Below are 54141 nucleotides of genomic sequence, written 5' to 3'. Positions count from 1 at the left end.
CACGTCCTCGCCTGAGAGGACGTGCCGACTCGGCATTTCAGCGCAGCAGCTCACCGATGTGCTGGGTGGCGCCGTCGTTCCGGTTCACCGGCGTCATCCAGGAGAACCGGCTCGGCTCGCCGGCCGGGCCGGTCGTGCTCGCCCACGACGACGTCGTGTCGCTGATCCTCAGCAGCCGGTCGCCGGCGAGGTCGTAGACGTAGGTGCCGTCCTCGTCGCCGTACGCCGTCACCGTGACGACCTGGCTGCCCGGGACCAGACCGCCGTCGAGCCCGCTGCCCTGCAACGTCACCACCTGCCGGCCGTCGGTGCTGACGACCTGCACCCGGTCGTCGCGCACGCCGCCCTCGTAGGTGCCGCAGTACTGGCCCATCGCGATCCGGTCGCCGGCCGCGCCGAACGACAGCAGGTTGCACCGCTCGCCGCTGCGCGGGTCGAAGGAGTGCTCGGCACCGGTCGCCAGGTCGCGCACGTGGATCCTCCCGGCGTCGCCGTTGCGCGAGTCGGTCCAGACCATCGCGGATCCGGTGAACGCCACGTCGCCCACCTCCAGGCCCTCGTCCCGGACGTCGGCCGGGTCGGTCAGCGAGACCGACCAGAGGTGGTTCGTCTCGCCCTCGGCGTCGGCGTCCTCGGCCTCGCCGTCAGGACCCACCGGCCAGCCGCCGGGGGGTGGCCCGGGCCGCGTCGCCGGGGTGCGGACGTAGAGCCGGTCGTCGGGCCCGACCAGGACGCTGGGGCTCTCCACCGCGGGGAGCCCGGGCCACGACACGGTGCTCCACCGCCGGTCGTCACGGTCGAACACGAAGGCGACCAGGCGGACCAGGAAGCCGTCCGTGCTCGCCGTGGGGTCCTCCTCGTAGCCGAGGAGCACGAGGCGGTCCTCGCCGAGGGCGACGGGCGTCGTCTGGTTCTGGGTGACGTCAGGCAGCCGCGGCAGCCAGTCCTTGGTTCCCGTGGCCGGATCGAGGAGCGCGAACCGTGGGTAGCGCTGGTCGGCCCGCGGCCCGTCGCGGAACAGGACGAGGCCGTCGTCGGTCATGCCGTCGAGGTACTGGCCGTTGTCGCTGTCCAGGTCGTCGTTGGTGTACGACGCGAGCTCGCGGTAGTCGCGCCCGGCGACCGCCGTGGTGGCGTCGGCGAGCGTCAGCGTCGGGGCGTCCGGCGCGGGAGGCTCGCCGGCGATCTCGGTGCCCCCGCCGCCCCCCTGGAGCACCGCGCCGGCGGCGACGATCCCCGCGGTGGCGAACGCGGCCGCGCCGATCGCGACGTTGCGACGCCGCCGTACCCGTCGGCGCCCGCCACGCACCACCGCGCCGAGGTCGAGCCGGTCGTGCGGGGGATCGGCGACGTTCGCGCGCAGCAGCTCCTGAAGCTCGTTCACCATGGCTGGTTCTCCTCTCCGGCCGCGACGAGCTCGTCGCGGGAGGCCTCGGCGAACATCACCCGCAGCGAGGCGAGGGCACGCGAGGTCTGGCTCTTGACGGTGCCCTCGTGGCAGCCGAGGGTGGCGGCGGTCTCGCGGACGTCGAGGTCCTCGAAGTAGCGCAGCACCACGCAGGCCCGCTGCCGCTCGGGCAACCGGGCGAGGGCGGTCATGAGCGCGGCGCGGTCGGAGACGCCGCGGGCGACGTCCTCGGGCGAGGGCACCTCGGGGGTGACCGCGAACGGCTGCTCGCTGCTCGACCGCCGACGGCTCGCGTCCAGGAAGACGTTGACCACGGTCCTGCGGGCGTAGGCGAGCTCGCGCCCCTGTCGCTGCAGCCGCGGCCACGCCACGTAGACCCGGATCAGCGCCTCCTGCACGTGGTCGGAGGCCCGGTCCCAGTCACCGCAGAGCAGGTACGCCGTGTTGCGCAGGCGTGCCCGGCTCGCCGCGGCGAACTCGGTGAAGGCGGACTCGGCGTCCGCGTCGCGCTTCATGCCCTACCAACGTGGTCACTCGGGGATCGGTTGCCAGCAGACGCCGAGTTTCTCATCGCGGCCGCGGTTCGGGTCGCGGAACGCGGCCGGCGAGCCGTTGCCGGGCGTCGCATCCCAGCGGCGGCCGCCAGTTCGGTGCCGCCGGGACAGCGGCCGTAGAATTCCGTCATGGAGAGCATCCCCGAGAAGTTCGCGACGCTGGGCCTCACCTACGACGACGTGCTGCTGCTGCCGGGGTACTCAGATCTCGCTCCCGACGAGATCGACACCACCGCGCGGCTCACGCGCGAGATCTCGCTGAAGGTGCCGCTGGTCTCGGCCGCGATGGACACGGTGACGGAGTCCCGCATGGCGATCGCGATGGCGCGCCAGGGCGGACTGGGCGTCCTGCACCGCAACCTCTCGATCGAGGACCAGGCCTACCAGGTCGACCTGGTCAAGCGCACGCAGACCGGCATCATCTCCAACCCGGTCACGATCGGCCCGGACGCGACGCTGGAGCAGCTCGACCACCTCGCGGGGGAGTACCGCGTCTCCGGCTTCCCTGTCGTCGACGGCGAGTTCCGCCTCCTCGGCATGATCACCAACCGCGACCTGCGCTTCACCCCGGTCGCGGAGTGGGCGACGACCAAGGTCGACGAGGTCATGACGCCGATGCCGCTCATCACCGGACCCTCCGACATCTCCCGCGAGGACGCCACCGCCCTGCTGCGCAAGCACAAGCGCGAGCGGCTGCCGCTGATCGACTCCTCCGGCAAGCTGACCGGGCTGATCACCGTCAAGGACTTCGTCAAGGGCGAGCAGTTCCCCAACGCGTCGTACGACGCCCACGGCCGGCTGCTCGTCGGCGCGGCGATCGGCTACTTCGGCGACGCGTGGCAGCGCGCCACGACTCTGGTCGAGGCCGGTGTGGACGTGCTCGTCGCCGACACCGCGCACGGCAACGTGCGGCTGCTGCTCGACATGGTCAAGAAGCTCAAGAGCGACCCGGCCACCAAGCACGTCCAGGTCATCGGCGGGAACGTCGCCACCCGCGAGGGTGCCCAGTCGTTCGTGGACGCCGGCGCGGACGCGGTCAAGGTCGGCGTCGGCCCGGGCTCTATCTGCACCACCCGGATCGTCACCGGTGTCGGCGTCCCGCAGGTCACCGCCGTCTACGAGGCCTCGTTGGCGTGCAGGCCGGCGGGTGTCCCGGTCATCGCCGACGGCGGCATGAAGCACTCCGGCGAGATCGGCAAGGCCATCGTCGCCGGCGCCGACACCGTCATGCTCGGCTCGCTGCTCGCCGGCTGCGAGGAGTCGCCGGGCGAGCTGGTCTTCGTCAACGGCAAGCAGTTCAAGGCCTACCGCGGTATGGGCTCGCTCGGCGCGATGTCGAGCCGCGGCAAGAAGTCCTACTCCAAGGACCGCTACTTCCAGGCCGAGGTGACCAGCGACGACAAGATCGTGCCGGAGGGCATCGAGGGCCAGGTCGCCTACCGCGGCCCGCTCGCGGCGGTCGCCCACCAGCTCATCGGCGGGCTGCACCAGACGATGTTCTACACCGGCTCGCGCACGATCGCGGAGCTGCAGGAGGGCGGCCGGTTCGTCCGCATCACGAGCGCCTCGCTCAAGGAGAGCCACCCGCACGGCGTACAGATGACGGTCGAGGCGCCCAACTACAGCGGCTTCTGAGGCGTCGGCTGGCCGAGCCAGCGCGCACCCCAGGCGCTGAGCGCGGTGACCGCCTCCTGGAGCTCCCGGCCCGCCTCGGTCAGGTGGTACGACGTGCGGGTGGCCGCTGCCGTGACGGCGCACGATCCCGGCGCGCTCGAGGGTGCGCAGCCGCTTGGAGAGCAGCGCGGGCGACATCCGCGGCACGCCCCGGCGCAGCTCGTTGAAGTGGGTGCTGCCCAGCAGCAGCTCGCGCACCACGAGCAGCGTCCAGCGCTCGTCGAGCACCTCCATGGCGTTCGCCAGGGGACCGAGCTGCCCGTAGCCACCCATCGGCACCGCCTCTCCGCGCGCCCTCCATTGCACGCCCGCCCGGCCAGGCGGACAAGTACAGATCGGCAACTATCCCCAGCATCGGTGGGCGGCGCACGCTCGACTTCCCGAACCCGAGGAGGACGACGCCGATGACCACCCCACCTGACCTGAAGGCCCGCCACCGCGCCATGTGGGCGCTCGGCGACTACCGCCGCGTCGCCGACGAGCTGGTCCCCGACGTCGGCCGGGCCGTCGCCGACGCCTGCCGGATCCAACCCGGTGAGCGGGTCCTGGACGTCGCGGCCGGCACCGGCAATGCCGCGATCCCGGCGGCGCTCGCCGGCGGCGACGTCACGGCGAGCGACCTGACGCCCGAGTTGCTCGAGATCGGGGAGCGGCGTGCCGCCGAGGCCGGTGTGACGCTCACGTGGGAGACCGCGGACGCGGAGGCGCTGCCCTACGACGAGGCTTCGTTCGACGTCGTCATGTCCGCCATCGGCGTGATGTTCGCGCCGTTCCACCGGGCCGCCGCCGGCGAGCTGCTGCGGGTCACCCGGCCGGGCGGACGCATCGGCCTCGCCAGCTGGACGCCGGCCGGGTTCATCGGCCAGATGTTCGCGACGATGAAGCCGTTCGCCCCGCCGCCGCCCGAGGGTGCCCAGCCGCCGCCGCTGTGGGGCGAGGAGGCCCACGTCCGTGAGCTGTTGGGGGACCGGGTCGACGACCTGACCGCCGTGACGCGGGCGGTCGCCGTCGAGGCGTTCGGCACCGGGGCGCAGTTCCGCGACTACTTCAAGGCCCACTACGGACCGACGATCGTGGCCTACCGCGGGCTCGGCGACGACGCCGAGCGCGCGGCGGCGCTCGACGAGGCGCTGGCCGCCCTCGGCGACCGGTTCCTCGACGACGGCCGGATGGAGTGGGAGTACCTCCTGGTGACCGCGACCCGACACTGAGCGCCGACCGGCCGCGGCACAATCGGACCGGCACGGCATCCCCTAGGCTTGAGCGGTGACTGACATCGAGATCGGCCGCGCCAAGCGGGCGCGTCGCGCCTACTCCTTCGACGACGTGGCCATCGTCCCGAGCCGCCGCACGCGCGACCCCGAGGAGGTCAGCGTGCACTGGCAGATCGACGCCTACCGCTTCGAGCTGCCGATCCTCGCCGCGCCGATGGACTCGGTGATGTCGCCGGCCACGGCCGTCAAGCTCGGCCAGCTCGGCGGCCTCGGTGTGCTCAACCTCGAAGGCATCTGGACCCGGTACGCCGACCCGGAGCCGCTGCTCGAGGAGGTGGCCGCCCTGCGCGGCACCGAGGCGACGCGCCGGCTGCAGGAGATCTACACCGAGCCGGTGAAGGCCGAGCTGATCACCGAGCGGCTGCGCGAGATGCGCGAGGCCGGCGTCACCGTCGCCGGCAGCCTCAGCCCGCAGCGCACCAAGGAGTTCGCCAAGACGGTCGTCGACGCCGGCGTGGACATGTTCGTCATCCGCGGCACGACGGTCAGCGCCGAGCACGTGAGCAGCCAGGCCGAGCCGCTCAACCTCAAGGAGTTCATCTACGAGCTCGACGTCCCGGTCATCGTCGGTGGCTGCGCCACCCACCAGGCAGCGCTGCACCTGATGCGCACCGGCGCGGCCGGCGTACTCGTGGGCTTCGGCGGCGGCGCCGCGCACACCACGCGCACCGTCCTCGGCGTCGCCGTGCCGATGGCCAGCGCGGTCGCCGACGTCGCCGCCGCCCGCCGCGACTACCTCGACGAGTCCGGCGGCCGCTACGTCCACGTCATCGCCGACGGCTCGATCGGCACGTCCGGCGACCTGGCCAAGGCGATCGCCTGCGGCGCGGACGCCGTGATGGTGGGCAGCCCGTTCGCCCGCGCCTCCGACGCGCCGGGCCGCGGCTTCCACTGGGGCGCGGAGGCGCACCACGCCGCGCTGCCGCGGGGCCAGCGGGTGGAGTTCGAGCCGGTCGGCACCTTCGAGGAGATCCTGCTGGGTCCCAGCCACGTCGCCGACGGCACCATGAACCTCGTGGGCGCCCTCAAGCGCAGCATGGCGACGACCGGCTACACCGACGTCAAGGAGTTCCAGCGGGTCGAGGTGGTCCTGGCCTGATGGGCGAGGCGCTGGTCTCGGTCTGGCTGGCCGACCTGGACGGGTCGGTCCGGGAGGCTCGCAACGTCAACCAGCAGCACGCCGCCGGCACGCTCGGCGCCCTGGTCGCGCGGGTCGCCGAGGAGGCAGGTACGACGCCCGCGGCCGTGCTCGAGGCAGCCGGCTGCTCCCCGATGACCGAGCTGGTCGTCGCCGGCGGTGAGCGGGACCTGATCACCGCCCATGACGCCGCCCGGATCCTGGCCGGCATCGCCGAGCGCCGGCTGCTGTCGGCGTCCGCCGGCGACGCGCTGGAGCAGGAGCTGGTCGGCCATCCGGAGCGGGACGGGATCCCGCTGGGCCTGCCCGAGGACGTGCTCGTCGCGAACCACACCGGTCTGGGCGACGGGTTCCGCCACGAGGTGGCGCTGGTGCGTCCCACCGACCGGCCGCCGTTCGTGCTGGCCGTGCTGACCACCGGCCTGGACGAGGACGAGGCGGAGTGGCGCGTCAGCGAGCTGGCGCGGTTCCTGTGGGAGACGGCCTGGTAGCCAGCCTGGTAGCCGACACGGGTGGCGCCGGCGTCACTGCCGGGCGCCGACCACCCGCAGCGCCAGCGCGGCCATGTGCTCGCCGATGTCGGCCGGTGTCCACCGGCCGTCCTCGCGGTACCACCGGGCGATGTCGATGCCGAGCGAGAGCACGGCCGTGGTCGCGATCCCCACGTCGGGCACGTCGAACTCGCCGGTGAGCGCACCCGCCTCGACGACCCGGCGCACCTCGGTCTCGATGCCGATCCGCAGCTCCAGCACCTCCGCGAGGTGCCCGGGGGCGAGCGCGGCGAGCTCGTAGTTCACGATCCGCGCCCAGGTGTGGCCCTCGGCGTGGTGCGCGCCGAACCGGCGCGCGACCTCGGCCAGCTGCTCGGTCGGCGTCGTGCCGGCGGCCACCGCGGCGCGGACCAGGTCGAGCGTGCGCTGGTGGCCGTCGTGGGAGATGAGGTAGAGCAGTTCCTCCTTGGAGCGGTGGTGCACGTAGACCGCCGCCGGGCTCATCCCCGCGGCTGCGGCGATGTCACGCGTGGTGGTCCCGTGGAACCCCTTGGCGGCGAACGCCTGGACGGCCGCCTCCAGCAGCCGGGCGCGCGCGAGGTCGCCGCGCGAAGACTCGGGCGTTCCGCTCATCCGACGCTGCTCCTTCCTCCGCGCACTGCGCGCCCCAGTCTCCATCGGCGGTTGACCCCCCGGTCGTCGTACGGCAGTGTGTCACACGTCGTAAGCAAGCGCTTAGTCAAACGAGCGAGGAGTGGGCGTGGCCGGACGGTTCCAGGGCAAGACCGCGATCGTGACCGGGGCGAGCAGGGGCATCGGCCTCGCCATCGCGCAGCGTCTGGTCGACGACGGTGCCCGGGTGGTGATCACCGCCCGCAAGCCCGACGCCCTCGAGGAGGCCGTCCGCGAGCTCGGCGGGCCTGAGCACGCGACCTTCGTCGCGGGTCACGCCGACGACCCCGACCACCAGGCAGAGACGGTCGCCACGGCTATCGAGACGTTCGGGAGCCTCGACCTGCTGGTCAACAACACCGGCATCAATCCGTACTACGGGCCGCTGATGGACCTCGACGTCTCCGCCGCCCGCAAGATGGTCGACGTCAACTGCCTGGCGCCGATCGCCTGGATCCAGCAGGCGCAGCGCGCGTGGATGGGCGAGCACGGTGGCGCCGTCGTCAACGTCGCCTCGGTCGCCGGCGTGCGACCCGCCCCCGGGATCGCGCTGTACGGCGGCACCAAGGCGATGCTGATCCACCTGACCGAGGAGCTCGCCGTCGAGCTCGGGCCGACGATCCGGGTCAACGCCGTCGCCCCGGCCGTCGTGAAGACGAGGTTCGCCACCGCTCTCTACGAGGGCCGGGAGGAGGAGGTTGCGGCGGCCTACCCGCTCCGGCGGCTCGGCGTCCCCTCCGACATCGGCAGCGTCGTGGCGTTCCTGCTGTCCGAGGACGCGGCCTGGATCACCGGGCAGGCGCTGGTCGTGGACGGCGGCCTGCTGCTGCAGGGCGGCGTCTGAGGATGCCGGACCTGGCAGGCAGCGGCGTCGTCGTCACCGGCGCCGGCCACGGCATCGGCCGTGCGCTCGCCCGCCGGATGGCCGCGGGCGGCGCCCGGGTCGTCGTCAACGACCGCGACACCGCCGCGGCCGAGGCGGTCGCCGCCGAGATCGGTGGGTACGCCGCCGGCGGGGATGCGGCCTCGGAGGCCGGCGTCGCCGACCTGGTCGGGCGCGCCCGCGCGGCACTCGGCGCGATCGACGTCTGGTTCGCCAACGCCGGGGTCGACCGGGGGAAGGGGCTCGACGCCGCCGAGGAGGACTGGGCCGCCTCGCTGGAGGTCAACGTGATGGCCCACGTGCGGGCCTCCCGGCTGCTGGTCCCGGAGTGGCTCGAGCGCGGCGGCGGCCGGTTCGTCGTCACGGCGTCCGCGGCCGGCCTGCTGACGATGTTGGGCAGCCCGACGTACTCCGTCTCCAAGCACGGTGCCGTCGCCTACGCCGAGTGGCTCGCCGCGACCTACCGGCACCGTGGGGTCGTGGTGCAGGCCATCTGCCCGCAGGGCGTCGCCACCCGGATGCTCGAGGAGGCGGGGCCGCTGCAGGAGCTGCTGGGCCGGGACTCGGTGCTGACCCCCGAGCAGGTGGCCGACGCCGCCTGGGACGCCCTCGACGACGACCGCTTCCTGGTGCTGCCGCACCCGGAGGTCGGCGCCTACTACGCCGCGCGGGCTACCGACACCGACCGCTGGCTCGGCGGCATGAACCGGATCCAGCAGGGGCTCGACCAGCAACTCGACCTAGGAGGTCAGCGATGAAGGCATGGCGGGTGGCGGAGCTCGGTGAGCCCGCGGAGGCGATGCGGCTGGTGGAGGTGCCCGACCCCGAGCCGGGTCCGGGCCGGCTCGTCGTACGGGTGCTGGCGGCGCCGGCGAACTTCCCCGACGTGCTGCTGTGCCGCGGGGAGTACCAGCTCAAGCCCGAGCTGCCGTTCACGCCCGGCGTGGAGCTGTGCGGGGAGGTGGTCGCGGTCGGCGAGGGCGTGACCCGGTTCGCGGTCGGTGACCGCGTCATCGGCGCCGGCGTCTTCCCCTACGGCGGGTTCGCCGAGCAGGCGCTGATGGACCAGGCCACCACGTTCCCGGCGCCGGCTGCGCTCGACGACGCCGAGGCGGCCTCGCTCTACATCGGCTACCAGACCGGCTGGTTCGCGCTCCACCGTCGCGCTCGGCTGCAGGCCGGCGAGACGCTGCTGGTCCACGCCGCCGCGGGCGGCGTGGGCAGTGCGGCGGTCCAGCTCGGCAAGGCGGCCGGCGCCACCGTCATCGGTGTCGTCGGCGGCCCGGAGAAGGCCGAGGTCGCCCGTGCGCTCGGCGCGGACGTCGTCGTGGACCGGCATGCCGAGGGTCCGGCCGGCGACTGGGTCGCGGTCGTCAAGGAGCAGACCGGCGGCCGCGGTGCCGACGTGATCTACGACCCGGTCGGCGGCGACACCTACCAGCGGTCCACCAAGTGCGTGGCCTTCGAGGGGCGCATCCTCGTCATCGGGTTCGCCGGCGGTGAGATCCAGTCCGCGGCCCTCAACCACGCCCTCATCAAGAACTACTCGATCCTCGGGCTGCACTGGGGCCTGTACAACCTGGTCGACCCCGGTGCCGTGGCGGAGTGCCACGCCGCCCTGACCGACCTGGCCGACCGCGGCCTGGTCCGGCCACTGGTCAGCGAGCGCATCCCGCTCGCCCAGGCGGCCGCCGGCGTCCAGCGGCTCGGGGAGGGCACCACGGTAGGTCGCGTGGTGGTCGTCCCGTGAGCGAGGGAGTCGAGCGAGGAACGAGCGAGCAGTCCGCGGTCGAGGCGGTCGTCTTCGACTACGGCGGGGTGCTGACGACGCCGGTCCGCGACTCGATCGCGGCCTGGCTGGAGGCGGACGGCATCGACCCGCAGTCCTTCAGCCGGACCCTCAAGGCGTGGCTCTCCCGCGACGCCCCGGCCGGTACGCCGGTGCACCGGCTGGAGACCGGCGAGCTGAGCGCGGCGGAGTTCGGGTCGCTGCTGGCCGCCGAGCTGGTGCGCCACGACGGCGACCCGGTGGTCGCCGACGGCATCGTCGACCGGCTCTTCGCCGGCATGCGCGCGGAGCCGGTCATGTTCGACCTCGTGGCCGACCTGCGCGCGCTCGGCCTGCGCACCGGCCTGCTTTCCAACAGCTGGGGCAACACCTACGCCCGTGGCCGGATCGCCGCCGTCTTCGACGAGGTCGTGATCTCCGGTGAGGTCGGGCTGCGCAAGCCGCAGCCCGAGATCTACCGGCTGGTGCTCGACGCCCTGGGCGTCCGGCCCGAGCAGGCCGTCTTCGTCGACGACGCCGAGCCGAACCTCGTGGGTGCCCGGCAGATCGGGCTGCGAACGCTGCTGCACACCGATCCGGCGGCCACCCGCGCCCACCTCGCCGAGCTGGTGCCCGGCCTGGCCCCCACCACGGAGGGAGAGCGATGAGCGACGTCCCCGGCCTGGACCTGTCGAGGCTGAGCACCTGGTTCGCCGACCACGTGCCCGGGGCGTCCGGGACGCTGAGCGCGCGGCACATCGCCGGCGGCAAGTCGAACCTGACCTACGAGGTCAGCGACGGCGAGCGCTCCTGGATCGTACGGCGGCCGCCGCTCGGCCACGTCCTGGCGACCGCCCACGACATGGCCCGCGAGCATCGCGTGATGACCGCCTTGCGCGACACCGCCGTCCCGGTGCCGACCACCTACGCATTGTGCGAGGACCCCGACGTCGTCGGTGCCGTCTTCTACGTGATGGAGAAGGTCCCCGGCGTGCCGTACCGCAGCCGCGGCGAGCTGGAGGCACTGGGCGCCGACCGCACGCGGGCCGTCTGCGAGCGGCTCGTCGACACCCTCGCAACGCTGCACGAGGTCGACCCAGCCCAGGTCGGACTGGCCGACTTCGGCCGGCCCGACGGCTTCCTGGCCCGCCAGGTCGGGCGTTGGAAGAAGCAGATGGACGCCTCGCACAGCCGGGACCTGCCGGCCGCGGACCAGCTGCACGCCCGCCTCGCCGCCAGCGTCCCACCCCAGGGACCGCCCGGCATCGTCCACGGCGACTTCCGGCTCGACAACGTGCTGGTCGGCACCGGCACCGGCACCGGCGCCGACGGCCGCGACGACGTGGACCGGATCAACGCGGTCGTCGACTGGGAGATGGCCACCCTGGGCGACCCGCTGACCGATCTCGCGCTGATGCTGCTCTACCAGCGGATGACGGAGTTCGGCGGCGGCACCGTCAGCGACGTCAGCAAGGCGCCCGGCTGGCTCGACGAGTCCGAGATCCTGGCGCGCTACGACCGGGCGAGCCACCGCGACCTGAGCCGGTTCGGCTTCTACCTCGGGCTGGCGGCGTACAAGCTCGCCGCGATCCTCGAGGGCATCCACTACCGCCACCTCCACGGCCAGACGGTCGGGGAGGGGTTCGACGCCATCGGCGACGCGATCCATCCGCTGCTCGCAGCGGGCCTCGCGGCGCTGGACGACTGACCGACGTACCTGACACCGGCCTGACACCGACCTGACACCGAGGGACCCGACATGGACTTCGCCTTCGACGCCCGCACCGAGGAGCTCCGCGCCGAGCTCCTCGACTTCATGGACGCCCACGTCCACCCGGCCGAGGCCGTCTTCCACGAGCAGCTCGAGGCCTCCGCGGACCCGTGGGCGTGGGACGCCGTCCCCGTGCTCGCCGAGCTGCGGGCCGAGGCCCGCCGCCGCGGGCTGTGGAACCTGTTCGACCCCGGCGAGCACGGCGCCGGGCTGACCAACCTGCAGTACGCCCCGCTCGCCGAGATCACGGGCCGGGCGATCCAGCTCGCCCCGGCCGCGATCAACTGTGCCGCGCCCGACACCGGCAACATGGAGGTGCTCGCGCAGTTCGGCACCGAGGAGCAGCAGCAGCGGTGGCTCGCGCCACTGCTGGACGGCACGATCCGGTCGGCCTTCGCGATGACCGAGCCCGACGTGGCCTCCTCCGATGCCACCAACATCGAGCTCAGCATCGTGCGCGACGGCGACGAGTACGTCCTCAACGGGCGCAAGCACTGGATCACCGGCGCGATGAACCCCAACTGCCGGATCTTCGTCGTCATGGGCAAGACCGACCCCTCCGCCGAGCGGCACCGCCAGCAGTCGATGGTGCTCGTGCCCCGTGACACCCCCGGCCTGGAGGTCAAGCGCGGGATGCACGTCTTCGGCTACGACGACCGCGACCACGGCGGGCACGCGGAGCTGCGCTTCACCGACGTACGGGTGCCGGTCACGAACCTGATCGGGGAGGAGGGCGGCGGCTTCGGCATCGCCCAGGCCCGTCTCGGCCCCGGCAGGATCCACCACTGCATGCGCTCCATCGGGGTCGCCGAGCGCGCCATCGAGCTGATGTGCGAGCGCGCCGCCGGCCGGGTCGCGTTCGGCAGGCCGATCGCCGACCAGGGTGTCGTGCGCGACTGGATCGCCGAGTCCCGCGTGCGGGTGGAGCAGCTGCGGCTGCTGGTGCTCAAGACCGCCTGGCTGATGGACACCGTGGGCAACCGTGGCGCCCACACCGAGATCCAGGCGATCAAGATCGCCACGCCCACCACAGTCCAGTGGATCCTCGACAAGGCGATCCAGGTCCACGGCGCCAGCGGCCTGTCCCAGGACTTCCCACTCGCCGCGGCGTACGCCGGCATCCGCACGCTCCGCTTCGCCGACGGTCCCGACGAGGTCCACAAGAACGCCCTCGCCAAGGCCGAGCTGCGCCGGCAGGCGAACCGCGCCTGACGGATTCGCGCTCAGCGACGGCTGGGAACGAAGACCGGCATCTGGGGCAGCACGTCCGCGGCAGCGTCGACGATCTGCTGGGCGGCCGGCAGGTCCCTGCGAACGTCGTCAACCGAGAGTGCTCCCTCGGAGGCTTGGTAGTCCCCGGCGCCGCGAGTGCGCTTCAGGCGTCATAGGGACGCAGGATGGGGCCGGCCGGTGGGACCAGCTGCGCCTCCGCCGCCTGGATGACCGCCTCGTGTCCGCCCTTCTGGGTGGGCCGCAGCCCCTGCTGTCGTAGGAGAGCAGTGAGTGCCTTGCGAGCTGCGGCGTACAGCGCGTCGTAGGCGATCTCGGGATCGGCCTCCATGTTCCGCGCGGCGGTCTCCAGATGTGTGCGTGCGCGATCGACGAGGTAGGTGGCCTCGTCCGGGTTCGCCTCGACGCGCTCGAGGTGACCCTGGTCGAGCAGGTCCTCGATGGTGGCTGCGCCCTTGTGCCAGCTCACTGCGTTCTCCCGACTTCGTGGAGACGCGAGGCGTCGCTGGAGTGGACCTAGGAGCGCCGCACGTCGGTGTTCGTGTCACCCTCGGTGGAGGGAGCGGGCACCAGTTGTACCAGCGGCCGACGACGGAGCTGGTTCAGGAAGGGCTCCCCGGCCTCCAGCCAGCGCGCACGGCTGACCACGGTCGGGTTGACCGGGCGCTGTAGGCGCCTCTGGGCTCGGTCGGCGCAGTCGCACACGTCATCACGGTCGACCTCACCGACGACGAGCACGTCGATGTCGTTGGGCTGCGGACCGTCCTCACCGCGGTATCTGGCCGCCCACGAGCCGAAGATGTAGAGACCTTCGAGGCCGGCGAGCTCGCCGAACTCCTCATCGATAACCTGGCGCGGACCGAAGGTCAGCAGCACCAGGTCGCGCAGCGGCCGGTAGGCGAGGTTGTCGGCGTTGACGCGCAGGACGCGGGTGCGGCCGACCTGGGTGGCCTGTACCAGGTCGGCTCGGATGAGCCGCTCGACCTCGCGGTGCACCGTGGCGAATGGTGCGCCGAGGTCACGCGCGAGATCGGAGATGCTCGTCTGCTCGGGAGCCAGCAGCAGCCGTGCGAGCAACTCGCCCTGGAGTTGGCTCCGGAAGATCGCCATCAATGGGGGCGCGGCAGACTTACTCATCAAACTGATGATATTATCCGGTTAACGAATAGACAAGAGAGTCCCGGGGTCGGCCTCAAGAGTTCCCGGGACACGTGTCCCGCCAAAAAGTGACCAATGGGTAGCAACCGAGACCGCCGTCACATACCCTCGGTACATGAGCGCTTCGAACCCCGAGAACCGTCCGCTCGTCGAGGGTCCCCGTGACCCCGAGCACGACCCGGCGGCGTCGTACGCCCTGGAGCCGGAGTACGTCGCCTCGCTGACGAACCGGATCCTGGCGACGTCGGGGGAGACCAAGGAGGTCCTCTCGCCGCTCGACGGTGCTCCGCTGGCGCACATCCCGCAGTCCAGCGAGGCCGACATCGTCGAGGCGTTCGCGCGGGCACGCGTGGCGCAAGAGAAGTGGGCGCGCACCCCGATCGAGCGTCGCAACGCGCTGCTGCTGCGCCTCCACGACATGGTGCTCGACCGTCAGGCCGAGATCCTCGACCTGATCGTGCTGGAGTCCGGCAAGGCCCGCAAGCACGCCTTCGACGAGCCGCTCCACATCGCGCTCACGGCCCGCTACTACGCCCGCACCGCCGCCGAGCACCTCGGCACCGAGCGGAAGATCGGCGTCATCCCCGTCCTCACCCGGGTCGAGGTCAACCACGTGCCGAAGGGCGTCGTCGGCATCATCTCGCCGTGGAACTACCCCTTCACGATGGCGCTGTGCGACGGCCTGGCCGCCATCGCGGCCGGCAACGCGGTGGTCGCCAAGCCCGACGCCCAGACGATGCTGACCGCGCTCCTCGGCGCCGAGCTGCTCGAGCAGGCCGGCTTCCCGAAGGACCTGTGGCAGGTCGTCGCCGGTCCCGGCTCGCGGGTCGGCACCAGCATGATCCAGAAGGCCGACTACATCTGCTTCACCGGCTCGACCGCCACCGGCAAGCTGGTCGCTCAAGGCTGCGCCGAGCGGCTGATCGGCTGCTCGCTGGAGCTGGGCGGCAAGAACCCCATGATCGTCCTGGCCGACGCCGACATCGAGCGGGCCGCCGAGGGCGCCGTGCGCGCCGCCTTCTCCAACGGCGGACAGCTGTGCGTCTCGATCGAGCGAATGTACGTCGCCGACGCGATCTACGACCGGTTCGTGGAGCGCTTCGTCGCGCGCACCCAGGCGATGACGCTCGGCGCGACGCTGGACTGGGGCAACGACATGGGCCCGCTCATCAGCGAGGACCAGGTCACGACCGCCAAGGCCCACGTCGAGGACGCCGTCGCCAAGGGCGCCCGCGTGCTGGCCGGCGGCCGGGCCCGGCCCGACCTGGCGCCGCACTTCTTCGAGCCGACGATCCTCGAGGGCGTGACGCCGGACATGACGGTGTTCGCCAACGAGACCTTCGGCCCGGTCGTCTCGATCTACCGCTTCTCCGACGACGCCGACGCCGTGGCCCGTGCCAACCAGGGCGACTACGGCCTCAACGCCGCGATCTACAGCCGCGATGGCAACCGCGCCCGGGCCCTGGCCCGCCAGGTCAAGGCCGGCACCGTCAACATCAACGAGGCCTTCGGCGCGACCTTCGCCAGCATCGACGCCCCGATGGGCGGCATGCGCTCCTCCGGCATGGGCCGCCGCCAGGGTCGCGAGGGCATCCTGCGCTACACCGAGACCCAGTCCGTGGCCACCCAGCGGCTGATGCCGCTCGCGCCGGTCCTCGGCATGTCCGACCAGACGTACGCCAAGGTCATGACCCTGAGCCTGCGCGCGCTGAACAAGCTCGGCCGGGCATGAGCCAGCACTACGACGTCCTGGTCGTCGGGTCGGGCTTCGGCGGCTCCGTCAGCGCGCTGCGGCTGACCGAGAAGGGCTACCGGGTCGGTGTGCTCGAGGCGGGCGCGCGGCTCACCGACGAGGAGTTCGCGGCCACGTCGTTCGACCTGAAGAAGTTCCTCTTCAACCCGGCCCTGGGGTGCTACGGCATCCAGCGCATCGACATGATCAAGGACTGCCTCATCCTCGCCGGCGCCGGCGTGGGCGGCGGCTCCCTGGTCTACGCGAACACGCTCTACGAGCCGCTCGACCCGTTCTACCAGGACCCCTCGTGGGCCCACATCACCGACTGGAAGAGCGAGCTCGCGCCGTACTACGACCAGGCCAAGCGGATGCTCGGCGTGGTGACCTCGCCCTTCATGACCCCGTCGGACGACGTGATGAAGAAGGTGGCCGAGCAGATGGGGCGTGGCGACACCTACCACGCCGCGCCGGTGGGCGTCTTCTACGGGCAGCCCGGCCAGCCGGCCGGCACCGAGGTCCCCGACCCGTTCTTCGGCGGAGAGGGCCCGGCCCGCAACACCTGCACCAACTGCGGTGAGTGCATGACCGGGTGCCGCCACAACGCGAAGAACACCCTGGTCAAGAACTACCTCTACCTCGCCGAGAAGAACGGCGCCGAGGTCCACCCGCTCACCACGGTGACCCGGGTCGTCCCGCGCCCCGGCGGGGGCTACGAGGTCCACGCTCGCTGGACGAAGGCGAAGCTGTCCCGGTTCGGTCGTCGGCCGGCGACCAAGGTCTTCACCGCCGACCACGTCATCTTCTCCGCTGCCGCCCTCGGCACCCAGAAGCTGCTGCACCGGCTCAAGGCCACCGGCGACCTGCCGGCGATCTCCGACCGGCTCGGCGAGCTGACCCGGACCAACTCCGAGTCGATCCTCGGCGCGATCGCCCCGGACCGCACCGTCGACTACAGCCGCGGCGTGGCCATCACGTCGTCGTGGCACCCCGACGAGCACACCCACATCGAGCCGGTGCGCTATGGCCGGGGCAGCAACGCGATGTCGCTGCTGCAGACCGTGCTCACCGACGGCGACGCCGACGACAAGCGCTGGAAGACCTGGCTCAAGGAGCTGTGGCGCCAGAAGAGCAACATCCGCGACCTCTACGACCTCCGGCACTGGTCGGAGCGCACCGTCATCGCGCTGGTGATGCAGTCGCTGGACAACTCCATCACGGTGTTCCCCAAGCGGACGCCGTTCGGCTGGCGGCTCAGCTCCAAGCAGGGCCACGGCGAGCCCAACCCCACCTGGATCCCGGCGGCCAACGACGCCGTGCGCACGATGGCCGAGGTCATGGGCGGCGCGACCCCGGGCGGCACCATCGGGGAGCCGTTCAACCGGCCGCTGACCGCGCACTTCATCGGTGGCTGCACGATCGGCGACTCACCGCAGACCGGCGTGATCGACGCCTACCAGCGGCTCTACAACTACCCGGGCCTGCACGTCGTCGACGGCTCGGCGGTCTCGGCCAACCTGGGCGTCAACCCGTCGCTGACGATCACGGCGCAGGCCGAGCGCGCGATGGCGTTCTGGCCGAACAAGGGCGAGCCGGACCGGCGGCCCGAGCTGGGGTCGGCGTACGTCCGCCTGGAGCCGGTCCAGCCGGCTCGTCCGGCGGTGCCGCCGACCGCTCCGGCGGCGTTGCGGCTGCCCATCGTCGGCACCAGCTCATAGTTCTGGAAATAGTTCTGGAAATAGTTGTGGGTCCCGCGTAACCCGCCTCGGAGGGCCTCGTTGATCAGGGCGGACCCGGGACTTGCTCCCTCCCTTAGATTTCCGGGTCTTTGCCCTGCGCACGCGGCAGGACGATCAGGGCCCGGCCACCCTCCCTCCCCGGCCGGGCCCTGAGTCGTTCCTGGGTAGGATCCGCCTCATGACGCAGTCCGAGCACGACCTGGTCCTCGTCGTCGACTTCGGCGCCCAGTACGCCCAGCTCATCGCGCGGCGGGTGCGCGAGGCGCGGGTCTACTCCGAGATCGTCCCGCACTCGATGCCGGTCGCGGAGATGCTCGCCCGTCAGCCGAAGGCGATCATCCTGAGCGGTGGCCCCTCCAGCGTGTACGCCGAGGGCGCGCCCGGCATCGACGGCTCGCTGTTCACGGCGGGGACGCCGGTGTTCGGCATGTGCTACGGCTTCCAGCTGATGGCCGAGCGGCTCGGCGGCACGGTGTCGGCGACCGGTGCGCGGGAGTACGGCCGCACGCCCGTCTCCGTCGGCCACGCCGGGACCCTGCTCGGCGGCATCCCCAGCAGCCACAACGTCTGGATGTCCCACGGTGACTCCGTGACCGCGGCACCCGAGGGCTTCGAGGTGCTCGCCTCGACGGCGGTCACCCCGGTCGCCGCGTTCGAGAACGTCGACAAGGGCCTCGCCGGCGTGCAGTGGCACCCGGAGGTGCTCCACTCCGAGCACGGCCAGCGGGTCCTGGAGCACTTCCTCTGGGACATCGCCGGCTGCCGCCAGACCTGGACCATCGGCAACATCGCCGAGGAGCAGATCGAGCGGATCCGCGAGCAGATCGGCGAGACCGGCCGCGCGATCTGCGGCCTGTCCGGCGGTGTCGACTCGGCGGTGGCCGCCGCCATCGTGCAGAAGGCGATCGGCGACCGGCTCACCTGCGTGTACGTCGACCACGGGCTGATGCGCAAGGGCGAGACCGAGCAGATCGAGCGCGACTTCGTGGCCTCGACCGGCGCCAACCTCGTCGTCGTCGACGCCGAGAAGCAGTTCCTCGACGCGCTGGCCGGCGTCAGCGACCCCGAGACCAAGCGCAAGATCATCGGCCGGGAGTTCATCCGCACCTTCGAGGCCGCCGAGCTCGACATCGTCAAGGACGCCCCCGAGGGCACGTCCGTGGGCTTCCTGGTGCAGGGCACGCTCTACCCCGACGTCGTGGAGTCGGGCGGCGGCGCGGGCACCTCCAACATCAAGTCGCACCACAACGTCGGCGGTCTGCCCGAGGACCTCGAGTTCGAGCTCGTCGAGCCGCTGCGCACGCTGTTCAAGGACGAGGTGCGCCTGGTCGGCGAGCAGCTCGGCCTGCCGCCCGAGATCGTCTGGCGCCATCCGTTCCCTGGCCCCGGCCTCGGCATCCGCATCGTCGGCGAGGTGACCCGCGAGCGGCTCGACATCCTGCGCGAGGCCGACGCGATCGCCCGCGAAGAGCTCACCCGCGCCGGTCTGGATCGCGACATCTGGCAGTTCCCGGTCGTCCTGCTGGCCGACGTACGCTCCGTGGGCGTGCAGGGCGACGGCCGGACCTACGGCCACCCGATCGTGCTGCGGCCGGTGACCTCCGAGGACGCCATGACGGCGGACTGGGCGCGGCTTCCCTACGACGTGCTGGAGACGATCTCCACCCGCATCACCAACGAGGTCGCCGAGGTCAACCGGGTCACCGTCGACATCACCTCCAAGCCGCCGGGCACCATCGAGTGGGAGTGACTCCCGCCGGGCCGCCGGCCGGCACCTGACATCGTCAACGTCGCGGCAGCGTGTCGCGGTGAGTGGGGTCAGGTGCCCGGGGCGGAGGGGTCCGTGTGGTGGGCCAGCTGGTCGGCCATCTGGTCGGCCACCTGAGCGTCACGCGGCAGTCCGGTGGCGCGCAGTCCGGCGACCACCCCGGCCCGGTCCTCGGCCGTGCGGTTCTGGCTGAGCTTCGCCTTGCCGGTGACCGCCTCGACCGTGATCTCGACGCCCACGATCGCGCGCAGCTGCTGCGCCACGAACGGCTCGGGGGCGTCGGCCACCGCCCACGGCGCCTCCCGGCCCGCCTCCATGGCGTCGGTCAGCCGCTCGACCTGGGCGCGCATCCACTCGGCGTCCTCGTGCACGGTCGCCCTACCCCGGAGCTGGACGGCGCTGTAGTTCCAGGTCGGTACGACGCGGCCGTGCTCCGCTTTGGAGGGGTAGTAGCCCGGCGACACGTACGCCTCCGGCCCGGTGACCACGACCAGGGCGGGCGTCCCGGGCTCGAGGGAGTGCCAGTGCGGGTTCGCGCGCGCCATATGCATACGGACGACGTCGCCCTCCCACACCAGCGGGAGCCGGGTCGCGAGCGGATATCCGTCGGGGCCCGGCGTGACCAGCTCGCCGGCACCGACCGTCGCGACCAGGGCGCGGAGCTCGGTGTCGTCGGTCAGGGCGTTGGGGCGAGGCACGTACACGGTCCCATTCTCCCCGACGTGAGCGGTTCTCCGCGCCTGGGTAACGGTGCACGACAGCATCCGACCGACGAGGAGGAAGCATGGCCGGCACGACCGTGGACGACACCTTGTGGGAGAACTTCCATCGCGTGGTGAACATGACCTCACGCGAGCTGCGCGACTGGCTCGCCGTCGAGGGCGCCGGCGAGCAGACCGAGGCGCTGCCCGACCAGGCCGGCAGCGAACTCGGTCAGCGCGTCGTCGACATCCTCGGGAAGCGTCGCGGCGACCTGACCGACGACGACGTGCTCGTCATGCAGCGCGTCGTCGACAAGGTGGTCGGCAAGCGTGGCGTCGAGCTCGACGCCACCATCAGCGACGACGCCGAGCGACGGCGGCTGATGGACATCGGCCATGACGCGCTCAAGCCCTGAGGTCGAGCGCCCGGGCGCCCAGCGCTGGGTGCCCGCCGAGCCGACCCTGCCGGCGCTGCACGAGGCCGTCCACGACTGCCGCGGCTGCGAGCTGTACCGCGACGCCACGCAGGCGGTGATGGGCCGGGGGCCGGCCGGGGCCGGGCTGATGCTGGTGGGGGAGCAGCCGGGCGACCGGGAGGACCGCGAGGGCGAGCCGTTCGTGGGTCCGGCCGGGCGCGTGCTCTCCGAGGCGCTGGCGGCGACCGGTGTGGACCCGGAGCAGGTCTACGTCACCAACGCGGTGAAGCACTTCCGGTTCCAGTGGAAGGGCAAGCGGCGCATCCACGAGTCGCCCGACCGCGGTCAGGTGGCGGCGTGCGCGCCGTGGCTGGCGGCCGAGCTCGAGGTGGTGCGGCCCTCCGGGGTGGTGCTGCTGGGCGGGACCGCCGGGAAGGCGCTCTACGGCCCCGGGTTCCGGGTCGGAGCGACGAGGGGAACGCTGCAGGAGTGGCCGGAGGCCGTGCCGGTGGCGTTGGCACCGCCCTGGGTCCTCCCGACCGTCCACCCCGCGGCCGTCCTGCGTGCGCGGGACGGCCGCGAGGCGGCGTACGACGGCTTGGTCAGTGACCTGCGGACAGCGGTGTCCGCGCTGTCGGACCGCTAGCGGAAGATGCTGTAGCCACCGGGGCCGACCGCCAGACCGACGATGATGAGGACGACGCCCCACAGGATCGATCCACGGACCAGGCTCACGATGCCGGCCACCACGAGGATGACAGCCAGGATCCACAAGAGAAACGCCATCGTTCCCTCCCTGCGTCTTGCGCCGGGCGCTGATCGCCGCGACGAGGTGCCGCCCTGGTACCCGAACACGGGGCCGGATATCCGGCGCGCCGCCCGGCCCCCGCGGTTGCCGTCAGAGATCGTCCTCGTCGACGACGTGCATCGCGGCCTCCTCCGCCGAGGCGCCGGCGCCGTCGATCCCGACGTCCTGGCCGACCAGGTCCTTCTCCTCGTCGGGGCCGCTGCCCTGGTCCGGGTCGACCAGGCGCCCGGCGCGGTCGCTGCCCGCCTCGGGGTCCTGGGCGTACTCGTCGGCCTCGGTGGCGTCACCGGCCTCGACGGCCGCCTCGTCGTACGGGTCGGGCTCGGGGATCTCCTGGCCGAGACGCTGGTCGATGGTCTCGCGGTGCTCCTCCTCCCAGGGCGTGTTCCCGTAGCCCTGGCCGGCGCTGTACTTCTCGGGCGGGGAGTAGCCGGCGTCGAGCGGGTCGTCGGCGTCGGTGCGCGGGTCGGGCGGCCCGCCCGCCGCGGCGCCCTCGGCGCCCGGCTGGTCCTCGTCGTCGACGCTGTAGTCGCCGTACTCCTCGCGGTTCTCGGTCATGACTCCTCCACTTCCGGCCGCCTCGGCGCGGCCCATCGGGTCAGCCACTCAGGTCCCCAGCCTGCTGCGCTCCATGCCGGGCCGACGGGTTGACTTTCGTTCGAGTCTCGTACTTAATGATGATGTGACCTACGTCCTAGGAGTCGACTCCTCCACGCAGTCGACCAAGGCGCTCCTCGTCGACGCGGCCGACGGCACCGTGGTCGAGCAACGCTCGGCGCCGCACCCGCCGGGCACCGAGGTGGACCCCCGCGCGTGGCTCGCCGCCTTCGACGAGGCGACGGCAGGGCTGCTGGAGCGGGCCGAGGCGCTCGCGGTCGGCGGGCAGCAGCACGGCATGGTGGCGCTGGACGCCCACGGTGAGCCGGTGCGCGACGCGCTGCTGTGGAACGACACCCGCTCGGCGCAGGCGGCCCGCGACCTGGTCGAGGAGCTGGGCGGGCCGCAGGCCTGCGCCGAGGTGACCGGCAGCGTGCTGGTGGCCTCCTTCACCGCCACCAAGCTGCGGTGGCTGCGCGACCACGAGCCGGAGAACGCGGGCCGGGTCGCCGAGGTGCTGCTGCCCCACGACTACGTCTCCCGCCACGCCGCCGCGCCCGGGACCGGGGCCTTCACCGACCGCGGCGACGCGTCCGGCACGGGGTACTTCGAGACCCGTACGGGCGTGTGGCGCCCCGACCTGGCGAAGAACGCCCTCGGCCACGAGCCGGACCTGCCCCGGCTGGTGAGCCCGGGCACGGTCGCCGCCCACACCGCGACCGGCGTCGTCGTCGCCGGCGGCACCGGGGACAACGCGGCCGCCGCGCTCGGCCTCGGCCTGGAGACCGGCGACGTGCTCGTCTCCATCGGCACGTCCGGCGTGGCGTCGGCGATCAGCGCCGTCCCGGTCGCCGACGGCACCGGCGCGGTCACCGGCTTCGCCGACGCCGCCGACGGGTTCCTGCCGCTGGTCGCGACCGTCAACGCGGCGCAGATCCTGGACCTGCAGGCGCGCTGGCTCGGCGTCTCGCTGGACGACCTCGCCGCCATGGCGCTCGCGGCACCGGCCGGAGCAGGCGGCGTCACGTTCCTGCCGTACTACGGCGGCGAGCGCACCCCCAACCGGCCCGACGCGACCGGCACCTGGACCGGTCTCACCCCGCGCACGACGCGTGAGGACCTGGCCCGCGCGGCGTTCGAGGCACTGCTGTGCTCGCTCGCCGACGCCGTCGACCTGCTCGTCGCGGCGACCGGCCAACAGCCGCGGCGCATCCTCATGGTCGGCGGCGCGACCCGCTCGCCCGCCGTACGCGCCCTGGCGCCGGCCGTGCTCGGCCGTCCGGTGCTGCTCCCGCCGGCGGGGGAGTACGTCGCCCTGGGCGCCGCCCGGCAGGCGGCGTGGGCGCTGACCGGGGAGCTGCCGGCCTGGACCCTGCCGGACACCGAGACCTACGACGCCGAGCCGACCCCCCACGTGCGTGAGGCCTACGCCGCCTGGCGCGACCACGAAAGGAACCAGACATGACCATCGAGATCCCGAAGCCGACGCCGGAGGACAAGTTCTCCTTCGGCCTGTGGACCGTGGGCTGGCAGGGCGTCGACCCGTTCGGCCCGGCCACCCGCCCGCCGATGGACACCGTCTACGCCCTGGAGCGGCTCGCCGCGCTGGGCGCCTACGGCGTGAACTTCCACGACGACGACGTCATCCCGTTCGGGTCGAGCGAGGCGGAGCGTGACCGGATCATCGAGCGGTTCAAGAAGGGCCTCTCCGACACCGGCCTGGTGGTCACCACGGCGACCACCAACCTGTTCAGCCACCCGGTGTTCAAGGCCGGTGCGTTCACCAACAACGACCGCGACATCCGCCGCTTCGCGATCCGGAAGGTGATGCGCAACATCGACCTGGCCGCCGACCTCGGCGCGAAGGTCTACGTCGCCTGGGGCGGCCGCGAGGGCGCGGAGTACGGCGCCTCGCAGGACACCCCGGTGGCGCTGGACCGGCTCAAGGAGGCCTTCGACGTGCTGGGGCAGTACGTCGTCGACCAGGGCTACGACCTCCGGTTCGCCATCGAGCCCAAGCCGAACGAGCCCCGCGGCGACATCCTGCTCCCGACGATCGGCCACGCCCTGGGCTTCATCCAGATGCTGGAGCGTCCCGAGCTCGTCGGCCTCAACCCCGAGATCGGCCACGAGGAGATGGCCGGCCTCAACGCGGCCGCCGGCTACGCCCAGGCGCTGTGGCAGGGCAAGCTCTTCCACATCGACCTCAACGGGCAGAACGGCCCGAAGTACGACCAGGACCTGCGCTTCGGCGCCGGCAACGTCCGCGGCGCGTTCTGGGTGGTCGACACCCTCCTAGCGGGTGGGTACGACGGCCCCGTCCACTTCGACTACAAGCCCTCGCGCGTCGAGGACGACGAGGGCGTGTGGGTGACGGCCGAGGCCAACATGCGCAACTACCTGATCCTGCGCGAGAAGGTGAAGGCGTTCCGCGCCGACCCGGAGGTCCAGGCGGCCCTCCAGGCCGCCAAGCTGCCCGAGCTCGCCCAGCCGACGTTGGCCGACGGCGAGGGGTGGCAGCAGCTGCTGGAGTGGGAGCTCCCCGACCCCGAGGCGCTCGCCGTGCGCGGTGCCGCGGTCGAGAGGCTCGACCAGCTGGCGCTGGAGCACCTGTACGGCGTGCGCTGAGCCGCTAGCCTCCCCGCTCGTGACGACGACTGCCGATCGCGCCGGACGGCCCGGCTCCACCGAGGGGCTGCGGCGGCAGAACACCTCGCTCGTGCTGCGCAGCCTGCGCCAGCTCGGCCCGGCCACCCGGGCCGAGCTGGCCAAGCGCACCGGCCTCGCGAAGGCGACCGTCGGGGTGATCGTCGCCGCCCTCGAGGCCGCCGACGCGGTGACCGAGCTGGAGCGGACCGGGTCGGCCGTCGCCGCTCGTGGCCGCCCCGGTGTCCCCGTCGCCCTCTCCGGTCGCCGGTTCCTGGCGCTGGGCCTGGAGCTCAACGTCGACTACGTCTCCGTCGCCGTGCTCGACCTGACCGGCACGGTGCGGCTCAGCGCCAGCCGGCCGGTCACCGGTCCCGGTGACGTGTCCGCCCTGGTCGCCTTGGCGCGCTGGGCGCGCGCCGAGGCGGTGGGGGAGGCCCACGACCTGGTGGCGGCCGGGGTGGCCGTCCCGGGACTGGTCCGCGGCGACAACCGCACCATCGCCTGGGCGCCCAACATCGGCGTCACCGGGGAGTCCCTGGCCGCCGCCGTCGAGGATGCGCTCGGCTGTCCGGTCCGGGTCAGCAACGACGCCAACTGTGCGGCGTACGCCGAAGCGCACCACGGCGCCGCCGTCGGCGTCGCCCACGCGCTGTACCTCACGGGCACCGTCGGCATCGGCGCAGGCATCGTCGACCGCGGCGAGCTGGTCCGGGGCGGCGCCGGCTTCGCCGGCGAGGTCGGGCACATGCCGATCGGCGACTCGACCGCGCGCTGCGGCTGCGGGCGACAGGGGTGCTGGGAGGCCTCGATCGGGCTGCACGCCGTACTCGCGCGGGTCGGCATGACCGAGGTCGAGACGCCGCTGGCCACGGCCGCCCTCCTGGCCGGGCGCGCCGACCGGGAGCCGGCCGTCGTCGATGCCCTCGCGGAGGTCGGCCACTCGGTCGGGCTCGGTCTGGCGATGCTGGCCTCCGTCCTCGACCCCGAGGTGGTCGTGCTGGGCGGGTTCTTCGTGCCGCTCGGCGAGCGAGTGCTGGCGCCGGCCCGTGCCGCGCTCGACGCCCGGCTCGCCGCGCCCGCCCAGGTGCGCCCCGAGCTGCGGCTCTCCACCCTCGGCATCCAGGCCGCCGCCCTCGGCGCCGCCGAGCAGGCCTTCAGCCGGGTCTTCGCGGGGGACGTCGAGCTCGCCTGACCGGCGTGTGCCCCCGCGGCGCAAAGTGTCACCGTGACAGTTCAAAGTGTCACCGTGGGACTTTGCCGCGCGAGTGACATTTCGAAGTGTCACCCCTGCCTCGAACTGTCACGGTGACACTTTGCGGGGCGGCAGGCCCGGGCGAGCGGCAGATCCAAACTGTCACCGTGACACTTCGCCGTGCGAGTGACACTTGGAAGGGTCACCCCTGCGGCCAACTGTCACCGTGACACTTTGCGGCGGCTCGGGCGAGGGCGGCTGCTCAGCCGGCGAGTCGGGAGCGGACGTCGAGGAGCGCGTTGCCGAGGGAGGCGACGGGGTCGACGAAGAGCGGCTCGAAGGCCATCTCGGCCGCACCGAGGAGGACCGAGTCGCCGCCGAGGCCGGGGACGACCAGGCTGACGGCCTCGATCGCCGCGGGGAGCGCGGCGTCGGTGAGGCCCTGCTCGATCTCGTCGCGGACCAGCACGTACAGCGGGCTGAAGTAGCCGCCGAGCACCACCAGCCGCGGGTTGAAGGCGTTGACCACCGACGCGAGTCCCTGGCCCAGGGCGGTGCCGATGTGCCGCAGCGGGGGAGGTACGTCGGCCAGGTCGGCCAGCACCTCGTCGACCTGTGCCACCTGGGCGGTCGGGCAGCTGATCGCCGCGGCGATCGCATGCCCCCCGACGACGGTCTCCCAGCACCCTCGGCTGCCGCAGTGACACGGCTCGCCGGTGGGGTCGAAGCGGAGGTGGCCGATCTCGCCGGCGTACCCGCCGGTGCCCTCGAGCCGCTGGCCGCCGGTGATGATGCCGGCACCGACGCCGACGTTGCCGGAGACGTAGATGAGGTCGTCGACGCCCACGCCGGCGCCGCGCTCGTGCTCGGCCAGCGCGCCGAGGTCGGCGTCGTTGGCGACGGCGACGGGGATGTCGATGCCGAGCGCGGCCAGCACGACGGAGCTGAGCGAGACGTCGTGCCAGTCCAGGTTCGGCGCCAGCCGGACCAGGCCGTCGGCGCGACGGACCAGGCCGGGGACGCCGATGCCGATGCCGACGAGGGGAGCGCTCGCCGGCGCCTCCGCGACGACCTGCCGGATCAGCGCCGCGACCGTGGCCCCGACCTGCCAGGCCTCGGCGGGGTGCGACAGCGTCGTGGCCGCACGCAGCGCGATCCGGCCGCCGAGGCTGACCCGGGCCGCGACCACCCGGTCCACCCCGAGGTCGACGGCGACGACGTAGGGACCCTCGGCGGCGAGCCGGACTCCGGCCGACGGCCGGCCGGCCCCCTGGCGTTCGCCGGCCCCCGAGAGAGCTCCGGGCAGGGCCCGCTCGGTCACGCCCAGCGACTCCAGCTCGGCGGTGAGCCCGGCGATCGTCGAGCGGTTGAGCCCCATCGCGCTGGTGAGCTCCGCGCGCGAGATCTGACCGGCGCGGTGGACGTGGCGCAGCAGCGTGCCGAGGTTGTGGCGGCGGACCGCCTCCTGGTTCGTCCCGATCCCCGCCCGTCGCTGTGTCCGCACGGCCGCACCCTAGACGCCCGACGCGCTGCGTCGACGACGGGAGATCGCGTCGACGCTCGCGGCGAGCAGCAGGACACCGCCGGTCACGAGGAAGTTGATGTAGCTGGCCTGGTTGAGCAGGCCCAGACCGTTGGGGATGGTGGCGATCACGAGGCCACCCACGACCGCGTCGATGGCCCGGCCCCGGCCGCCGAAGAGCGACGTGCCGCCGATGACGGCCGCGCCGACGGCGTACAGCAGCTCGTTGCCGCCGCCCGAGCCCGGGGAGACCTTGCCGGTGTAGGACGCGGCGAGCAGGCCGCTGACCGCCGCCATGCCGGAGCAGATCACGAAGGCGGCGATCTTAACCCGGCGCACGTTGATGCCCGCCCGGCGCGCGGCCTCGGCGTTGCCGCCGACGGCGTACAGGTGACGCCCGAAGCGCGTGCGCCGCAGCACGAACGTCCAGAAGAGCAGCAGCGCGATCACCACCGGCGCCACCCACGGGATGCCGCTGATGTTGAAGAGCTCGGGGTTGGGGGCGCGGTTGGCGCTGAGCAGCGCCGTGACGCCGAGGACGATCGCGGCCAGGACGGCGATCTGGATCAGCACCAGCGCCAGCGGCTGGTGCACGAGGCCGCGCGCCACGCGGGTGCGGTAGCGCCACAGCACCAGCGCGGCGAACCCGAGCACGATCACCGCCGCGGCGATCCAGCCGGCGACGATCGGGACGTTCTTGATCGACAGGCCGCGCAGGATCTCGTCGTTGAACCGCAGCGACCCGCCCGAGCCGATGAGCTTGAGGGGCACGGCCTGCAGCGCGAGGAAGAACGCCAGCGTGACGACGAACGACGGGATGCCGAGCTCGGCGACGAGCAGGCCGATCACGACGCCGATGGCCGCGCCGGCGCCGATGCCGAGCAGCGTCGCGGCCCACCACTCCCAGCCGTGGTCGATCATCACCAGGGCCGTGATGGTCGCCGACGCGCCGCCGGCGACACCGGCGGACAGGTCGATCTCGCCCAGCAGCAGCACGAAGACCAGTCCCATGGCGAGCACGCAGATCGACGCCGCCTGCACGACGAGGTTCGCCATGTTGTACGTCGTCAGGAACCGGTCGTGCAGCGCGGTGAAGACGATGAAGAGGACGATGAGGCCGAGGATCGCCGGCAGCGACCCCATGTCACCACCCCGCAGGCGGCTGACGTAGTCGCGAGCCGAGTCCTGGAGCGTTGCTGCCTGCCGCGTGTCGGCGGCGAAGTCGGTGTCGGCCACGGAGGGGGTGGGCGAGGTGGATCCGAGGGTCATGACGTTGTCTCCTGCGGCGTTCAGATCGTGGCGGTGGCGGGGTTCTCGGCCAGCCCGAGGCTGCCGGAGCGCCCGGCGGTGATGAGCTCGACGACCTGGTTGTGGGTCACCTCGCTCGCGGGTACGTCGGCCGCCACCCGACCCAGGTAGAGGGCGGTGATGCGGTCGGCCACCTCGAAGACGTCGTTCATGTTGTGGGAGATGAGCACGACGCCGAGACCGCGGTCCGCGAGCCGGCGTACCAGGTCGAGGACCTGGCGCGTCTGCGCGACGCCCAGCGCCGCGGTCGGCTCGTCGAGCAGCACGATCTTGGAGTTCCACAGCACGGCCTTGGCGATCGCGACCGTCTGGCGTTGCCCACCGGAGAGGCTGGCGACGCTCTGCCGCACCGACTTCACGGTGCGGACCGAGAGTGAGGCCAGCGTCTCGCGGGCCCGCGACTCCATGGCGACCTCGTCGAGCATGACGCCGGTCTTCTCCTCGCGGCCGAGGAACATGTTCTCGACGATGTCGAGGTTGTCGCACAGGGCGAGGTCCTGGTAGACGACCTCGATGCCCATCGCGGCCACGTCGCGGGGGCCGTGCACCTCGACGGGTTGGCCCTCGAAGAGGTAGTCGCCGCTGTCGCGGCCGTAGATGCCGGCGATGACCTTCACCAGCGTGGACTTGCCGGCGCCGTTGTCGCCGACGAGCGCGGTCACCTGTCCGGGGTAGACGGCGAAGTCGACGTCGTGCAGGACGTGGACCATGCCGAAGCTCTTGTTGACACCACGGAGCTCGAGCAGCGGCTGCGTCATGGAGAGACCTTCTTAGGATTGGTTGTTCGGTACAACGAATCGAGGGGAGCACCCGGACCGCCGTACGACGGCCCGGGTGCGTCCGCAACGGATGCGTCAGGAGATGCCGGCCTCGCTGCAGAGAGCAGCGAAGTTGCCGGCGCAGACGTCCTCGGCCTTCTGGCCGCCGTCGTCGATGACGTCCTTGACGTTGTCCTTCGTGATCGACTGCGGGTCGAGCAGGATCGCCGGGACGTCGCGGCCGCCCTCGGCGTCCTCGACCGTGCCCGTGGTCTCGGCCTCCTCGCCCTTGACCAGTGCGATGGCCGCCTCAGCCAGGGCGTTCGCCTCCAGCGTGGCGGACTTGTAGACCGTCATGCACTGGGTGCCGGCGAGCACGTTCTGCAGCCCCTCGACGGTGGCGTCCTGGCCGGTGACCGGGACCTTGCCGGCCTGGCCGTTGGCCTCGAGGATGCCGATCACGGCGCCGCCGAGACCGTCGTTCGCGGCGAGCACGCCGTCGACCTTGCCGTTGGCCGCGGTGTAGAGCTGCTGGAAGATCGTGGCAGCCTCCTCGTTGTCCCACTCGGGGACGGCCTGCTCGCCGACGACCTTGTAGTCGGTGATCTTGTCGAGGACGCTGTGCGCGCCGGCGGAGAACAGCGTCGCGTTGTTGTCGGTGGGCGAGCCGTTCAGGTAGACGATGTTCTTCGGACCGTCGCCGAGGCAGTCGGCCAGGCCCTGGCCCTGGAGCTCGCCGACCTTGGTGTTGTCGAACGAGACGTAGTACTCCGCCGAGCCGCCCAGGGTGAGGCGGTCGTAGTCGATGGTCGCGACGCCCTGCGAGGCGGCCTTCTCCTGGATGGCCGCGCCCGACTCGGAGTCGAGGTTGACGATGGCCAGGACGGTCACACCGTTGCCGATCATCGTGTCGGCGATCTGCGTCATCTTCTCCGCGTCGCCTTCGGCGTTCTGGATGTCGTACTCCACGCCGGCAGCGTCGAAGGCCGCCGCCAGTGCCGGTCGGTCGGCGCTCTCCCAGCGCACCGAGGACTCGGTGTCGGGGAGGATGACGCCGATCTTGCCGGTGGCGTCGCCGCCGCCGTTCTCGCTGCCGGTGGTGTCGCCGTCGTCAGACCCACAGGCGCTCAGCGTCAGGGCCGCAGCCGCGACTCCGACGAGGACCAAGCTGTTCATTCGCTTCACGCGAACCGCCTCCTTGCGGTGCGATCCCATGCCGGCTTCCGGGATCCGAGGACGGTGGTCCGGAATCACGGTGGGGTTGTTTGTTGTCTGCGACAACATATCGAGTGAAGCCGGTCACGTCTAGGGTGCGGAGACAGGTCCTCCCGATTTGTTACGAACGTCGCTGGGAGTCCGGGACGAGCCAGCGATGAGTCCCGGTCGGACGACGACAGGGGCCCGGGATCCGTCATGGATCCCGGGCCCCCGTCGACACCGCTACGGGCGTCGTGAAGCTGGTTGCAGGCTCGTCAGGTCACTTCACCTTGGTGGGCTTGCTCTGCTTGCTCTTCGGGGCGTAGCCGGCCTTGGTGCCGGTGACGACCACGCTGATCTTCTTGCCCTTGAGCTTCTTGGTGAGCTTGAGGCTCTTCTTGGTCGCGCCCTTGATCGGCTTGCCGTTGGCGTACCACTGCACCTTGACCTTGGTGCCCTTCGGCCACGTGCCGACGTTGGCCTTGACGACCTTGCCGACCTTGACCGGTCCGGCGACCGTGGCGGTCGCCTTCTTGGTGACACCCGGAAGGGTCGGCAGGGTGACGACCGGCTGCTGGACGACCGGTGCGGCCTGGACGGCGACCGGCGTCGACCGGACCTCCAGCCGGTCGCCGCCCTTGACGCCGGTGACGATGTACTGGACCTGGGTCCCGACCAGGTCGGCGGTGACGGGGAGGCTCTGGCCCTCGCGGTAGTCACCCCACTGGCCGCCGTTGATGCCCCACCCGTAGCTCAGCGTGGTCCCTTCGGGCCAGCCGGAGGTGCCGCCCGTGAGCGTCTGCCCGACCACGACGGTGCCGGTAGCGCCGGCGATCGTGGCAGCGGCGTCGGGTGCGTCGAGCTCGCCGTAGATGTCGAAGCCGGCGATGACGTCGGTGCCGGCCTGGCTGTCGTACTGCGGGCTGAACAGCGTGGTGAGGCCCCCGCGCTCCACCAGCGCCAGCGATCCGAGCACGCCGCCGGCGTACGTCGTGTCGGCGGTGTCGACGTCGTAGTCGCCGATCCCGGCGACCGGGATGGCGTGCACCCTGAACTGGTAGGAGGCGTAGTCGTTGACGGCGGCGTAGACCGTCTCGCCGTCGGGCGAGAGCGCCATCCCGGCGACCGCGCTCTCGGTCCCGAAGGAGAGGGTGTGCACGGGCGAGCCGTCGGTGGCGTCGATGGCCTCGATCGTGCCGCTGTCCGCCACGGAGCTGGCGACGAGGACGGTGCCACCGCTCACCACGACCGCCGACGGGTAGTCGCCGACACCGTAGGTCGCGACCGGGGTCTCGGGAGCGGCGACCCAGAGCTCGCCGCTCTGGCCGTCGGCGCCGGTGCCGACCGCGTAGACCGTCGCGTCGGAGGTGGCGGTGATCGAGCTCGGGGTGCCGTTCTCGGCCAGTTCCACGATGCCGACAGCGGACAGGAGCGCGACGGCATTCTGGTTGCCGTCCTCGTCCTCGGCGGTGCCGGCCACGACCGGGGCGACCTCGTCGGTGAGGTGGGCGACGCCGATGGCGTCGACCGACGTCCAGGGCAGCGGCTCACCGTCGGCTGCGAACGTCGGCTGGGCTGCGTCGAGATCGACGGTCCATCCGGCCGCCTGGTTCCCCTCGCGGCCGCCCACGAGCGCGACCGGGCCGTCGGCGTACTCGACGACGGCGACCGCGTTGAGCTGGGCGTCCGCCGGGACGCCGTCGATCGGCGTGACGGTGGAGCCGTCGATCAGTGCGGCGTGCGCGGTGCTGGTCTCGGTGGCGTCGTCCCAGCTGCTGCCGATCGCGACGACGACGCCCTCGCTCGTCGCGGCGAGCTTCTGGACGCTGAAGCCCAGGGGGCCGCTGGACGTGTCGGCGTTCGCCGGCGCGGCGAAGCAGGCCAGTCCGGCGCTCAGCAGGGCGGTGGCGGCGACGCCGGCGACGAGCCGGGTCGACCCGCGGGTGCGGGATGTGGTCATGGAGGGTCCTCCCCAACGATGGGTCCGAGCGACCTGCGGGCCGCTGCTCCTCGATGGTCGGCCGGACAGCCCCCCGATCCATGTCCGAATCCGGCCATGGCAGGAGTCGGACACGAACTCGGGACCTACGGCCCGGGCCGTGGGGAACGCGGCCACCAACCGGAAACTGCGACACCGGGTGCCGCACCTGTGTGACGATCGGGGCGTGACCGACGCGTTGTTCGAGCTGCTGGCCACCGGGCTCCGCTCCCGCGCCGAGTCCGTCCCCGAGCTGGCGGGACTGGCGCGGCGCGAGACCTCGCAGGTGCGGGCCGACCTGGCCGCCCTGCAGCAGCGGGGATACGTCGAGCTCGACGGGGACCGGATCCGCTACCTCACCCCGCCCGCCGCTCTCGCCGGGGACGTACGCCGGCAGACCGAGCAGCTGCTGGACGGGCTGCGTCGACTGGCGGGTGGCCTCGTGGACACCACCGACGAGCTTCCGATGCTGATGCGCGCCTGGTCGATCGGGGAGGCGGGGGAGCAGGCCGTCGCGGACATCGAGCTGTTCCACGGCGAGTCCGCCGTGACCGACCTGTGGCACCACCTGCTGGGACGGCATCCGCTGCGGCGTACCGACATCGTGCTGCCGGACGCCTCACCGCTCTTCGTCGCGGACCCGGCCATGCAGGACACCTGGCACCGGGTGATCGGGTCCGACGGCAACCGGGCACGGGTCATCGGGTCGATCGCCGACGTCACGCACCCGGCCGCGCAGGACCGGATCGAGCAGGAGCTGGGCGCCGGGCTGCAGATCCGCGCGGTGCACAGCCCGCCGTCGTGGTTCTGGGTGGCCGACGACAGCATCGTGGCGGTGCCCCTGCAGTGGGGTGAGGCCTGGCCGACGACGGTCGCCGCGGTCCACAGCCGGGCGGTGGCCGGGCTGGCCTCCTGGGCGTTCGAGCGACTGTGGGAGCAGTCGGTCGGCGTACGCGGGGAGCAGGCCACGTGGGACCCGCTCATCCAGCTCATGTGCAACGGCGCCAGCCTCGAGGCCGCGGCGCGCGCGCTCGGCATCTCCGAGCGCACCGGCCGCCGCCGCATCGCCGACGCGATGGCGCACTACGGTGCCCCGAACCTGGTGGCGCTGGGGGTGGCGTGGGGCCGTGAGCGCCGGGTGGTGCTGCGTGCCCCGTCCCCGTCCTAGGGCAGGTTCGAGCCCCGGCCTAGTGCAGGGCCAGCCGGAGCAGCACCGGTCGGTGGTCGGATCGGTAGCCGCGCAGCACGGCGTGGGCCAGCGGCCGGACCTCTCCGCTCGCCACGTCCTGTCGGTTGACCAGGACCCAGTCGATGAGCCGGGACGGGCGGTGGTTCTGCCGCATGGTCACCGTCCGCGCCTTCGGCCGGTACCCCAGCAGCTGCCAGTTCGAGACGGTCAGGGGGCCGAGCGTGCGGGCCATCCCGCCGACGGGCTTGCGGCGGCGGTCGGTCTTGTAGTCGAAGTTCCAGTCACCGGCGGCCACGACGTACCGACCCGGAAGGGTGGGCCACAGCCGCGCCAGCTGGCGGTAGATGCGCTTGGCGCAGGCTGCGGTGGCCAGGCGGCTGAACCTGCCGGGGCGGGTCCGCCACGCCTCCGCGGAGTGGGCGACGTGCACGTTGGTCACGCTCATCAGGTGGCCGGTCTGCCGGTCCCGCAGCGTCACCACGTTGAGCCACTTCGCCGGGAAGTTGACCCTCGCCCGGCGGGGCGCCGGCCGGCACATGTGATGCCGGGCGGTCGAGACCAGCTCGAACTCGGAGGCACGCCACGAGATCGGCTCCTTGGGCTTGCCGAAGGTCGCGGTCTGGAAGCCGTGGGCCTGCAGCGTCTGCAGCGGCGTCGCGCCACCCGACCTGGGGCGGTGGACGAGCTTGTTCGCCTCCTGCCACCCGATGACGTCGACGTCGGGCCGCGCCGCCAGCCGGGCGACCTCCTGTCGCAGGGCACCCGGGCTGCGGTGCACGAGCACGTTGTAGGTCACGACGCCGATGTCGTCGAGCGCGGCGCGGCTCGGTGCGGCCTCATCGGACGTGCTGGCGGAGGACCGGCCGGTCAGGACGGTGGCCAGCAGCGCACAGGTGCACGCCAGCACCATCGCGGTGGCGAGCGGCCGGAGGATCGGGGCGGGCGTGGTCACGGGCCAGGACTCCCGGTGTGTCAGGGGTGGGTACGACGGCACCGCCGGGCGGCGCACCGACCTGTTACCCCGCGGGGCGTCCCGGAATTCGCCGCGGTGCTGTGTGCGCACCGCGCCGTTGCGGTGGTCCCGGCGTGACCGCGCGAGATCCTAGCCGCCGCGCCGGGGCCGCCCCACGGCCGGTTCGGACGGTGGCGGCTCAGTCGGCGGCGACCGGCTCCCCGCGGGTCTCGCCGGGTTGCGGCGTACCTGCCTGCTGCCCACGGTCCAGGCTGCTCGGCCACCAGATCCGGCCGCCGAGATCGAGGTTGATCGCGGTCACGAGCACCGAGCGCACGATCATCGTGTCGAGCATGACGCCCAGCGCGACAGCCACCCCCATCTCGGCGAGGAACACGAGCGGGATGGTGCCGAGCACGGCGAAGGTGGCCGCCAGGACGAGGCCGGCCGAGGTGATCACACCTCCGGTGGAGGCCAGGGCGATCAGCGACCCGCGACGCGTGCCGTAGTTGATCGTCTCCTCACGGACGCGGGTCATCAAGAAGATGTTGTAGTCGATGCCCAGGGCGACGAGGAACACGAAGACGAACAGCGGGAAGGAGCTGTCCTCGGCGGGGAAGTCGAAGATGTGCCGGAAGATCAGCGCGCTGAGGCCCAGCGCGGCGCCGAAGGACAGCACCACGGTGAGGATCAGGATCAGCGGCGAGAGCACGGCCCGCAGCAGCACCATCAAGATGAGCATCACCACGAGCAGCACGATCGGGATGATGACCTTGTTGTCGCGCGCGGAGGCGTCGTTGATGTCGAGGTAGAGCGCCGCCGAGCCGGTGACGAGCGCGTCGGCGCCGTCGACCTCGTGGACCGCCTCGCGCACCTCGCGCACCTGCTCGAAGGACTCCTCGGCGGCCGGGTCGGTGCCCTGCGCGATCGAGAAGAACTTGACCCCGTCGACGGCGGGGACCTGGTCGTTGACCGTGCCGAGGCCCGGCACGGAGCGGATCGCCTCGGCGACCTGGTCGGCCCGGCCCTCGTTCGTGACGACCTGGATCGGGGTGGAGGTGTCGACCAGCCCGTGGTCGACGAGGACCCGCTGGCCGATGACGGAGTCGAAGTCCTTGGTGTACTGGTCCTCGGTCGCGATGCTGCCCGGGTTGAGGCTCAACATGCCCAGGCAGGCGAGCCCGAGCAGGGCGGCCGTGGTGACCCACACCGCCCGCGGGCGGGGCGCGATCCGGGCGCCCAGCCGGGACCAGAGCCCGGTCGAGGTCGGCTCCGGCGAGCCGAAGCCCGGCCGCTTGGGCCAGAACACCCAGCGGCCGAAGACGACGAGCAGTGCCGGCAGCAGCGTGATCATGACCAGCAGCGTCACGGTGACGCCGATCGCCGCCACCGGGCCGAGCCCGGCTGTGGAGTTCATGTCGGCGAAGAGCAGGCACAGCATGCCGATGGCCACGGTGGCGGCCGAGGCGACGATCGCCGGCGCCGCCCGGTGCAGCGCGAACGCCATCGCCTCGTGGCGGTCGGCGTGGTTGCGGAGCTCCTCGCGGTAGCGGGCGACCAGCAGGAGGGCGTAGTCGGTCCCGGCGCCGATGACGAGCACGCTGAGGATCGCCTGGCTCTGCCCGTTGACCGTCAGGCCGGCGTACTTCGCGAGGAAGTAGATCAGCCCCTGACTGGTGAACAGCGCGACGACCGCGGAGAAGATCGGCAGCACCCACAGCACGGGGCTGCGGTAGGTGAACAGCAGGATCACGATCACCACGCCGAGCGTGGCGAAGAGCAGGTTGGTGTCGATGCCGCCGAACGCCTCCGCGGCGTCGGCCGCCTGCCCACCGGCACCGGCGACGTGGACCGTGACGCCGGAGTCCTCCAGCGGCTCGGTGAGCTCGCGCAGGTCGTCGACCACGGCCGGCAGCTTGTTCCAGCCCTCGGAGCCGAGGTTGAAGGTGACCGTCGCGGTCGCCACCTCGCCGTCCTCGGAGACCAGGCCGAGCTGGCGCCCGGTGTCGGCGTCGGGCGGCACCACCACGGGAGGTACGCCGTTGCGCTCGGCCGCCAGGCCGTCGAGCTGCCCCAGCCCGGGCCCGAGCGCGGCGATCGCGGAGAAGTCGGCGCCGGTCAGCCCGGCGTCGCGCCGGAACACGAGCGTCGTCGGGATGTCGTTCTCGTCCTGGAACGCACCGAGCCGGTCGAGCGCCTGCGCCGACTCGGCGTTGGCGGGGAGCCAGCTCGACGCCTCGTTGTCCTGGACCTCGGTGAGCTTCTGGGCGAAGGTGGAGGCCACGACGACGATCACGAGCCAGGCCCCGACGACGACCCACTTGGTGACGCGCCCGGTCAGATTTCCGGCGATCTGCAAATGCATGACGACTACTTCAGCAGTTCTTGCCCCGGCCGCGCATCAGGGTTTCCCCTGACTGGGGGACCGGCTCAGGCGAGCCACTCCTTGAGCTGGGTGATGGTCGCAGCCGGGTCGTCGGTGGCCGGGTAGACCTGCAGCGACGTGACGCCGGCCTCGCGGAACGCCGCGATCCGCTCCTGGACGTAGGACGCCGGGCCGACGAGGTTGCCCGCCTCGAGCCACTCCAGCGGGACCTTGGCCTCCGCCTCCCGCTTCTTGCCCGAGAGGTAGAGGTCCTGGATCTCCTTGGCCTCCTCCTCATAGCCGTACTGGCAGGCGAGCTCGTTGTAGAAGTTCTTGCCCCGGGCGCCCATGCCGCCCACGTAGAGGGCGTACATCGGCCGCATGAAGTCCAGCATCGGCTTCACGTCCTCGCCGATGGCGACCAGGCCGCCGGCGCTGATCTCCAGCGGGCCCAGCTCGGGGGAGCGCTTGGCCCGGCCGCGGGCGAGCGCGTCGCCCCACACGTCCTTCGCCTTCTCCGGGTGGAACAGGAACGGCAGCCACCCGTCGGCCAGCTCGGCGGTCATCGCGACGTTCTTGTCGCCGAGTGCGGCGACGTACAGCGGGACGTCGGGGCGCTCGGGACGGTTGAGTAGCTTCAGCGGCTTGCCGAGTCCCAGGCCCTGGTCGGCCGGCAGCGGCAGCGTGAAGACCTTGCCCTGGTACTCCAGGGGCTCCCGGCGCAGGCCCAGCCGCAGGATCTCGATCAACTCGCGGGTGCGGGTCAGCGGCCGGTCGTACGGCATCCCGTGGAAGCCCTCGATGACCTGCGGGCCGCTGGCGCCCAGGCCGAGGATGACGCGGCCGCCCGAGACGTTGTCGAGGCCGGCGGCGGTCTGCAGCATCGCGCCCGGTGTGCGCGAGTAGACGTTGAGGATGCCGGCGCCCAGCTCGACGGTCTCGGTCCTGGCGGCCAGGTAGCCCATCAGGCTGACCGCGTCGAAGCCGTACGGCTCGGCGACCCAGATCTGGTCGAGCCCTGCCTTCTCGAGGCCGGCCACCTGGTCGGCGGTCTCCCGGGGGTTCCCGGCGTACTGCAGCGGCATCGCGAGCTTCATGGCCGCGAACCTACCGGTTGGGGCGCTGCGCGCAGCGGCCTCTCGACGGGCGTCCCGGCCGCGCGCCCCGGCTGTCGGCTGGCTGTCGGCTAGCTGTCAGCTAGCTGTCGTCGGCGTCGCCGAGCCGGACCAGCACCTTGGGGACGACGAGCAGCAGCACCACCAGGAGGACGGCGACGACGGCTCCCGCGACGCACGCGGCGGTCAGGCTGACGACGATGTCGAAGATGAAGACCGTGATGCCGACGAGCATCAGCGCGATGAGCCCGACCACGCCGCGGACCACGGCCTGGCCGGTGGCGACCACGCGGTGCTTGAGGTGACGGCCCGACAGCCGCTGGTGCACCGCCACGGCCGTCATCACCAGGGTGGTGGTGAGCACGGCGATCCCGACCAGGACCAGGTAGAGGGAACGCTGCCCGTCGGAGAGCTCCCAGAAGCGGGACTGGAACGGCAGCGTCAGCAAGAAGCCCGCCATCAGCTGGGCGCCGGTCTGGGTGACCCGCAGCTCCTGCAGGATGTCGCCCCAGAGCCGGTCCATGCGCTCGGTCGGCGTCTCGCGCCGGCCGTGGTGGAACTCATCCTCCCGGTCGTCCGTGGCTGTCATGGGAGCAGGGTTCCCCGTCGGGCGGTGATACAACCTCTCCCATGTCCTGGAGCTTCGGCGCGCCGCTGTCCGCCGCCCACCGCGACCGGCTGCGCTCGTGCGGGACGTTCGGGTCGGTCCTGGACGAGCTGGACCTGTGCCTGCTCGACGGGTCGTTGCTGCCGGAGTGGTGGCAGCCGAACGGCAACGCGCTCTACGTACGTCGTGGCTTCCCGGTCCCGGACCGGCTGCTCTCGGTGATGGTGACCTACCCGTTCTCCGATGCGCTGCTCGTGCTCGCCACGGACATCTCGATGGTGTCCTCGCTGTTGCTGGGCGGGGACCACGCCACGGTCTTCATCGGACCGGACAGCTATCTCTCGGCCGCCGAGTTCTACTGCGGCGCCGGCTCGGCGATCATCCTCAACGGCGGTGTCGTCGCCACCTCCCGCGCGATGGTCGACGCCCGCAACGGCGGCTCGATCGTCGCCGAGCACGAACAGCTCTGGGCGGCCAACGTCGTCGTCACGACCGACGACATGCACCGGCTCGAGGACCTGGTGACCGGGGAGCGGCTCAACCCGTACGGCGCCCAGATCCGCCTCGGGCGGCACGTGTGGCTGTGCCGCGACGCCATCGTCACCGGCAACACCGAGATCGGCGAGGGGTCGGTCGTCGGCAGCCGGGCGATGGTCCGCGGCCAGAAGGTCGCCGCCAACACCGCCGTCGCCGGCACGCCCGCCCGGGTCATCCGCGAAGGCATCACCTGGCGCGGCGAGGACGCGCCCTGACCTGTCGGTCGAGCAGACCCGTTCCGTCGGTCGAGCCGCGTTCTCCGTTGGTCGAGCCGCCGAGCCGCCCCGTTTCGTTGGTCGAGCCGCCGAGCCGCACCGTTTCGTTGGTCGAGCCGCCGAGCCGCTAGGCGAGGCGTGTCGAGACCTCGGTGGGTGGGGCTGGGTGCCGGGTACGGCGGGGAGGGTGGGTCGAGGTGGTCTCGACAAGCTCGACCAGCGGAACGACGCCCCGCCTCAGCGGCCGAGGTCCTCGATCACCTCGGCTCCCGGCAACTCGGCGAGCAGCCGGCCGGGCAGCAGCAGCTTCGAGCGGCGTACGCCGGAGCCGACGACCGCGACGTCGATCTCGGTCACCCGACGGTCCACGAGGAGCCGCCACGGCGCGGGCAGTCCGACCGGCGTGATGCCGCCGTACTCCATGTCGGACTCCGCCACCGCCCGCTCCATAGGGAGGAACGACGCTTTGCGGACATCGAGGGTGCGCTTGACGAGGTTGTTGACGTCGGCGCGGGTGTCGGCGCGCACCACACAGGCGGCGATCCGCTCGTCTCCCGCCCGGGAGCCTGCGACGACGACGCAGTTGGCGCTGGCCGTCAGCGGCAGGTCGTAGGCCGCGGTGAGGGCGGCGGTGTCGGCCAGGTCCGGATCGATCTCCACGACCGCCACCTCGTCGGCGTGGTCCCAGTCGCGCAGCGCGGCGGCGACCGGCTCGGCGAGCAGCTCCGGATGCTCGCGGGCGGGCAGGGACACGAGGGAGCCAAGCGTCGGCAGCGTCACGGTCGCCATTGTGCTGCCACGGCGGCTTCACCCGGCATTCAGGTGCGAGCGGTCACCGCGACACTCGCGCCGCCCACCGTGGAGCCATGAGTGCTCTCGTGATCGGTCACCGTGGCGCCCCCGGCCACCTGGCCGAGCACACCCTCGCGTCCTACCGGCTCGCCGTCCGGCTCGGTGCCGACGCCCTCGAGACCGACCTGGTGATGAGCCGGGACGGGGTCCTGGTCGTCCGCCACGAGCCCGAGCTCAGCCGGACCACCGACGTCGCGCGCCGGCCGGAGTTCGCCGCCCGCCGCACGACCAAGCACATCGACGGGCGTGCGGCGACCGGGTGGTTCGTCGACGACTTCACGCTCGCCGAGCTGCGCACCCTGAACGCGCCCGGGCCGGGTGACCTGATCCCGACCTTCGACGAGCTCCTCCTGCTGGTGCGGGACGAGTCCGCACGGACCGGCCGAGCGATCGGGCTGCACGTCGAGGTCAAGCATCCGGCGTACTTCGCCTCCGTCGGCCTCCCGATGGACGCCGCCGTGCTCGGCACGCTGCGCGACCACGGCCTCGACCAGCCGGGTCACGGGGTGTGGGTGCAGTCGTTCGACGACCGCTTCCTGCGCCGGTTGAAGCAGTCGACCCCGTTGCCGCTGGTGCCGCTGGTGCAGCTGGTCGAGCCGGGGCGGCGGTTCCGGTGCGACGAGGTGGCGTCGTACGCCGCCGCGCTGGGTCCCTCCCAGGGCGCGGTCCTGCGTGCCGACCGGATGCCGACCGGCCTGGTGGCCGAGGCACACCAGGCCGGGTTGGCGGTGTTCGCGTGGACGCTGCGCGGTGACGTGGAGCAGGCCCGCCGGTTCTTCGCCGCCGGGGTCGACGGGGTCTTCACCGACTACGCCGACCGGGCGGTCACCGCACTGGGCCGGCTGGTGCCGAGCGCCTGACTCAGCGGCGGACGCCGTGCTTGCGCGCGCCGGAGACGGCGACCGCCGCCAGTCCGACCGCACCGGCGACCAGCCACGGGATCGGCAGCAGCCAACGGATGTCGGAGCCGCTCACGACATCGCCCTGGACCAGTCCCCAGGCCCCGACGAAGCAGAGGAACGCCAGTCCCATCACCAGGTGGCCGATGTTGACGGGGTGCCGACCCGTGGGCCGATCCGCGGTCTGCTCGTCGGCCGCGACGGTGGCCTGCTCGAGTGTCTGCTCGTGCTCGCTCATCGGTTGCTCCGCTCCTGGATCCGTTCGCGCCACGACCCGGCGCTGTCTGCGTCGACCACCTGCACCGACCCGACGTCGAGGTCGGCGTCGATGGTGATCATCGGGGCTCCGTCGCTGGCCACGCGGCTGCCGTTGAGCTCGGTGCTGATGCCACCGCGCTCGCTGTCGAAGATCTCCACGTTGCCCGGACCGCTCACCTCGCCGCGCACGTCGACGGTCACGCCGTCGGGCACGATGACCTCGATCTTGCCGACCGAACCGGTGATGGTCAGGTGGTGGCCGTCGAGCGCGCTGAGGTCGGCGACGTCGCGCAGATCGACCCGGAACTCCCCGGTCTCGAACTCGTAGTGGCTCAGCACGTCGGCGGCCGTCGTGGGCCGGACGGCGACCCGGTCGCCCTCCCAGTCCCACTCGTCGGCACCCACGCTGGCGACCAGCGCCAGGGTCGAGACCAGACCGACGAGGATCAGGCCACCGGCCCGACCCCAGAAGGCGCCCAGCACGAGCATCAGGCCGCTCACGCCGACGGCGACGGCGGCGTACGCCGGGTCCGGGACGCTGGCACCGGTGGCGGCGTCCACGATGCCGAGGACCCCCTCGAGCAGCGCGATCAGGGCGAGGGTGAACCAGAACAGGATGGGGCCGCGCTTGCGTGGGTTGGGGGTCGGCACGTAGTACGTCGGCGGTGCGTAGGTCCCCGGCGGGGGACCGTACGGCGCGGCAGGTGCCCCGGCAGCCGCGCCCGGGCCGGCCGGCGGGACGGTGCCCGAGGGCCCGGTGACGGTCGACCAGGCGGTCTGCGCGCCGCGGGCCACCTCGCGACGCCGGTCCCGGTTGCCGAAGACCAGCAGCAGGATCAGCGCGATGATCGCCAGCGGCCAGGGGAACTCGAACCGTCCGACGGTGTCGCCGAGCAGCGCCAGGACGGCGAGGCCGGCGGCGACGTAGAGCGCGAGCGTCCGGGTGCGCTCGTCCAGGCTCACGGTCGCCTTGCCGTCGGTCTCGTCCGGGACGAACAGCCAGCAGGCGAGGTACAGCAGCAGGCCCGCCCCGCCGAAGAACGTCAGCACCACGAACGCGACCCGCAGGATCGCCGGGTCGACGTCGAAGTGTCGGCCCAGCCCACCGGCGACGCCGGCGACGTAGCGGCCCTGCGGGCTGCCCTTGGCGGAGCGGAGCAGCCGGCCCAGGTCACGCGCCTCGGCGGCGGTGACGCGGGGGCCGGTGTCGGCGGTGCCGCCGGCCTCGGCAGCGGGCGGCTGCTCCTCGGGAGGTGTGGTGCTCGTGTCCATGGCATCCAATCTCCCGGTTGGGGTGGGCGCGCACCATCGGGGACGACCCTGAACGGGCCCGGTCCGCCCCGACCTGCCCTCAGGGTCGCCTCGGGGTCGATCCTCATGGTGACGCGCCTGCGGGCGTGTGACGATTGACCCGTCATGACGAGCTTCCCTGGCGCCTCCTCCGGCCCGATCGCCGGCCCGGTATCCGGCCCGGTCCCTGGCCCGACCGCTGGCCCGACCGCTGGCCCCGCGGCGCCGCGCGGCGTGCGCAAGGCGACCCGCGACACCGAGGCCCCGGTCATCGGCGGCGTGGCGTCCGGACTGGCCCGGCACCTTGGCCTACCGGTGCTGTGGGTCCGCGCGGCGTTCCTGCTGGCCGGTCTGATGAACGGCCTCGGTGTGGTGCTGTACGGCGGGCTGTGGCTGGTCCTCCCCGCGGACGCCCGGTTCGAGACCTCGACCCCCGGCGGGGAGAGCGCGTCCCGCGGGGGTCGGCGCCCTGGCCGGATCCGGCGGCTGGCCGACGCCGGGCCGGCGATCGCGCTGGCCGCGCTCGGGCTCGGCGTCGTGCTCGTCGTGCAGGCCGTGTTCGGCATCGGGGCGTGGCTGTGGCCGCTGCTGCTCGCCGTGGCCGGCATCGGCCTGCTGTGGCGGCAGGCCGACGAGGCGCAGCGCGAGCGCTGGCTCGACAGCACCGAGCGGGTCAACCCGCTGCAGCTGGTCGTCGGCGGCGGCTGGGCCGGCTGGCTGCGGATCGGCATCGGGTCGTTCCTGCTGCTGCTCGCCGTCACGCTCGTGGTCGTCGACAACGGCGCGATGATGAGCGACGGGTGGGGCAGCGTCGTGGCGGCCGGGTTCGTCATCGCCGGCATCGCGGTCGTCTTCGGCCCCTGGCTGCAGCGGCTGGCCGCCGACCTCTCCGCCGAGCGCGAGGAGCGGATCCGGACCCAGGCGCGCGCCGACATGGCGGCGCACCTGCACGACTCCGTCCTCCAGACGCTCGCGCTGATCCAGAAGAACGCCGGCGACGCGACCTCCGTCGCACGGCTCGCACGGTCGCAGGAGCGCGACCTGCGCTCCTGGCTCTACGCCGGCGACTCGATCTCCGCGGAGACCCTCGCCGGCGCCCTGCGACTGGCGGCGGCCCAGGTCGAGGACACCCACGGTGTCTCCGTCGACGTGGTCGCGGTCGGGGACGTCCCCTTCGGCGACCGGCTCCACTGCATCGTCGCGGCCGCCCGCGAGGCGATGGTCAACGCCGGCAAGCACGCCGCCGTGGAGCGGGTCGACGTGTACGCCGAGATCGGTCCGACCCTCGCGGAGGTCTTCGTCCGGGACCGCGGCGCCGGCTTCGACCCGGAGGCGGTCCCCGACGACCGTCACGGCGTCAGCGGCTCGATCATCGACCGCATGACACGACACGGCGGCACCGCCGTCGTACGCTCGGCGCCCGGCGAGGGCACCGAGGTCCGGCTCTCCCTTCCCCTGGAGGCAGCCCATGAGTGATCCCGTCAAGGTGCTGGTCGTCGACGACCACGCCATGTTCCGCAGTGGCGTGCGCGCCGAGCTGGAGCGGGAGGGCGACGGGGTCGTCCACGTGGTCGGCGAGGCCGCCGACGTCGACCAGGCGGTGGCCGCGATCGCGGCCACCCCGCCCGACGTCGTCCTGCTCGACGTCCACCTGCCCGGCGGCGGAGGCGTCGAGGTGATGCGGCGCGCGCCGGGACCGCGGTTCCTGGCGCTGTCGGTCTCCGACGCCGCCGAGGACGTCATCGGCACCATTCGCGGCGGTGCGCGCGGCTACGTCACCAAGACGATCACCGGGCCCGAGCTGGTCGCCGCGATCCGGCGGGTGGCCGACGGCGACGCGGTCTTCAGCCCGCGGCTGGCCGGCTTCGTGCTCGACGCCTTCGCCGCCGCCATCGACGTGGCCAGCGTGGACGAGGACCTGGACCGGCTCACCGAGCGTGAGCGCGAGGTGATGCGGCTGATCGCTCGCGGCTACTCCTACAAGGAGGTCGCCAAGGAGCTCTACATCTCGATCAAGACCGTGGAGACCCACATGTCGAGCGTGCTGCGCAAGCTGCAGCTCTCCTCGCGTCACGAGCTGACCCGCTGGGCCTCCGACCGCCGACTGCTGTGAGCCGCCCCGGGCCGAGCCTGCGAGGACCGGGGCGGCCAGGTCGAGTAGCCGCGCGGGCGAGCCCGCGAGCCCGCGACCGGCGTACCGAGACCCAGTCGATCCGGCGAACCGATTCGTAGGGGCCCTGACCACTGGGTAACGGTCCCGTCGTGACCACCACCCCTGTGGAACGCCCGGAGCTCAAACGCTCGATCGGCGGACGCCAGCTGTTCCTGTACGTGCTCGGCGACGTTCTCGGCTCGGGCATCTACGTGCTCATCGGCGCCGTCGCGGCAGCGGTGGGCGGTGCCTTCTGGCTCGCCTTCCTCGTCGGCGTCACCGTGGCGACGCTCACCGGTCTCGCGTACGCCGAGCTCGTGACGAAGTACCCCCGCGCCGCGGGGGCCGCGCTCTACGTCAACCAGGCGTTCCGCCGTCCCGCACTGACGTTCCTCGCCACGGTGTCGATGCTGGCGGCGTCGTTCGCCGCGGCCGGCTCCCTGGCCACCGGGTTCGCCGGGTACTTCCGCCAGGTGTGGGATGCGCCGCCGACGCTGCTGGTGAGCCTGCTGTTCCTCGCCGCCCTGGCGTTGGTCAACTTCATCGGCATCACCGAGTCCGTCGTGGCGAACAGCGTGATGACGCTCGTCGAGGTCTCCGGCCTGCTGATCGTCCTGCTCGTCGGGATCATCCACGTGACCCGGGGCGACGCCGACTTCGCCGTGCTCGGCGACGTCAGCGTCGAGGGCCATCCGGTGCTCGCCGTGGTCGCGGGCGTGGCGTTGGGGTTCTTCGCGATGACCGGCTTCGAGAACGCCGCGAACGTCGCGGAGGAGACGCGCGAGCCGCAGCGGGTCTTCCCCAAGGCGCTCGTGCTCGGCATGGTGGGTGCCGGCCTCTGCTACGTGCTGGTCGCTGTCGCGGCGGCGCTCACCGTCCCCATCCCGACCCTTGCCGGGTCCGATGCCGCGCTGCTCGAGGTCGTCGAGTCAGGGATCCTGCCGCTGTCGACGGGCGTGCTGTCGATCCTCTTCGCGATCATCGCGATGACCGCCATCACCAACACGACGCTGGTCGCGGTCGTGACGCAGTCGCGGATCCTCTACGGCATGGCCCGCGAGGACGTCGTACCCGGTGCCTTCGCGCGGCTCCACCCGCGCCGCCGCAGCCCCTGGGTGGCGCTGCTGTTCTCGGCCGGGGTGGTCGCCGGCCTGCTCGTCATCGGGACGCTCGTGACCTCGACCGGGGCCGGCATCGACCTGGTCGCGCGGCTCGCCACGGTCACCGTGGTGCTGCTGCTGTCGGTCTACGTGATGGTGATCGTCTCGGCGCTGAAGCTGCGCGGCACCGACGAGACCGCCGAGAGCTATCGGGCGCCGACCGCGCTGCTGCTGGCGGGCCTGGTGGGCAACCTCGTGCTGCTCGGCTACGTGGCGTCCGACGACCCGACCTCGCTGTTGTGGTGCGCCGGCCTCATCGGCGTCGGTGTCGTGCTCTTCGTCCTGGAGTACTCCTTCGGCCGGCCCGACCGTCCCGAGGGCACCCGGCGCGCCGACCCCGGAACGGCGCTCTAGTCTTCAGCCATGGAGATCGTGCGCCTGGTCCTGCTGCTGATCCACGTCCTCGGCTTCGCCGCCCTCTTCGGTGGCCTGCTGGTGCAGGCCAAGGAGCCGGTCAAGCGAGTCAACGCCCTCATGCGCGACGGCTCCGGCACCGCCGTGGTCGCCGGACTGGCGCTCGTCGGCGTCCTCGAGGCCGGTGACGGCGACGTCGACCACGCCAAGATCGGCGCCAAGCTCGTCATCGGCGTGGTGATCCTGGCCCTGGTGATGATGAACCTCCGCAAGGAGCGCATCTCCCAGGGGCTGTGGACCCTCCTGCTGGCGCTGACGGTGGTCAACGTCGCCGTCGCGATCTTCTGGACGCCGACTCACGGGTCCTACTGATCCCTCGTGATCCCGCCGGGTTCGCCCCGCCCGGCCGCCCCCCACAAAGTGTCACCGTGACACTTCGCGACAGGAGTGACCCTTTGAACTGTCACGGTCGACGCGAACTGTCACGGTGACACTTTGCAAGTGTCACCGTGACAGTTTGCGCGGCGCCCGGGAGCCGCGTCAGCGCCAGCCGAGCGCGGGCGCGACGTGGGTGAGGATCGCCTCGAGCACGTGGGCGTTGTAGTCGACGCCGAGCTGGTTGGGGACCGTGAGCAGCAGCGTGTCCGCCGCGGCGATCGCCTCGTCCGCCCGTAGCTGCTCGACGAGACGGTCCGGCTCGGCGGCGTACGAGCGGCCGAAGACCGCGCGGTAGCCGTCGATCTCGCCGATCTGGTCGGACTCGCTCTGCTCGTGCCCGAAGTAGGCGTGGTCCTCCTCCGACACGAGCGGGAAGATCGACCGGCTCACCGACACCCTCGGCTCGCGAGTGTGGCCGGCCTCGGTCCAGGCGTCCCGGAACGCCTCGATCTGCTTGCGCTGCTGGACGTGCAGCGGCTCGCCGGACTCGTCCTCCTTGAGGGTGGAGCTCATCAGGTTCATGCCGCGGGCGGCCGCCCAGCGGGCGGTGGCGTCGGAGCCGGCACCCCACCAGATCCGCTCCCGGAGGCCCTCGGAGTGCGGCTCGAGCCGGAGCAGCCCCGGCGGGTTCGCGAACATCGGGCGCGGGTTGGGCTGGGCGAAGCCGTTGCCCTTGAGGACCTCGAGGAGCACCTCGGTGTGGCGGCGCGCCATGTCGGCCTCGGTCTCTCCCTCGGCGGGGGAGTAGCCGAAGTACCGCCAGCCGTCGATGACCTGCTCCGGGGAGCCGCGGCTGATGCCGAGATGCAGTCGGCCGCCGGAGATCAGGTCGGCCGCCCCGGCGTCCTCGGCCATGTACATCGGGTTCTCGTAGCGCATGTCGATCACGCCGGTGCCGATCTCGATGCGGGAGGTGCGGGCGCCGATCGCGGCGAGCATCGGGAACGGCGAGCTCAGCTGGCGGGCGAAGTGGTGGACCCGGAAGTAGGCGCCGTCGGCGCCCAGCTCCTCGGCCGCCACCGCCAGCTCGATGGACTGCTGCAGTACGTCGGCCGCCGACCGCGTCTGCGAGTGCGGCGACGGCGTCCAGTGGCCGAAGGACAGGAACCCGATCTTCTTCACGGAGGTGGAACCCGCCACCCACCCGCGGCATTCCGCAGCGTCGCCGGTTCAGCCGCTGTCCCCTCCGCCGCCTAGGCTGGACCCAGCATGAGCATGATTCCCGGACTCGAAGCCTTCGCCGCGCAGCCAGAGCCTCCCAGGCGCGGCGGCCCCTCGCCGGACGAGCTGCTCGACGGGCTCAACGAGCCGCAGGCCGCGGCGGTCCGGCACGAGGGCGCGCCGTTGCTGGTGGTGGCCGGCGCCGGGTCCGGCAAGACGCGCGTGCTCACCCGCCGGATCGCCTGGCTGATCAGCCAGCGTGGCGCCCACCCCGGCTCGATCCTCGCGATCACCTTCACCAACAAGGCCGCGGCCGAGATGAAGGAGCGGGTCGAGGATCTGGTCGGCAAGCGTGCCCGCATCATGTGGGTCTCCACCTTCCACAGCGCGTGTGTGCGGATCCTGCGCAAGGAGGTGGAGCGGATCGGCTACAAGTCGAGCTTCTCCATCTACGACGCCGCCGACTCCAAGCGGCTGATGACGCTGGTGTGCAGCGACCTCGACCTCGACCCGAAGCGCTATCCGCCCGCCCAGGTGCTCAACTGGGTCAGCGACCAGAAGAACGAGCTGCGCGATCCCGAGGACGCCGCCAAGGACGCCCAGAACAACCTGGAGCAGACCTACGCCGCGGCGTACGCCCTTTATCAGCGGCGGCTGCGCGAGGCCAACGCCTTCGACTTCGACGACCTCATCATGACGACCGTCCACCTCATGCAGGCGTTCCCGGAGGTGCGCGAGACCTACCGCCGCCGGTTCCGGCATGTACTGGTCGACGAGTACCAGGACACCAACCACGCGCAGTACGCCCTCATCCACCAGCTCTGCGCCGACAGCCCCGAGGACGGGGTCGCGACGGGCTCGGGCAGCGACCTGCGCGTGGAGCCGGCCGAGCTGATGGTGGTCGGTGACGCCGACCAGTCGATCTACGCCTTCCGGGGCGCCAACATCCGCAACATCCTCGACTTCGAGCAGGACTTCCCGAACGCCACCTCGATCCTGCTGGAGCAGAACTATCGCTCCACCCAGACCATCCTCACCGCCGCCAACGCGGTGATCGACCACAACAAGGGCCGCAAGGCCAAGCGGCTGTGGAGCGAGGCCGGCGACGGCGATCGGATCGTCGGGTACGTCGCCGACGACGAGCACGACGAGGCGCGCTTCGTCTCCGACGAGATCGACAAGCTCATCGACGACGGTGCCGCCAGCGCGGCCGATGTGGCGGTCTTCTACCGCACCAACGCGCAGTCCCGGGTGTTCGAGGAGGTGTTCATCCGCACCGGCCAGCCCTACAAGGTCGTCGGCGGCGTGCGCTTCTACGAGCGCCGCGAGGTCCGCGACGCGCTGGCCTACCTCCGGCTGCTGGCCAACCCCGCCGATCAGGTGTCGCTGCGGCGGATCGTCAACACGCCCAAGCGCGGCATCGGCGACCGGGCCATCGCGTGCGTCAACGCGCTCGCGGAGCGGGACGGACTGACCTTCTGGGAGGCGCTGCGCCGCTCGGAGGAGGCGCCCGGGCTGGCGACGCGCTCGCTGAGCAGCATCCGCACCTTCGTCGACATGGTGGAGGAGCTGCAGTCGATGGTGGACGCCGGCGAGCGTGCCGACGTCATCCTCGAGACCGTGCTCGACAAGTCCGGCTACCTCGCCGAGCTGGAGGCCTCCGACGACCCCCAGGACGCCACCCGGGTCGAGAACCTCGCCGAGCTCGTCGCGGTCGCCCGGGAGTTCTCCGACGATCCCGTCGCCGGGCCGTCGGCCGACCCCGCCGACGTCGATGCGGGCCAGGTCGCCCCCGGCCTCACGGACTTCCTGGAGCGGGTCGCGCTGGTCGCCGACTCCGACCAGATTCCCGACGACGGCGAAGGACTGGTCACGCTGATGACCCTCCACACCGCCAAGGGCCTGGAGTTCCCCGTCGTCTTCCTCACCGGCATGGAGGACGGCGTCTTCCCGCACGCCCGGGCGCTGGCCGACACCACCGAGCTGGAGGAGGAGCGCCGGCTCGCGTACGTCGGCATCACCCGCGCCCGGGAGCGGCTCTACCTCTCCCGGGCGATGGTCCGGTCCGCGTGGGGCGCCCCGTCGCACAACCCGCCCAGCCGCTTCATCGACGAGCTGCCGGTCGACCTGGTCGACTGGCGGCGTACCGCCGCGGAGCAGGCCCACTGGTCGCGTCCCGACCTCGGCGGCGAGCGGTGGGGGAGCGGTCAACGGCTCGGCACGCCCACGGCGGCCGGTCGCCGCAACTTCTCCAGCGCCGCGCTGCGTGCCGACGCGGCCGCGAAGGCCAAGCCGGCGCGCGAGGTGCCGTCGCTGGCGGCCGGGGACCGGGTCACCCACAACAGCTTCGGGCTCGGCACCGTCGTCACGGTCGAGGGCGTGGGCGAGAAGGCCGTCGCCTCCATCGACTTCGGCAGCCAGGGCGTCAAGCGGCTGCTGCTGCGCTACGCGCCGGTCGAGAAGCTCTGAACGCCTTCGGTGGTCGAGTAGCGAGCGCCAGCGAGCGTATCGAGACCCCGGCATGCACGGCCGCTCTGCTGGTCTCGATACGGCCTCGCCTGGCGGCTCGGCCTACTCGACCGGCGAGGGGCGCGGCGCGGTCCTGATCAGGGGTTCAGGCCCTGCTCGGTGAGTGCGGTGTAGGGGTTCACCGGGTCACCGCCACCGGGGCGGACCTCGAGGTGGAGGTGCGGGCCGGTCGTGTTGCCGGTGGAGCCGACGCGGCCGATGAGCTCACCGGCGTGGACGGTGGCACCGACGCTGACGTCGACGGCGGACTGGTGGCAGAACCAGATCTCGGTGCCGTCGTCGAGGGTGAGCACGGTCTTGTTGCCGTAGGCGCCGTCGTAGCCGGTCGAGGTGATCGTGCCGTTCGCGACCGCGAAGATCGGCGAGCCCGTGGGTGCCGCGAAGTCGAGGCCGGTGTGCGCGCGGGCCCACAGGCCGTACTGCCCGAAGGTCGCCGTGATCCGGTAGTCCGCCGGGTCGACCGGGAGCTTCCACTGGTTGGCCTTCAGCACCTCGGCGTGGCCGGCCGCCTGCTGGCCCAGCTTGGCGAGGCTAGCCTCGCGCTCCTTGGCGGTGCTCTCGGCGTCGGCGCGGCTGCCGCTGCGGCTGACCGCGGTGTCGCGGACCACGCCGACGGCGGCGACGGCGCTGGTGCCGCTCATCGCGCTCGCCGGGCGCAGCTGGCCGGACGCGGCCTGGGACAGCGAGGTGTCACCGGAGGTGACGGCGCCGGCGGCCGAGATCGCCAGGGCGGCCACGCCGACGAGGACGGGGAGCGACGGGACGCCCTTGAACAGAGGTCCGCGGGACGCCGCGCGCTTGGCGGCGCGGCGCTTGCCGCCGGCCGGCACGACCGGGAGGTTCGCCGTGGTGTCGGCGGAGAAGTCGGTGCCGGGCAGCGGCTCGATGCGCGGGAGGCTGCCGGTGAACGCCTCGGTCAGCGCGAACGGCAGCGCTCCGGTGTGCTCACGGACGTCGGCGGCGAACAGCGTCCGGCCGGTGGTCCAGCCCGTGACCTCGGCCTCGAGGTTTGCCGTCTCGACGACGGGGGAACTCTGGAGGGTGTCCTCGACGACCGGGCGAGCCATCCGCTTGCCGACGTACGGCGTTGCGGGCGTGGACTCGGTCTCGGTGGCCCGGTTGGCTACCCGGCGACCGACGTAAGCGGTCCCCTGAGCCGAGTCGGGTCGGTGCGTACCGACAGTCTCGGCTCGGTGGTTACCCATGCGTTCACTGCTCCGCTGCTCGGGGTTCAGACGGCGAGCCACGACAATAACGGACCGGGATGGCGGCACGTAATTGGGACTCGACGTCGATGGTGGACGAACGACGCCACCCGAGGCTAGCGAACCGTCACAGGACGGGACCAAAGACCCAGGCACCTGGTTTAACCGTGCGTGACGCCTGGTCACTCCCGTCGGGCCTATGTCCTATGTCACTCCGGGTCGCTGGGCCTCGTATCCGCGCGGGGCCCGGGTCTAGGGTGCGTCGAGGACATCCGCAGCTACCGGGTCACGCGCGTGCCCTGCGCCCGCCTGGCTTCCGAGTAGTCCGAATCGAACCTAGAAACTTGGTGGATCAGTGGATCTGATGGAGTACCAGGCGAAGGAGCTCTTCGCCAAGCACGGTGTCGCGACCACCCTCGGGGTCGTCGTCGAGACCGCCGAGGACGCTAAGGCCGCGGCTGAGCAGATCGGCGGCGTCACCGTCATCAAGGCTCAGGTCAAGGCCGGTGGCCGCGGCAAGGCCGGTGGCGTCAAGCTCGCGAAGACGCCCGAGGAGGCGTACGAGCACGCGAGCAACATCCTCGGCATGGAGATCAAGGGCCTCACGGTCAACCGCGTCCTGGTGACGCCGGCCACGCCCCCGCAGGAGGAGTACTACTTCTCCTTCCTGCTGGACCGCTCGAACCGCCAGTACCTCTGCATCGCGTCGGTCGAGGGTGGTGTGGAGATCGAGGAGGTCGCCAAGACCAACCCGGACGCCGTCAAGCAGATCGGCATCGACCCGGGCAAGGGCGTCGACGCCGCCAAGGCCCGCGAGATCGCCACCGAGGCGAAGTTCCCGGAGGCCGTCTTCGAGCAGGCCGTCGAGATGATCGAGGCCCTCTACAAGGTCTTCGTCGAGGAGGACGCCACCCTCGTCGAGGTCAACCCGCTGGCCCGTCTCGAGGGCGACAAGCTGGAGGCCCTCGACGGCAAGGTGTCGCTCGACGACAACGCCTCCGAGGTGCGCCACCCCGACCACGAGGAGTTCGAGATCCGCGAGGAGGCCGACGCTCTCGAGTCGAAGGCCAAGGACCTCGGTCTCAACTACGTCAAGCTCGACGGTCAGGTCGGCATCATCGGCAACGGCGCGGGTCTGGTGATGAGCACCCTCGACGTGGTCGCCTACGCCGGCGAGAAGCACGGCGGCGTCAAGCCGGCGAACTTCCTCGACATCGGCGGCGGCGCCAACGCCCAGGTGATGGCCAACGGCCTCGACGTCATCCTCAACGACCAGCAGGTCAAGTCGGTCTTCGTCAACGTCTTCGGCGGCATCACCGCCTGTGACGAGGTCGCCAACGGCATCAAGGGCGCGCTCGAGATCCTCGGCGACAGCGCGACCAAGCCGCTCGTCGTCCGCCTCGACGGCAACAACGTCGAGAAGGGCCGGGCCATCCTCACCGAGCTGAACCACCCGCTCGTGACCGTTGTCGAGACCATGGACGGCGGCGCCGACAAGGCTGCCGAGCTGGCCAACGCCTGAGGCCAGGGGAGAAACAAGAATGAGCATCTACCTCAACAAGGACAGCAAGATCATCGTCCAGGGCATCACGGGCGGCATGGGTGCCAAGCACACCGCCCTGATGCTCGACTCGGGCGCGCAGATCGTCGGCGGTGTCAACGCTCGCAAGGCCGGCACCACCGTCACCCACAAGGACCACGACGGCAACGACGTCGAGCTCCCGGTCTTCGGCTCCGTCAAGGAGGCCATGGAGAAGACCGGCGCGAACGTGTCTGTCGCCTTCGTCCCGCCGGCGTTCACCAAGGACGCCTGCATCGAGGCCGTCGACGCCGAGATCCCGCTCCTGGTGGTCATCACCGAGGGCGTCCCGGTGCAGGACACCGCCGAGGTGTGGTCCTACCTGCAGGGCAAGAAGACCCGCATGATCGGCCCGAACTGCCCCGGCATCATCACCCCGGGCGAGTCGCTGGCCGGCATCACCCCGCACACCATCACGGGCAAGGGCCCGGTCGGTCTCGTCTCGAAGTCGGGCACGCTGACCTACCAGATGATGTACGAGCTGCGGGACTTCGGCTTCTCCACCGCCATCGGCATCGGTGGCGACCCGATCGTGGGCACCACCCACATCGACGCGCTCCAGGCGTTCCAGGACGACCCGGAGACCGAGGTCATCGTGATGATCGGTGAGATCGGTGGCGACGCGGAGGAGCGCGCCGCGGCGTACATCAAGGAGAACATCACCAAGCCGGTGGTCGGCTACGTCGCGGGCTTCACCGCCCCCGAGGGCAAGACCATGGGTCACGCCGGCGCCATCGTGTCCGGCTCGGCCGGCACGGCGCAGGCGAAGAAGGACGCCCTCGAGGCGGTCGGCGTCAAGGTCGGCAAGACGCCGTCCGAGACGGCCGACCTGATGCGCGCGATCGTAGAGGCGCTCTGATCTGAGCTAAGCTGTCACACGAAGGCCCCGGGCTCCACC

General features: G+C 71.9%; 50 protein-coding genes and 2 pseudogenes. 28 read left to right on the top strand and 24 right to left on the bottom strand.

Annotation, left to right across the window (positions count from 1 at the left end):
• Positions 1–37: 37 nt before the first annotated feature.
• Together VGE38_RS16385 and VGE38_RS16380 are read right to left on the bottom strand one after the other, a co-directional pair.
• Positions 38–1387 carry a hypothetical protein gene (locus VGE38_RS16385; RefSeq protein ID WP_331143627.1) on the bottom strand — a complete coding sequence of 450 codons (1350 nt, stop codon included), beginning with the start codon at positions 1385–1387 and terminating at the stop codon, positions 38–40.
• Positions 1381–1923, bottom strand: coding sequence for a SigE family RNA polymerase sigma factor (locus VGE38_RS16380; protein WP_331143626.1), 543 nt, complete (start codon positions 1921–1923; stop codon positions 1381–1383). Before VGE38_RS16380 ends, VGE38_RS16385 begins: the two co-directional genes overlap by 7 nt.
• 168 nt (positions 1924–2091) lie before the next feature.
• Here VGE38_RS16380 and guaB point away from each other — a divergent pair, with 168 nt between their 5' ends.
• Positions 2092–3597, top strand: coding sequence for an IMP dehydrogenase (guaB, locus tag VGE38_RS16375; RefSeq protein ID WP_331143625.1), 1506 nt, complete (start codon positions 2092–2094; stop codon positions 3595–3597).
• Here guaB and VGE38_RS17555 read toward each other — a convergent pair.
• Together VGE38_RS17555 and VGE38_RS17550 are read right to left on the bottom strand one after the other, a co-directional pair.
• Positions 3582–3689, bottom strand: a pseudogene (locus tag VGE38_RS17555) (HxlR-like winged helix-turn-helix transcriptional regulator); the annotation flags it as partial. The gene guaB and the pseudogene VGE38_RS17555 overlap by 16 nt on opposite strands.
• 31 nt (positions 3690–3720) lie before the next feature.
• Positions 3721–3870: pseudogene (locus VGE38_RS17550) on the bottom strand (winged helix-turn-helix transcriptional regulator); the annotation flags it as partial.
• A gap of 170 nt (positions 3871–4040) precedes the next feature.
• On the opposite strand from VGE38_RS17550, the gene VGE38_RS16370 reads away from it, so the two are divergent.
• Genes VGE38_RS16370 through VGE38_RS16360 form a run of 3 tightly spaced genes read left to right on the top strand, consistent with a single transcriptional unit; the run spans position 4041 to position 6539 of the window.
• On the top strand, positions 4041–4847 hold the full coding sequence (locus VGE38_RS16370) for a class I SAM-dependent methyltransferase (RefSeq protein WP_331143624.1): 807 nt from the start codon (positions 4041–4043) through the stop codon (positions 4845–4847).
• A 55-nt stretch (positions 4848–4902) separates the two neighbouring features.
• Complete coding sequence (locus VGE38_RS16365; RefSeq protein ID WP_331143623.1) at positions 4903–6009, top strand: GuaB3 family IMP dehydrogenase-related protein; 1107 nt, start codon at positions 4903–4905, stop codon at positions 6007–6009.
• Positions 6009–6539 (top strand): serine hydrolase, encoded by a 531-nt coding sequence (locus tag VGE38_RS16360; protein WP_331143622.1) that lies wholly within the window; start codon positions 6009–6011, stop codon positions 6537–6539. The genes VGE38_RS16365 and VGE38_RS16360 overlap by 1 nt, the downstream gene beginning before the upstream one ends.
• A 33-nt stretch (positions 6540–6572) precedes the next feature.
• On the opposite strand, the gene VGE38_RS16355 is transcribed toward VGE38_RS16360, so the two are convergent.
• Positions 6573–7172, bottom strand: a complete 600-nt coding sequence (locus VGE38_RS16355; RefSeq protein ID WP_331143621.1) for a TetR/AcrR family transcriptional regulator — start codon at positions 7170–7172, stop codon at positions 6573–6575.
• A 127-nt stretch (positions 7173–7299) separates the two neighbouring features.
• Between VGE38_RS16355 and VGE38_RS16350 the strand changes: the two genes are divergently transcribed.
• Genes VGE38_RS16350 through VGE38_RS16325 form a run of 6 tightly spaced genes read left to right on the top strand, consistent with a single transcriptional unit; the run spans position 7300 to position 12845 of the window.
• Positions 7300–8055 (top strand): SDR family oxidoreductase, encoded by a 756-nt coding sequence (locus VGE38_RS16350; RefSeq protein ID WP_331143620.1) that lies wholly within the window; start codon positions 7300–7302, stop codon positions 8053–8055.
• A gap of 2 nt (positions 8056–8057) precedes the next feature.
• The gene (locus tag VGE38_RS16345) at positions 8058–8852 is read left to right on the top strand and encodes an SDR family NAD(P)-dependent oxidoreductase (protein WP_331143619.1); all 795 of its coding nucleotides are present in this window, start codon (positions 8058–8060) and stop codon (positions 8850–8852) included.
• Entirely contained in the window at positions 8849–9844 is a 996-nt protein-coding gene (locus VGE38_RS16340; RefSeq protein WP_331143618.1) for an NADPH:quinone oxidoreductase family protein, read from the top strand. The genes VGE38_RS16345 and VGE38_RS16340 overlap by 4 nt, the downstream gene beginning before the upstream one ends.
• Positions 9841–10530, top strand: coding sequence for an HAD family hydrolase (locus VGE38_RS16335; protein WP_331143617.1), 690 nt, complete (start codon positions 9841–9843; stop codon positions 10528–10530). Before VGE38_RS16340 ends, VGE38_RS16335 begins: the two co-directional genes overlap by 4 nt.
• Positions 10527–11570, top strand: a complete 1044-nt coding sequence (locus VGE38_RS16330) for a phosphotransferase family protein (RefSeq protein WP_331143616.1) — start codon at positions 10527–10529, stop codon at positions 11568–11570. The genes VGE38_RS16335 and VGE38_RS16330 overlap by 4 nt, the downstream gene beginning before the upstream one ends.
• A 51-nt stretch (positions 11571–11621) precedes the next feature.
• Positions 11622–12845, top strand: a complete 1224-nt coding sequence (locus VGE38_RS16325; protein ID WP_331143615.1) for an acyl-CoA dehydrogenase family protein — start codon at positions 11622–11624, stop codon at positions 12843–12845.
• 163 nt (positions 12846–13008) lie between these two features.
• Here the strand turns inward: VGE38_RS16325 and VGE38_RS16320 are convergent, their stop codons facing one another.
• Positions 13009–13332, bottom strand: a complete 324-nt coding sequence (locus tag VGE38_RS16320) for a hypothetical protein (protein ID WP_331143614.1) — start codon at positions 13330–13332, stop codon at positions 13009–13011.
• Between the two features lie 47 nt (positions 13333–13379).
• Positions 13380–14000 (bottom strand): HVO_A0114 family putative DNA-binding protein, encoded by a 621-nt coding sequence (locus tag VGE38_RS16315; protein ID WP_331143613.1) that lies wholly within the window; start codon positions 13998–14000, stop codon positions 13380–13382.
• A gap of 136 nt (positions 14001–14136) precedes the next feature.
• On the opposite strand from VGE38_RS16315, the gene VGE38_RS16310 reads away from it, so the two are divergent.
• The 3 genes from VGE38_RS16310 to guaA all read left to right on the top strand — a co-directional run bounded on the left by VGE38_RS16310 (position 14137) and on the right by guaA (position 19242).
• A complete protein-coding gene (locus tag VGE38_RS16310; protein ID WP_331143612.1) occupies positions 14137–15753 on the top strand; it encodes a succinic semialdehyde dehydrogenase in 1617 nt (538 codons plus the stop codon).
• Positions 15750–17471: a GMC oxidoreductase gene (locus tag VGE38_RS16305; RefSeq protein WP_331143611.1), complete on the top strand. Its 1722-nt coding sequence runs from the start codon at positions 15750–15752 to the stop codon at positions 17469–17471. Before VGE38_RS16310 ends, VGE38_RS16305 begins: the two co-directional genes overlap by 4 nt.
• A 199-nt stretch (positions 17472–17670) precedes the next feature.
• A complete protein-coding gene (guaA, locus tag VGE38_RS16300) occupies positions 17671–19242 on the top strand; it encodes a glutamine-hydrolyzing GMP synthase (protein WP_331143610.1) in 1572 nt (523 codons plus the stop codon).
• A 68-nt stretch (positions 19243–19310) separates the two neighbouring features.
• Here guaA and VGE38_RS16295 read toward each other — a convergent pair whose 3' ends face one another.
• Positions 19311–19964 carry an FMN-binding negative transcriptional regulator gene (locus VGE38_RS16295; protein WP_331143609.1) on the bottom strand — a complete coding sequence of 218 codons (654 nt, stop codon included), beginning with the start codon at positions 19962–19964 and terminating at the stop codon, positions 19311–19313.
• An 80-nt stretch (positions 19965–20044) separates the two neighbouring features.
• Between VGE38_RS16295 and VGE38_RS16290 the strand changes: the two genes are divergently transcribed.
• Both VGE38_RS16290 and VGE38_RS16285 read left to right on the top strand, forming a co-directional pair.
• Complete coding sequence (locus VGE38_RS16290; RefSeq protein ID WP_331143608.1) at positions 20045–20377, top strand: DUF3140 domain-containing protein; 333 nt, start codon at positions 20045–20047, stop codon at positions 20375–20377.
• Positions 20358–21023, top strand: coding sequence for a UdgX family uracil-DNA binding protein (locus VGE38_RS16285; protein ID WP_331143607.1), 666 nt, complete (start codon positions 20358–20360; stop codon positions 21021–21023). The genes VGE38_RS16290 and VGE38_RS16285 overlap by 20 nt, the downstream gene beginning before the upstream one ends.
• Here VGE38_RS16285 and VGE38_RS16280 read toward each other — a convergent pair.
• Positions 21020–21163 (bottom strand): GPGG-motif small membrane protein, encoded by a 144-nt coding sequence (locus VGE38_RS16280; protein ID WP_331143606.1) that lies wholly within the window; start codon positions 21161–21163, stop codon positions 21020–21022. The two genes, VGE38_RS16285 and VGE38_RS16280, sit on opposite strands and share 4 nt — an antisense overlap.
• A gap of 112 nt (positions 21164–21275) precedes the next feature.
• A complete protein-coding gene (locus tag VGE38_RS16275) occupies positions 21276–21743 on the bottom strand; it encodes a DUF5709 domain-containing protein (protein ID WP_331143605.1) in 468 nt (155 codons plus the stop codon).
• Positions 21744–21867: 124 nt separating this feature from the next.
• On the opposite strand from VGE38_RS16275, the gene xylB reads away from it, so the two are divergent.
• The 3 genes from xylB to VGE38_RS16260 are packed head-to-tail and all read left to right on the top strand — an operon-like array spanning position 21868 to position 25623.
• Positions 21868–23247, top strand: a complete 1380-nt coding sequence (gene xylB / locus VGE38_RS16270; protein WP_331143604.1) for a xylulokinase — start codon at positions 21868–21870, stop codon at positions 23245–23247.
• Positions 23244–24410 carry a xylose isomerase gene (gene xylA, locus VGE38_RS16265; protein ID WP_331143603.1) on the top strand — a complete coding sequence of 389 codons (1167 nt, stop codon included), beginning with the start codon at positions 23244–23246 and terminating at the stop codon, positions 24408–24410. Before xylB ends, xylA begins: the two co-directional genes overlap by 4 nt.
• 19 nt (positions 24411–24429) lie before the next feature.
• A complete protein-coding gene (locus VGE38_RS16260; RefSeq protein WP_331143602.1) occupies positions 24430–25623 on the top strand; it encodes an ROK family protein in 1194 nt (397 codons plus the stop codon).
• Between the two features lie 262 nt (positions 25624–25885).
• Here the strand turns inward: VGE38_RS16260 and VGE38_RS16255 are convergent, their stop codons facing one another.
• The 5 genes from VGE38_RS16255 to VGE38_RS16235 form a co-directional block, all read right to left on the bottom strand.
• Positions 25886–27127, bottom strand: coding sequence for an ROK family protein (locus VGE38_RS16255; RefSeq protein ID WP_331143601.1), 1242 nt, complete (start codon positions 27125–27127; stop codon positions 25886–25888).
• Between the two features lie 9 nt (positions 27128–27136).
• Positions 27137–28414, bottom strand: a complete 1278-nt coding sequence (locus VGE38_RS16250) for a sugar ABC transporter permease (protein ID WP_331143600.1) — start codon at positions 28412–28414, stop codon at positions 27137–27139.
• 20 nt (positions 28415–28434) lie between these two features.
• The gene (locus tag VGE38_RS16245; protein WP_331143599.1) at positions 28435–29211 is read right to left on the bottom strand and encodes an ATP-binding cassette domain-containing protein; all 777 of its coding nucleotides are present in this window, start codon (positions 29209–29211) and stop codon (positions 28435–28437) included.
• Positions 29212–29307: 96 nt separating this feature from the next.
• Positions 29308–30387: a sugar ABC transporter substrate-binding protein gene (locus tag VGE38_RS16240; RefSeq protein ID WP_331143628.1), complete on the bottom strand. Its 1080-nt coding sequence runs from the start codon at positions 30385–30387 to the stop codon at positions 29308–29310.
• 301 nt (positions 30388–30688) lie between these two features.
• The gene (locus tag VGE38_RS16235) at positions 30689–32368 is read right to left on the bottom strand and encodes a hypothetical protein (protein WP_331143598.1); all 1680 of its coding nucleotides are present in this window, start codon (positions 32366–32368) and stop codon (positions 30689–30691) included.
• A gap of 205 nt (positions 32369–32573) precedes the next feature.
• Between VGE38_RS16235 and VGE38_RS16230 the strand changes: the two genes are divergently transcribed.
• Entirely contained in the window at positions 32574–33554 is a 981-nt protein-coding gene (locus VGE38_RS16230) for a hypothetical protein (protein WP_331143597.1), read from the top strand.
• A 19-nt stretch (positions 33555–33573) separates the two neighbouring features.
• Here VGE38_RS16230 and VGE38_RS16225 read toward each other — a convergent pair whose 3' ends face one another.
• The 4 genes from VGE38_RS16225 to VGE38_RS16210 form a co-directional block, all read right to left on the bottom strand.
• Positions 33574–34527: an endonuclease/exonuclease/phosphatase family protein gene (locus VGE38_RS16225; protein ID WP_331143596.1), complete on the bottom strand. Its 954-nt coding sequence runs from the start codon at positions 34525–34527 to the stop codon at positions 33574–33576.
• A gap of 199 nt (positions 34528–34726) precedes the next feature.
• Positions 34727–36892, bottom strand: coding sequence for an MMPL family transporter (locus VGE38_RS16220; RefSeq protein WP_331143595.1), 2166 nt, complete (start codon positions 36890–36892; stop codon positions 34727–34729).
• Positions 36893–36957: 65 nt separating this feature from the next.
• Positions 36958–37989 carry an LLM class F420-dependent oxidoreductase gene (locus VGE38_RS16215; RefSeq protein WP_331143594.1) on the bottom strand — a complete coding sequence of 344 codons (1032 nt, stop codon included), beginning with the start codon at positions 37987–37989 and terminating at the stop codon, positions 36958–36960.
• 100 nt (positions 37990–38089) lie between these two features.
• Entirely contained in the window at positions 38090–38596 is a 507-nt protein-coding gene (locus VGE38_RS16210) for a DUF6328 family protein (RefSeq protein WP_331143593.1), read from the bottom strand.
• A gap of 41 nt (positions 38597–38637) precedes the next feature.
• Here VGE38_RS16210 and VGE38_RS16205 point away from each other — a divergent pair, with 41 nt between their 5' ends.
• Entirely contained in the window at positions 38638–39366 is a 729-nt protein-coding gene (locus tag VGE38_RS16205) for an acyltransferase (RefSeq protein WP_331143592.1), read from the top strand.
• A gap of 237 nt (positions 39367–39603) precedes the next feature.
• Here the strand turns inward: VGE38_RS16205 and VGE38_RS16200 are convergent, their stop codons facing one another.
• Entirely contained in the window at positions 39604–40155 is a 552-nt protein-coding gene (locus tag VGE38_RS16200; protein ID WP_331143591.1) for a YbaK/EbsC family protein, read from the bottom strand.
• Between the two features lie 77 nt (positions 40156–40232).
• Between VGE38_RS16200 and VGE38_RS16195 the strand changes: the two genes are divergently transcribed.
• Positions 40233–41078: a glycerophosphodiester phosphodiesterase family protein gene (locus VGE38_RS16195; protein WP_331143590.1), complete on the top strand. Its 846-nt coding sequence runs from the start codon at positions 40233–40235 to the stop codon at positions 41076–41078.
• 1 nt (position 41079) lies between these two features.
• On the opposite strand, the gene VGE38_RS16190 is transcribed toward VGE38_RS16195, so the two are convergent.
• Together VGE38_RS16190 and VGE38_RS16185 are read right to left on the bottom strand one after the other, a co-directional pair.
• Positions 41080–41355, bottom strand: a complete 276-nt coding sequence (locus VGE38_RS16190) for a hypothetical protein (RefSeq protein ID WP_331143589.1) — start codon at positions 41353–41355, stop codon at positions 41080–41082.
• On the bottom strand, positions 41352–42647 hold the full coding sequence (locus tag VGE38_RS16185) for a PspC domain-containing protein (protein ID WP_331143588.1): 1296 nt from the start codon (positions 42645–42647) through the stop codon (positions 41352–41354). The genes VGE38_RS16190 and VGE38_RS16185 overlap by 4 nt, the downstream gene beginning before the upstream one ends.
• A gap of 144 nt (positions 42648–42791) precedes the next feature.
• On the opposite strand from VGE38_RS16185, the gene VGE38_RS16180 reads away from it, so the two are divergent.
• The 4 genes from VGE38_RS16180 to VGE38_RS16165 all read left to right on the top strand — a co-directional run bounded on the left by VGE38_RS16180 (position 42792) and on the right by VGE38_RS16165 (position 46703).
• Entirely contained in the window at positions 42792–44141 is a 1350-nt protein-coding gene (locus tag VGE38_RS16180) for an ATP-binding protein (RefSeq protein WP_331143587.1), read from the top strand.
• Complete coding sequence (locus VGE38_RS16175) at positions 44134–44778, top strand: LuxR C-terminal-related transcriptional regulator (RefSeq protein ID WP_331143586.1); 645 nt, start codon at positions 44134–44136, stop codon at positions 44776–44778. Before VGE38_RS16180 ends, VGE38_RS16175 begins: the two co-directional genes overlap by 8 nt.
• 149 nt (positions 44779–44927) lie before the next feature.
• Positions 44928–46331, top strand: a complete 1404-nt coding sequence (locus VGE38_RS16170) for an APC family permease (RefSeq protein WP_331143585.1) — start codon at positions 44928–44930, stop codon at positions 46329–46331.
• Positions 46332–46340: 9 nt separating this feature from the next.
• On the top strand, positions 46341–46703 hold the full coding sequence (locus VGE38_RS16165) for a hypothetical protein (RefSeq protein ID WP_331143584.1): 363 nt from the start codon (positions 46341–46343) through the stop codon (positions 46701–46703).
• 168 nt (positions 46704–46871) lie between these two features.
• Here VGE38_RS16165 and VGE38_RS16160 read toward each other — a convergent pair whose 3' ends face one another.
• Positions 46872–47891: an LLM class flavin-dependent oxidoreductase gene (locus tag VGE38_RS16160; RefSeq protein WP_331143583.1), complete on the bottom strand. Its 1020-nt coding sequence runs from the start codon at positions 47889–47891 to the stop codon at positions 46872–46874.
• 87 nt (positions 47892–47978) lie between these two features.
• On the opposite strand from VGE38_RS16160, the gene pcrA reads away from it, so the two are divergent.
• Positions 47979–50399 carry a DNA helicase PcrA gene (gene pcrA, locus VGE38_RS16155; RefSeq protein WP_331143582.1) on the top strand — a complete coding sequence of 807 codons (2421 nt, stop codon included), beginning with the start codon at positions 47979–47981 and terminating at the stop codon, positions 50397–50399.
• Positions 50400–50536: 137 nt separating this feature from the next.
• Here pcrA and VGE38_RS16150 read toward each other — a convergent pair whose 3' ends face one another.
• Positions 50537–51664, bottom strand: coding sequence for a M23 family metallopeptidase (locus VGE38_RS16150; protein ID WP_331143581.1), 1128 nt, complete (start codon positions 51662–51664; stop codon positions 50537–50539).
• A 355-nt stretch (positions 51665–52019) separates the two neighbouring features.
• Here VGE38_RS16150 and sucC point away from each other — a divergent pair, with 355 nt between their 5' ends.
• Entirely contained in the window at positions 52020–53186 is a 1167-nt protein-coding gene (sucC, locus tag VGE38_RS16145) for an ADP-forming succinate--CoA ligase subunit beta (protein WP_331143580.1), read from the top strand.
• Between the two features lie 19 nt (positions 53187–53205).
• Positions 53206–54102, top strand: a complete 897-nt coding sequence (gene sucD / locus VGE38_RS16140; RefSeq protein ID WP_331143579.1) for a succinate--CoA ligase subunit alpha — start codon at positions 53206–53208, stop codon at positions 54100–54102.
• Positions 54103–54141 lie beyond the last annotated feature (39 nt).

The organism is Nocardioides sp. (assembly GCF_036405735.1).
Lineage (GTDB): Bacteria > Actinomycetota > Actinomycetes > Propionibacteriales > Nocardioidaceae > Nocardioides.
This window is presented reverse-complemented; position numbering and strand designations above follow the sequence as displayed.

What these genes read in the sequence shown, in the direction of transcription:
- VGE38_RS16385 (WP_331143627.1), bottom strand. Translation starts at nt 1,387, where the DNA reads ATGGTGAACGAGCTTCAGGAGCTGCTGCGCGCGAACGTCGCCGATCCC.
- VGE38_RS16380 (WP_331143626.1), bottom strand. Translation starts at nt 1,923, where the DNA reads ATGAAGCGCGACGCGGACGCCGAGTCCGCCTTCACCGAGTTCGCCGCG.
- guaB (WP_331143625.1), top strand. Translation starts at nt 2,092, where the DNA reads ATGGAGAGCATCCCCGAGAAGTTCGCGACGCTGGGCCTCACCTACGAC.
- VGE38_RS16370 (WP_331143624.1), top strand. Translation starts at nt 4,041, where the DNA reads ATGACCACCCCACCTGACCTGAAGGCCCGCCACCGCGCCATGTGGGCG.
- VGE38_RS16360 (WP_331143622.1), top strand. Translation starts at nt 6,009, where the DNA reads ATGGGCGAGGCGCTGGTCTCGGTCTGGCTGGCCGACCTGGACGGGTCG.
- VGE38_RS16355 (WP_331143621.1), bottom strand. Translation starts at nt 7,172, where the DNA reads ATGAGCGGAACGCCCGAGTCTTCGCGCGGCGACCTCGCGCGCGCCCGG.
- VGE38_RS16345 (WP_331143619.1), top strand. Translation starts at nt 8,058, where the DNA reads ATGCCGGACCTGGCAGGCAGCGGCGTCGTCGTCACCGGCGCCGGCCAC.
- VGE38_RS16340 (WP_331143618.1), top strand. Translation starts at nt 8,849, where the DNA reads ATGAAGGCATGGCGGGTGGCGGAGCTCGGTGAGCCCGCGGAGGCGATG.
- VGE38_RS16330 (WP_331143616.1), top strand. Translation starts at nt 10,527, where the DNA reads ATGAGCGACGTCCCCGGCCTGGACCTGTCGAGGCTGAGCACCTGGTTC.
- VGE38_RS16325 (WP_331143615.1), top strand. Translation starts at nt 11,622, where the DNA reads ATGGACTTCGCCTTCGACGCCCGCACCGAGGAGCTCCGCGCCGAGCTC.
- VGE38_RS16315 (WP_331143613.1), bottom strand. Translation starts at nt 14,000, where the DNA reads ATGAGTAAGTCTGCCGCGCCCCCATTGATGGCGATCTTCCGGAGCCAA.
- VGE38_RS16310 (WP_331143612.1), top strand. Translation starts at nt 14,137, where the DNA reads ATGAGCGCTTCGAACCCCGAGAACCGTCCGCTCGTCGAGGGTCCCCGT.
- VGE38_RS16305 (WP_331143611.1), top strand. Translation starts at nt 15,750, where the DNA reads ATGAGCCAGCACTACGACGTCCTGGTCGTCGGGTCGGGCTTCGGCGGC.
- guaA (WP_331143610.1), top strand. Translation starts at nt 17,671, where the DNA reads ATGACGCAGTCCGAGCACGACCTGGTCCTCGTCGTCGACTTCGGCGCC.
- VGE38_RS16290 (WP_331143608.1), top strand. Translation starts at nt 20,045, where the DNA reads ATGGCCGGCACGACCGTGGACGACACCTTGTGGGAGAACTTCCATCGC.
- VGE38_RS16285 (WP_331143607.1), top strand. Translation starts at nt 20,358, where the DNA reads ATGACGCGCTCAAGCCCTGAGGTCGAGCGCCCGGGCGCCCAGCGCTGG.
- VGE38_RS16280 (WP_331143606.1), bottom strand. Translation starts at nt 21,163, where the DNA reads ATGGCGTTTCTCTTGTGGATCCTGGCTGTCATCCTCGTGGTGGCCGGC.
- VGE38_RS16275 (WP_331143605.1), bottom strand. Translation starts at nt 21,743, where the DNA reads ATGACCGAGAACCGCGAGGAGTACGGCGACTACAGCGTCGACGACGAG.
- xylA (WP_331143603.1), top strand. Translation starts at nt 23,244, where the DNA reads ATGACCATCGAGATCCCGAAGCCGACGCCGGAGGACAAGTTCTCCTTC.
- VGE38_RS16250 (WP_331143600.1), bottom strand. Translation starts at nt 28,414, where the DNA reads ATGACCCTCGGATCCACCTCGCCCACCCCCTCCGTGGCCGACACCGAC.
- VGE38_RS16245 (WP_331143599.1), bottom strand. Translation starts at nt 29,211, where the DNA reads ATGACGCAGCCGCTGCTCGAGCTCCGTGGTGTCAACAAGAGCTTCGGC.
- VGE38_RS16240 (WP_331143628.1), bottom strand. Translation starts at nt 30,387, where the DNA reads ATGAACAGCTTGGTCCTCGTCGGAGTCGCGGCTGCGGCCCTGACGCTG.
- VGE38_RS16235 (WP_331143598.1), bottom strand. Translation starts at nt 32,368, where the DNA reads ATGACCACATCCCGCACCCGCGGGTCGACCCGGCTCGTCGCCGGCGTC.
- VGE38_RS16220 (WP_331143595.1), bottom strand. Translation starts at nt 36,892, where the DNA reads ATGCATTTGCAGATCGCCGGAAATCTGACCGGGCGCGTCACCAAGTGG.
- VGE38_RS16215 (WP_331143594.1), bottom strand. Translation starts at nt 37,989, where the DNA reads ATGAAGCTCGCGATGCCGCTGCAGTACGCCGGGAACCCCCGGGAGACC.
- VGE38_RS16210 (WP_331143593.1), bottom strand. Translation starts at nt 38,596, where the DNA reads ATGACAGCCACGGACGACCGGGAGGATGAGTTCCACCACGGCCGGCGC.
- VGE38_RS16205 (WP_331143592.1), top strand. Translation starts at nt 38,638, where the DNA reads ATGTCCTGGAGCTTCGGCGCGCCGCTGTCCGCCGCCCACCGCGACCGG.
- VGE38_RS16200 (WP_331143591.1), bottom strand. Translation starts at nt 40,155, where the DNA reads ATGGCGACCGTGACGCTGCCGACGCTTGGCTCCCTCGTGTCCCTGCCC.
- VGE38_RS16195 (WP_331143590.1), top strand. Translation starts at nt 40,233, where the DNA reads ATGAGTGCTCTCGTGATCGGTCACCGTGGCGCCCCCGGCCACCTGGCC.
- VGE38_RS16190 (WP_331143589.1), bottom strand. Translation starts at nt 41,355, where the DNA reads ATGAGCGAGCACGAGCAGACACTCGAGCAGGCCACCGTCGCGGCCGAC.
- VGE38_RS16185 (WP_331143588.1), bottom strand. Translation starts at nt 42,647, where the DNA reads ATGGACACGAGCACCACACCTCCCGAGGAGCAGCCGCCCGCTGCCGAG.
- VGE38_RS16180 (WP_331143587.1), top strand. Translation starts at nt 42,792, where the DNA reads ATGACGAGCTTCCCTGGCGCCTCCTCCGGCCCGATCGCCGGCCCGGTA.
- VGE38_RS16175 (WP_331143586.1), top strand. Translation starts at nt 44,134, where the DNA reads ATGAGTGATCCCGTCAAGGTGCTGGTCGTCGACGACCACGCCATGTTC.
- VGE38_RS16165 (WP_331143584.1), top strand. Translation starts at nt 46,341, where the DNA reads ATGGAGATCGTGCGCCTGGTCCTGCTGCTGATCCACGTCCTCGGCTTC.
- pcrA (WP_331143582.1), top strand. Translation starts at nt 47,979, where the DNA reads ATGAGCATGATTCCCGGACTCGAAGCCTTCGCCGCGCAGCCAGAGCCT.
- VGE38_RS16150 (WP_331143581.1), bottom strand. Translation starts at nt 51,664, where the DNA reads ATGGGTAACCACCGAGCCGAGACTGTCGGTACGCACCGACCCGACTCG.
- sucD (WP_331143579.1), top strand. Translation starts at nt 53,206, where the DNA reads ATGAGCATCTACCTCAACAAGGACAGCAAGATCATCGTCCAGGGCATC.